We start from the raw sequence: 57,671 nt of genomic DNA on the forward strand, positions 1-57,671 counted from the left end.
TGCGAGGATCATGCAGAACGCTTCGTTGGTGACGCTGCCCGCGAGACGCTTGATGTCGGGCTTCAGGATGTGGGTCGATGGTGTGCCGTCGAGCGGAATGCCGATCCGGCCGTCCTGGTCGAGATAGACCGGCAGCTTATCCTGGACGCCCGCAAGCGACATCGAGACGCCACGCTCGCCGATCAGGAAAGGTCGCTCCGGCAGTTCGTCGATGACGCGCTCAAGTGCTGTCTCGTCATCGACGATGCGGAAATTATTTCCCTCCCGCCGCGGCTCACCGATCGAGAACGCGCCTGCCGTATCGCGGCCGACGCGCATCAGGAGACCGAGCACGTCTTGGGGCGAGACCTTCAGCTGTTGGCCGATTTCAGAGAGGTGGGTTTCGGGCAGTAGGTTCGCGAGCCAGGGCATGACCCGTTCGGGGCCATGGCTACCGGCACGCATTGGCATCGTGAGCGACAGGGGAAAGGCGGATGTCCGCTTCTCCCACTCCGGGTGATAGGAGAGAGACAGGCCATCTTGGTCCGACAGATGGGCCACAGGCCAGTTCTCGTAGTAGATCGTCGTCAAGGTCGTATCCGATCAGGAAAAGCGTGGCAGGTAGCTGAGATCATCATCGGCCGCCGGAGCGGGCGAGGGGGAGGCCGTATTCAGATCGCCGAGGTCGATACCCACCGTTCTGGCCGCGATCAGAGATTTCTCGAGCTGACAGCTGGGCTTGCCATTCTCCAGATCGACGATGAAACGTTCCCCGGTGCCGCAGCGCTCGGCGAGCTGGGTTTGCGTCCATCCCAGCTTCTTCCTGTGTTCTCGGACAAGCGCGCCGAATTCTGCCGCTGAACGGATCATGATAGGCTCTCCCTATATGCTGACTTACCGTACAGGAAGAATTGATAAGTTTCCATGAAAACTTACCGAAGGGGAAGAGCGGTAATGTTGCGACCAAAATCGTCCCGATCGGGAAGCTTTTCTGTTGCCGTTGATCAACGGCGAACTTTTGGTAAGTTGGTCATGGATGGAGGTGAGACATGTCGCTCACCTGGAGTTTTCTACGAACTCGTCAGCGAGGCGTTCAATCGGCGCTCGTACCGTTCAAAGACTGCGGAGTGACGTATTACGCATACGTCGTCTTGTGCGAGGGTTTTCCTCCCAACTGAGGGGTGGCCGCAAACGGTCACTGCACGTCCGCTTCAGCAATGAAGCAAAGGACGTGGACCCATGCCATCAAAAAAGGCAATCAAGAATCTGAGAAGGCAAGCCGCTCGAGAGCAGGGCTGGCGTTGCTTCTACTGTCAGCTACCGATGTGGGACACCGCACCGGAGGAGTTCATCGAGCGCTATGAAATTTCGTCGGGGCTGGCGAAGCGGTTTCGATGCACGGCCGAGCACGTTGAAGCCAGATGCGATAGTGGCAAGGACGTCGCACCCAATATCGTGGCTGCTTGCCTCTTCTGCAACGCAACGCGGCACAAGGCGAAGCATCCCCTAGAGGCGACCCGACATATGTCCGTCGTGCGCTCCAGATTGGCAAAGGGGAGGTGGCATCCGCCCCAGGTCGTGGCCGCTCTGGGTAAACGAAGAACGCCACCGATCTGAGCCGGATTGGCTCCTGGATTGATCCAGATCGCGCGATCAGAATTGGGAAAGGCAGCGCCTCCGAACAGGTCGACTTGTCAAAATGTATCGTTCAATGTATCGCTCGAAGTATCGAAATCGGGCTTATCCGTCAGTAACTTGGCGGAAACCCTATGGTTTTGCTCTAATTGGGGAAGAGTCCCACCCTCTCCGCCATAATTTGCGCCATTGATTTCACGTGACATACCGCCGGTCTTCAGGGCCTTCGCAAGCCGATGTCCAGTGAGCACCGTGCGACGAAGAATATTCGTCTCTCGCAGGGCGCCTAGATATCCTCTTTGAGAAGGTCGAAGGCCAGCACGCCTTCGCGATTTGTTGGCCGTTCATAGATGGACGGGTTTTCCAGAGTGCGTCTGGCGTCCAGATAGCCGGCCTTCCAGTGGTCGAGCATGGTCAGCCGCGAGAACTCGTAGTCCTTGGAAGACCCCTCGTGCCTCTGCGTCCGGTAGATCAGATGAACGACGCTGTAGACCTTCTGGTCCGCCACTTCAGCGAGCAGCTTTGCATCCTCGCTGTCCTGGAGGTCCGGGGGCAGGGCGGCAAGCAGATGGGAAAGCGCGCCGCGGATCCGTTGGAGACGCTTGAAATGGTCGGTTTCCGAGCGGGTGCGGCTCGAATACTGGATTTCCTTCTGACGGGTGGAGACTTCGAAGATATTGCCCGGCAGTTCACCGTGTGCGCTCCAGAGGTCGACCTGGAAGGCCAGCGTATCCTGGCGAATGCCGGCCGTATCGACCACCCATTGCAGCGGCGTGTTGGAAATCAGGCCGCCATCCCAGTAATACTCGCCGTCGATTTCGACCGCGCCGAAGCCGGGCGGCAATGCGCCGCTGGCCATGACATGTTCCGGCCCGATGCGATGGCGCGTGTTGTCGAAATAGGTAAAATTCCCGGTCCTGACATTCACCGCGCCAACCGAGAAACGCATGTCGCCGTGATTGATGCGATCGAAATCGACCAGCCGTTCGAGCGTCGATTTGAGCTGGCTCGTATCGTAGAAGCTGGTCGCCTCCCGGTCACCCTGCGCGTGGAGGAACGGCACTGGGAAACGGGGCGTAAAGAAGGCCGCCGCGCCGAAGGCGAGGTTGCAGTTGGCGCTGATGGCGTTGTGAATCCAGCGCGCCAGATCGCCCCTGGGGGTCAGCACCTCATTCGCCGTGACCCAATCCAGCAGCGGATTGGCCGTGATCGTGTCCCAGAAGGCCCGCAGCTTCTCCACCCGCTGTTCCGGCGCGTTGCCGGCAATCAGAGCCGCGTTCACCGCCCCGATCGATATGCCGGCCACCCAGTCGAACGGCAGACGGGTTTCCGCCATCGCTTCATAGATCCCGGCCTGATAGGAGCCGAGCGCGCCGCCGCCCTGCAGCACCAGCGCGATGCATTCGAAGGGCGGGCGGCCTTGAGAGGATGGGCTGCGGGCTTTCATGGAGCCTCCTGACATTACTGCATGAACCAGCCGTGGCTGACGACGATGGACTGGCCGGTCAGGGCATTGCTTTCGAAGCCGGCAAAGAACAGTGCCGCTTCGGCGACATCCTTGGCGGTGGTGAACTCACCATCCACCGTGTCCTTCAGCATGATGGTGCGGACGACCTCCTCCTCGGTGATCCCGAGGGTCTTTGCCTGTTCGGGGATCTGCTTGTCGACGAGCGGCGTGCGCACGAAGCCCGGGCAGATGACGTTGGCGCGCACCTTGTGCTTTGCACCTTCCTTGGCCACTACCTTGGCAAGGCCGGAGAGGCCGTGCTTGGCGGTGACATAGGGTGCCTTGAGGAGGGACGCTTCCTTGGAATGCACCGATCCCATGTAGATGATGCTGCCGCCCTGGCCCTGGCGATACATGTGGCGGAGCGCGGCACGGGTCGTCAGGAAGGCGCCATCGAGATGGATCGCCAGCATCTGCTTCCACTTGGCGAAATCATATTCATCGACCGGCGCCACGATCTGGATGCCGGCATTGCTGACCAGAATATCCAGCTGGCCGAACCGGGCGACGGCTTCATCCACGCCCGCGTCCACCTGGGTCTCGCTGGTCACGTCCATGCCGATGCCGATCGCGGTGCCTTTTCCGTAGCGCGCGTCGATCTCTTCGGCGGCGCCATGGGCGGCGTCTACATTGAGGTCGGCAATGGCGACCTTTGCGCCGGCCTCGGCAAAGGTGAAGGCGATTTCCTTGCCGATGCCGCTGGCGGCACCGGTCACCATGGCGACTTTACGGGCGAGTTTCATGGATGCTCCTGGTTTGCGAGATAATCATGGATGACCTCGCCGAGGCCGAGTGTGAGATCGGCGCGAAAATGCGAGGCGGACAGGATCTCCAGCACCGGCAGGTCATTGACCGGTGCCAGCGCGTGGCTGTCGAGTTTCAGGCTGCAGGGGCCGGTATAGGCCCATTTGAGGTCGATATCCTGCAGATGATATTCCACCAGCTCGCAGATGCGCGGCGTGCCGTCGACATGCGGGATGATCTTGAGCAGGAAGTTGGGCGCTGCAAGGGACGCCAGAACGGGGCCATCTTCGAGCCGCACATGCTTGTAGCCCATCGTTGCGGTCGCGATCCGCACCGAACCGTAATCGAGCGTCGCAACGATGCAGTCGGTTTCGGTCGTCAGGCGGGGGCTCGCAAGCTTCTTGGGAAAGCCCCAGAGTTCGCGCCCACCGGCAATCGGCGGATCGTCGTTCAGGAACATGCAGTGCGTGTAACCGCCCTTTCTGCCCTGAAAGGAAACGGGAATGACTTGGCCGCTTTCGGTATAATCGCCGAAGCCGGTCGAATCCGGCATGCGGATGAATTCATATTTGACCACCGGATTGTCGCGGTCGATCTCCAGCGGTTCCGGCACCAGCCGGCGCAGAATATCAGGGTCGGTGCGGTAGGTGATGATCAGGTATTCGCGGTTGAAGAACCGGTAGGGTCCCTTCGGAAATGCCGGGCTGGTGAGCGGCATGGCGAAGGCCTGCTTCAGGATCTCTGCTTCATTCATAATGGTCTTCGGCTCCAGGGGACCGCAATTCAAAGGCTCGAACGAGCAGCGGCCTTCAGGCTTTGCCCGCCCGACAGGGGTGAGACTGCCGACCCCGCCGTCGCCGGCGAGATCAAGGCTTTCGGATCGACATCTTTCGGCCTGAAGATGCGGGAGGGGATACCGATCTCTGACATGCGAAACGTCCGGGTTGACGGATGAATGTGTAACGGTCTCAGCTATGCCACCGGAAGTGAGACAGTGTTTGGCTCACTGTGAGCGGTGGTGCGAAGAGGTCTGGCGCGTCAACAGAACGGCTGCGCGATGCGTAAGGGTGCCGTGGCCGCATGACGTGGGACCAAGGCATGCGGCGCGGGTATGGCGGCGAAGATGGCGGCCATCATCATAAGGTGGAGGGTCGCATCGTCGCGCACCTCGTATCAGGCATCGTTCAGCGTCAGCAGCACCCTGGTGATCAACGCCGGGAAGGCTCCAGAAGAACAAGCGGAAAGCTCATGCCAAGCGTCTGCACCCATTGCGGCAGTGCAATTTGATGCACGCGATGCGCGCCCTCCCAGATATCTATGAAAGTGATGACCCGGATACTGATGATCGACACGCGTCATGCCCAGGAAGCCGAGCTGAGGGAGAATGCCCCGGCATTATCGGCGTACCACCATTGCGTCAGCGCATCCGGCACGTCCGAAAACAGCAAAGCCCGATGGTTGCCTGCGAATCTCAAAATCGCAGGCAACCGTGTCCGTCATGGGAACGCGCCACAGCCAACGAAGCAGGGTCTTTTGGCTGTTCCGCGTCGGTTCTGCATGAGTGTTGAAGACATGCGAGGGTGGACGACCATCTTCGTAAACGATGCGCCACGGGTGCCGGAAGTGAGATCACCTTAGGCTTACTGTAAGTTGCGGGAAGGACGGCTCAGGCGGAGAGCACGCTTGAGATGATTGCCTCGCCGGTCAGTGCCCTGAACCGGTCGGAATCGCGGATGGCATCGAACCGTCGGTCCATGCGCATCCAGACGGTGGACAATTCACGCTTGCGCAGGGCGAGATGCAGATAGCGCAGGGCCGCCTCGCCATCGCCAATGGCGCAGGCGAGGGTGGAATGGGAGAAGTAGCTCGCCTTCGCACTACCGACCTTCAGAAGCGTGGCGGCGCGGTCAGGCGATCCCAGCCAGGCCTCCAGCTCGGCACTGGCAAAGACCAGCAGTGGATGCGTCATCATCATGTTGCCGAGCGGCTGCAGACAGTGGCGGGCAAATTCGGAATTGCCGGCGAAGTGGGCGCCGAGCGCGAGATAGAACAGGGCCTCCATCGGCGCGTTGCGCAAGGTCACGGCGGATGCCATCTCCGAAAGCCGGGCGAAGTTCCGAGACTGGAAGCGGCTCAAGGTTTCCGCAATATCCTGTTGCTGGGAAAAGGGCTCGATCCGCCGAGCCTCGGCAAAAAGCCGCTCGGATTCGTCCTCCCGCCCGCGCGCTGCCAGATAGGTCCCGAAAACCCGGGCGGTTCTGGCGTGGTATCCGAAGTTCATCGCAGCATTGAAACTGGTTTCCGCTCCCGCCCAGTCCCGCTCCAGCCATGCCTGGACCACGCCCAGAGCGGTCAGCGCTTCTGCCGATTGCGGATCGATTTCGAGCGCCTTTTCGACGGCAGGGCGCGCGAAGGACCGTGCCGTGACCGCATCGACCATACCGATCCGGAACATGTCGCAATAGCAATCGGAAATGCCGGAATAGCCGCGCGCATAATCGACAGTATCCTCGGCGATCTTCGAGAAGATGGACAGCGATTCGCGCAGGCTTTCCGGCACCTGACGATCGAGCAACTGGCGTGCCCTGTAGAGCTGGCCGTGGGCCTGAGCGGCCGCCGGCCCGGGCTTGACAAGGCGAGCGCGCAGTTTGGATGTATCGAACCGGTGGCGGCTGACAAAGGTTGTGGCAATCCGTTCCGCCAGGTCCGCGTGTTGAACGACAGAACCTTCGAACCGGTCCGAGGTGACGACTACGCCTCGGGTGTCGGACACCTCGAGCGTGACGCGGATGATCCCGTCATGCTGACGTACGGTCCCCTGGATGACTGCGTCGAACCCAAGCTCCGCTGCCAGATCGCGTATGGACGGCTGCCTCTCCTTGTAGGCAAATGTCGTGGCGCGCGACAGAATGCTGATTCCGGGCTCGGAACCGAACGCAAAACTCAACTCGTCCGTCATGACATCGGCAAATTCCTGGGTGGTCGCTTCGCCAGACACCGCACGGAAGGGCAGGATGGCGATTACAGCACCCGGACCGTTTCGAAATATCTCACGTTCGGACCCCTGGTGCAGGGGCACAGCATCGCGCTCGCCGGATTTGATGACAAAGGCCGGCACATAGGTCCCCGTCGGGATCATGATGCTGACAGGATCCGATTGCCCGTAGATACGGCTGTGCTCCTCCAGCTTCTTGCGCAGCCGCCTTGCCTCCACGCGAACGGTTGAATCAATGCGGGGATCGTAGGGCGGATCGCGCTGGTAGACTGCATTGCCGATGACGGCTTCCTTCAGGTCGCCGGCACGGCCATTCAGCGTTTCTTCCACCACGTAACTGAGCAGTTCGAGCAGGCGTTCGGAACCCGCAAATGCCGGGCTTTTTCGCAACAGGTCCATCTGCTCCCGTATGGCCGAAGCTGGCAGGTCGGTTTTCATGAAATACCCGTCGGATCAGAGGTTTAGGTGCACGCCTCCGGATCGTTCGCTGCCGGCTGGGTCCTGCTTCCACCGGTCGTCCCCCAAGCCCGCTGCCCTCAAGCGACGTGAGTTCCGGTGAACTCACGACCAGCTAACTTCCGTTAATGCAATTAAATATTACTTCTGGGCCAACTTCAACATCAGGTGGTGTAGCGCACTTTTGAGGGACCTCGGTCAAGCGTCGTTTCCGAATAGGGCGTCAGCCGACACGGACCAGCCCCACACTGACCCTGCAGAACATCGATCTCTCGTTCCTGGCCACCGCCGTAAGCTTGTCCAGGTGACAAACACGTATTCGCGCTTTCTCTGAAAGGTTACTGATAATGGTGAGTAAACTCGGCGCGGCACTCGGCGTCGCAAGCATCGCAGGCCTTGCCGGGCTGTTGTGGTTCGCCACCCGTCCGCCTCCGCTTGTCGTGCAGGGCGAGGTGTCGGCGGATCGCGTTGATGTCAGCCCACGCGTTTCCGGTCGTGTCGCACAGCTGAATGCCGATGTCGGCGATACGGTGAAGCAGGGCACTGTGATTGCGCAGCTCGAAAGTCCGCAACTGGTCGCCGCCACGCTGGCGACGCAAGCGGCGCTGGCCGTGGCAAGGGCGGATCTGGATCGTGTGAACAGCACGCGTCCCGAGGTAATCGAAGCACACAAGGCCGAAGTGCGCGCCGCCGATGCCGACGTGGTGCTCTACCTCTCGGACAAGGATCGCCAGAGCAAGCTCGCGGAAACCAATGCGGTACCGCAGGCGCGGCTGGAACAGTCCAGTCGCAACCTCGAATCGGCCCTGCGTGCCCGCGAAGCTGCACAAGCCAATCTCGATCTGGCGGTCGCCGGTGCCAGCAAGGAAGAGCGGGCGCTCGCCGTTACGAAGGTTGGACAGGCCGAAGCAACGCTCAACCAGCAGCAGACCGATGTGAAGGAACTGACGCTTCTTGCCCCCATCGACGGCCAGGTGACAACACGGATTGCCGAACTGGGCGAAAATTTCAGCGCCGGTGCACCGCTCTATTCGATCGTCGATATCGCCCATCCCTGGTTTACCTTCAACCTGCGCGAGGATCTGCTGAAGGGCCTGAAGGTCGGCGACAGCCTGTCCGTCCTGGTGCCGGCGCTCAAGAATGCGACGGTGAATGCGCGGGTGACGGTGATCAACGCGCAGGGGCAATATGCGACCTGGCGCGCCACGCGGGCCACCGGCGATTTCGACCTCAGAACCTTCGAGGTGCGCGCCGAGCCGGTGGACCCGGCGGACGGGTTGCGGCCCGGCATGAGCGCCATCCTCTCCTGGTCCCGTCCGGAGCGATGAGATGCGCGGAAAAACCAGTCTGCGCCCCGGTTTCCTCATCGCCCTCATGCGGGAATTCGGACAGTTCCGTAAACATCCCCTGCTGCTCGCCCTGACGGTGGTGCTGCCGCTTTTCCTGATGGGCATCCTGTCTGCCGTGTTCAGCCAGGGGCTGGCGACACGGCTTCCGATCGCCGTTCTCAATCTGGATGGCGGCGATCTTTCCCGCACGATCATCCGCACCGTCGATGCGACGCCGGACACGGCGGCCACGATCACGGTGAGCGATCTTGCCGAGGGGCGCCGGCTCATCCTGTCCGGCCGGGTGCATGGTCTGCTGATGATCCCGGACAATCTCGAGCGGGACGTGTTTGCCGGTCGGCGTCCCGAAGTGGTGTTTTTCTACAATACCCAGACCATGACGCCAGGCCTGCTTACACTGCGCGGCGTCAATGCCGCCCTTGCCGGTGTGGAAGGTGGCATTCGCCTGTCTCTGCGCACGGAACGTGGCCAGCCCGTCGATGTCGCACAGGCCTCGCTCTCGCCCATTCCCGTCCAGATCAACCCGCTTTTCAACCCGACGCTCAATTACAGCCATTTCCTGCTGGCGGCGCTGATGCCGGCGGTGCTGCAGATCATAATTGCCACATCGACGGCCTATGCCGTGGGACGCGACGTGCAAACCCGCCACCGCCTGCGCGTGCTGCGCCGGCTGGGCGGCGGGCTGTGGCCGGCGATGTTCGGCAAGCTTTTGCCCTATACGCTGGTGTTCCTGTTCGTTCTCGGCATTGCGGATCTTGTTCTCTTCCTGTGGTTCAGGATGCCGCTCAGAGGTGACCGGTTGCTGCTGCTGTCGGCAGGCGCCCTGTTCATCCTGGCAAACCAGCTGTTTGGCGCGCTTCTGGCCGTCCTTATCCGCTCCACGGCGACGGCCATCAGCGTGGCCTCGCTGGTCACCGCGCCGGCCTTCGGCTTCATGGGCATCGGCTTTCCCCGGTTCGGCATGACACCCTTTGCCTTCTACTGGGGTGAGGTGCTGCCGGGAACCTGGTATCTGACGGCCCGCATCGACCAGACACTGCGCGGCGCGCCAGCGGATCTTTCGCTGCAACCGCTGGCGGTGCTTCTGTTCATGGTTATCCTTCTTGCCACCTTGACGGCTGTCTGCCTGGAGAACCAAGGTGCCCGGCGTCAACGGGCAGGCCGTGCGCTGGAGGCTGCATCGTGAGCCCCGTTCTGTTCATCTGCCAGATGGAATTGCGGCGGATCCTGACGCTGCGACCGGTCTTTTCGGTCATGATCATCGCCGTCGTAATCTACTCCGCCTTCTATCCGCAGCCCTATCGCAGCGAATCCCTTCGCGACGTGCCAATCGCACTTGTCGATCTGGACGACAGCGACATGAGTCGTACCTTCGCTCGCAGGCTTGACGCCTCCGCCGATGTGGCGATCGTCACCGCATTGCCCGATGTCGTGTCCGCGCAGCGTGAGGTTTTTGCGCGCCATCTCCATGGCATTCTGGTCATTCCGAAATTCTTCGAGCGCGATCTTCTGCATGGTCGGCCCTCACCGCTGGCGCTTTATGCCGATGCCAGCTACTTCCTGCTCTACAGCCGGATTTCAGGGGCGATGACGGCACTTGCGAAGACCATGGGCGCGGAGATCGAGGCGAAGCGTCTCGTCGCCGCCCATGTCGATCCGGATCTGGCGGTCGCGGCAACGGACCCGATGCCGCTGACGGCGATCCCGCTCTTCAATCCGCAGAGCGGCTATGCGACCTATATTCTGCCCGCCGCCTTCCTGCTGGTGCTGCAGCAGACCCTTCTGATCGGTGTCGGCTTGCTCGGAACCTATCCGAACGCATGGGAACAGGCGGCACGGGACCGGAGGATCGGTGCCGTCGATCGCATCATCGGTTGCCTGCTCGCCTATCTGGTGGTCGAGGCGTTCGCCTTCGCCTTCTACCTGATTGTCCTGCCCTATCTTTACGGCATTCCGCGACTCGGCGCCATTGGGCCGATGGCGGCCGTGGCCGTCCCCTTCATTCTGGGTGTCTGCGGTCTTGGCATGCTGATCGCCCGGCTGCTGCGCAATCCGGTGCTCGTGCAGCTGGTGACCGCAGCCCTCGGCCTGCCCTTCATCTTCATGGCGGGCTTTACCTGGCCGGCCGAGGCCATGCCGGAGATCTTGAAGAAGGCGGCCCTTGTCATCCCCAGCACGAGCGCGATCAATGCTCTCGTCAATCTCGGGCAATTGGGGGCAAGCCTGCAGGATGTCGGAACCTATGTGCTGACGCTGGTGAGTCTCGCCGTTTTCTATTGCGGGCTGGCGGTCATCCTCGAAGCCAGAAGCGGCAGGGAGCACGGCACACCTGTCCACGCTGACCCGGGCGCGTGACACCCCTTTCATTGGCTCATCCACCGCTCGGCGGCCGGACATGCCAGCCTCGGGATAGGTTCCTAACCGCACATATCCGATTGCCTTAAGCTTTATGGTTCCACGAAAGGTAAGGTGTGCTCCTGATCGATCTGACACACAATGCGGCGGCTCAGTTCGTGGGCATGATCCTCACGTTCATCGTCATGAACTGGATCGTCTTTCATAACAGGAAGGTGCTGCTGTTGCTCAGCCGAGCCCTGCTGTTCGTGCTTCTCAGCACCTTCTTGTATGCCCATGACAGCACGCCATTTTCTCCGAACGCTGCCGGATCGATGAGCGTCACCATGATCGCGCTCTTGGGTGCGAAGGCTGCGTGGTGGTTTGTCGGTTCGGCCTGCCTTGTCGGTCTGGTGCGCATTTTCCTGATCTTCGAGCGAAAGCCGCGGGAAGCGCGCCTTCTGCAGGATCTGGTCGTTGCCGTTCTCTATGGCGGTGCCTTCCTGGCGGTCATCTCCTATGTGCTGAGCGTGCCGGTGGGCACTCTCGTTGCCACATCCGGCGTCTTTGCCATCATTCTCGGCCTGGCACTCCAGAGCACATTGAACGATGTTTTTTCCGGAATCGCGCTCAATCTCGGGCGTCCCTATACCGTGGGCGACTGGATTGTGGTCGATGATGGTGCGGAGGGGCGTGTCGTGGAAACGAACTGGCGCGCCACCTACCTGATCAATGGCGCGAACGACCTCGTCACGATTCCAAACAGCAGTCTGGCGAAGGCGAGGCTCGTTAATCGCAGCGGTCCCGACATCAGCCATGGCGCCAGCGTGAAGCTGCGGTTCGCCATCATGACGACACCGGTTGCAGTGGTCGAGGTGATGGAAACGGCGTTGAAAGGCGCCAACGCTATTCTCCAGGTGCCGCCTCCCACTGTGAAGATCTGCAGCCTGGACACCGAAAGCATCGAACTTGAATTGAGCTTCCGGATCGCCAGCCTGGCCGATGGCGTAAGGGCCAACAATGAAATCTTCGATCTCGCTTTTCGTCATGCCAAGGCGCACGGCATCCGGCTGGCGGGTGCGGCAGGTTCCGTTCGAGCGCCCGAACCCTCATCGCAAGGCGCCAATCCCGGCACCGCACGGCGCTTGGTGAATGCCTTGCCTCTTCTTGGCTCATTGACCGAGGACGAAAAGGAAGCGCTGAGTGCCGTGATGACACGGCGCACGTTCCGCAAGGGTGACCTGATCGCTCGTCAGGGTGAAATCATGAACACCATCCTGATCCTGCGCTCCGGGGTGGTCTCGATCGACCGGGACGGCACCGAATTGATGCGGCTTTCTCCCGGGGACTGGTTCGGCGAGGGCGGCTTGCTCACCGAAACCGAAGAGGTCGGAAACATCACGGCCCTCACCCCCTTGGTGGCCTACGAGATCGATCGCGATACGATCGCTGCCCTCCTCAAGGACCGTCCGACGATCGCCGACGAGGTGAGCGCCATCCTGTCGCGCCGGCTGTCGGAGGAGAAGAGGCGCCTTGCTCCGCACGATGCTGCCAAACCGCCCCTCTCTCTGGCGACACGGATACGGCACATCTTCAACATCGAGGAATTTTGACGCTGGCAGTTACCCGGTATGATGCGTGGTTTTGCCATTCACCTTCTGCCTCGAAGTCTGCACAAAACCGGGGACAGGGGCGTCGGGCCATGGCATAAGGCGCGCGAAAACCATTCGGGCCCTTTGTCGACATGATCCGCATCGAAAACATTTCCAAGCAGAACAGCCATCGTCTTTTGTTCATCGAGGCCTCCGCCGCGCTGAACAAGGGGGAAAAGATCGGGCTTGTCGGGCCAAACGGTGCCGGCAAGACCACGCTCTTCCGGATGATTACCGGCGAGGAGCTTCCTGACGAAGGTCAGGTCGCCATCGAAAAAGGCGTGACCGTCGGCTATTTCAACCAGGATGTGGGGGAAATGTCCGGACGCACGGCCGTCGCCGAGGTGATGGAAGGGGCGGGCCCCGTCAGCACGGTGGCAGCCGAGCTGCGTCTTCTGGAAGCGGCGATGTCCGATCCCGACCGCATGGACGAGATGGACGCGATCATCGAGCGCTATGGCGAGGTGCAGGCGCGCTACGAGGAGCTGGACGGCTATGCGCTGGAGGGCCGCGCCCGCGAGGTTCTGGACGGGCTCTCCTTCAGCCAGGAGATGATGGACGGCGATGTCGGAAGGCTCTCCGGCGGCTGGAAGATGCGTGTGGCGCTTGCCCGCATTCTCCTCATGCGGCCCGACGTGATGCTGCTCGATGAGCCGAGCAACCACCTCGATATCGAAAGCCTGATCTGGCTTGAATCTTTCCTGAAGAATTATGACGGCGCGCTTTTGATGACCTCGCACGACCGCGAGTTCATGAACCGCATCGTCACCAAGATCATCGAGATCGATGGCGGATCGCTCACCAGCTATTCCGGCGGCTACGTGTTCTACGAGCAGCAGCGCGAACAGAACGAAAAGCAGCAGCAGGCGCAGTTCGAGCGCCAGCAGGCCATGCTTGCCAAGGAGATCAAGTTCATCGAGCGCTTCAAGGCGCGCGCCTCGCATGCAGCGCAGGTGCAGAGCCGGGTGAAGAAACTCGACAAGATCGACCGCGTGGAGCCACCACGGCGCCGTCAAACCGTCGCTTTCGATTTTCTGCCGGCGCCACGCTCGGGCGAAGACGTGGTGAACCTGAAAAACGTTCACAAGGCCTATGGCAGCCGCACCATCTATGCGGGGCTCGACTTTATGGTGCGCCGGCGCGAGCGCTGGTGCATCATGGGCATCAACGGCGCCGGCAAATCGACACTGCTGAAGCTGGTGACCGGCAGCACCGCGCCGGATGAAGGCAGCGTCACCATTGGTGCCAGCGTCAAGCTCGGCTATTTCGCCCAGCACTCCATGGACCTGCTGGATGGCGAAAGCACCGTGCTGCAGTGGCTGGAAGAACAATTCCCCAAGGCCGGTCAGGCACCGCTTCGGGCGCTGTCCGGCTGCTTCGGCTTTTCCGGCGATGACGTGGAAAAGCGCTGCCGGGTGCTGTCGGGCGGCGAAAAGGCACGGCTCGTCATGGCGGCCATGCTGTTTGATCCGCCCAATTTTCTGGTGCTGGACGAGCCGACGAACCATCTCGACCTCGACACCAAGGAAATGCTGATCAAGGCGCTGGCTGCCTATGAAGGCACGATGCTGTTTGTGAGCCATGACCGCCATTTTCTCGGCGCCCTCTCCAACCGCGTGCTGGAACTGACACCGGATGGCATCCACCAGTATGGCGGCGGCTATCTCGAATATGTCGAACGCACGGGGCAGGAAGCGCCAGGACTGCATGTCTGAATTCGGCGGTCAGCCGCAAGGGGTGAACAGGTCGTGCATGAAGGTGCCACAGATCTTGTAGGTTAAAATTCCCATTGACGTTGACCGATACAAGGAATATTTTCCTTGTATGACCTATTCCCGCTCCCTCCCGTTGTTGACCCTGATGATCGGCCTTGCTGCGACACCTTTCGCCAAGGCCGAAACGCTGGTGGAGGGGCCGGTTGTGGCGGATGTCATTCGTGTCGTGGATGGCGACACGCTTCTGGTGACCGCACGGCCCTGGCCGCAACAGAGCGTGGAAGTGTTCGTGCGGCTGCGCGGCATCGATACGGCAGAGCTGAAATCCAAATGCGATACCGGCCGCCAGGCTGCAGAAGAAGCCAAGCGCCTGCTGGAAGACATGGCCGCCCTCTCACCGCAGGTGAAGCTCTCGCGCATTGCCGCGGACAAATATTTCGGCCGGATCGTGGCCGACGTTTCGCTGGCCGACGGACGTGATCCCGCCCGCGAAATCCTGCAGGCAGGGCTTGCAACGCCCTATAGCGGCAAGGGTCGCAAGAACGACCTCTGTGTTCGCAGCTGATTGTTGAGCCGGCCACTCAACTGCGCCTAATAGAAACGGCCGGCGGATTGCTCCACCGGCCGTGATGCGTGAGAGACGGGGCTCAATCAGGCCGCCACGGGCGCCTTGTTCTGCCGGTTCTCGATCAGGTCATCGACAACGGCGGGCTCGGCCAGCGTCGAGATGTCGCCGAGCGCACCGAAATCGTCCTCGGCGATCTTGCGCAGGATGCGGCGCATGATTTTTCCCGAACGGGTTTTCGGCAGACCGGGGGCGAACTGGATCTTGTCGGGAGCCGCAATCGGCCCGATTTCCTGGCGCACGTGCTTGACCAGTTCCTGGCGCAACGCCTCGGTTCCCTCATTGCCCGCCATCAGCGTGACATAGCAATAGATGCCCTGTCCCTTGACGGAATGCGGGTAGCCGACCACGGCGGCCTCCGACACGAGATGGTGGGAGACGAGCGCCGACTCCACTTCCGCGGTCCCCAGACGATGGCCGGAAACATTCAGCACGTCATCGACGCGGCCGGTGATCCAGTAATAGCCATCGGCATCGCGGCGGCAGCCGTCGCCGGTGAAATATTTCCCCTTGTAGGTGGAAAAATAAGTCTGGATGAAGCGCTCGTGGTCACCGTAGACCGTGCGCATTTGCCCCGGCCAGCTGTCGGTGATGCAGAGATTGCCGTCCGCTTCGCCTTCCAGCACATTGCCTTCATTATCGACCAGCTGCGGCTTGATGCCGAAGAAGGGCAGGGTGGCCGATCCCGGCTTCAGCGCGGTGGCGCCCGGCAGCGGCGTGATCATGTGGCCGCCGGTTTCCGTCTGCCACCAGGTATCGATCACCGGGCAACGCTTTTCGCCGACGACATTGTAATACCATTCCCAGGCTTCCGGATTGATCGGCTCGCCCACCGTGCCGAGCAGGCGCAGGCTGGAGCGCTGCGAACGGGTGACATATTCGTCGCCGGCCCCCATCAGCGAGCGGATGGCCGTCGGCGCGGTGTAGAAAATGTTGACCTTGTGCTTGTCGATCACCTCCCAGAAACGGCCCTGGTCGGGGAAGTTCGGCACGCCCTCGAACATCAGCGAGGTCGCGCAATTGGCGAGCGGCCCGTAGACGATGTAGGAATGGCCGGTCACCCAGCCGACGTCTGCGGTACACCAGTAGACGTCGCCGTCGTGGTAATCGAAGACATATTCGTGTGTCATCGCCGCATAGACGAGATAGCCGCCGGTGGTGTGCAGCACGCCCTTCGGCTTGCCCGTGGAACCGGAGGTGTAGAGAATGAACAGCGGATCTTCCGCCTTCATCTTCACCGGTTCGCAATGGCCCTTCACGGTTGCGATTTCCTGGTGATACCAGAGGTCGCGGCCGGGCGCCCAGTTGGTCTTGCCGCCGGTCCGGCGCACCACGACCACCTTGTTGACGGTGACATACTGGCGCGCCGCGATATGGATCGCCTTGTCGGTGTTTTCCTTCAGCGGCACCGGCTTTCCGCCGCGCACGCCTTCATCGCAGGTGATGACGAAGGTGGACTGGCAGTCGACGATGCGGCCGGCAAGGGCCTCGGGCGAGAAGCCGCCGAAAACGACCGAATGCACCGCGCCGATGCGGGCGCAGGCCAGCATCGCATAGGCCGCTTCCGGGATCATCGGCATATAGATGGTGACGCGATCGCCCTTCTTCACGCCATGCTTCTTCATCACATTGGCGAGGCGACACACCTGATCATAAAGCTGATTGTAGGTGATCTTCTTGTCGATATAGGGATTGTCGCCTTCCCAGATCAGCGCCGTGCGTTCGCCATGGGTTTTCAGGTGGCGGTCGATGCAGTTGTAGGAGACGTTGGTCAGCCCATCCTCGAACCACTTGATCGCCACCTTGCCCTTGAAGGAGGTATTCTTGACCTTGGTGTAAGGCTTGAACCAGTCGATCCGCTTGCCGTGCTTGCCCCAGAACTTGTCCGGGTTTTCGACGCTTTCCTCGTACCATTTCATGTACTTGTCACGGTCGACCAGAGCCTGGCTCTTCACGTGCTTCTGGACCGGATACACTTTCTCCGACATGACATTCCTCCTCATGCTCCACCGCCTGCGAACGACGAAAGCGGTTCCCGAATGTGATTCTTATCAGGTGGAGCGGTGACGACAATTAGACAAACGGTCATGCTGCTTGAAGAATTGCAATTTATTCGCAATCCGGTTATAGAGCCCGGGAATTCCCGGAAATTGTGGTGACAGCCCACGGCCCGCGACACCGGCGCGGACGATAGAAGGATCATATCCATGGCTCAACAATTGCTCATGCCGAAGGCGACGGCAGTCTGGCTCGTCGACAACACGGCGCTCTCCTTCGATCAGATCGCCCAGTTCTGCAAGCTCCACCCTCTCGAGGTGAAGGCGATTGCCGATGGTGAAGCCGCGCAAGGCATCAAGGGTCTCGATCCGATCGCCACCGGCCAGCTGTCGCGCGATGAAATCGCCCGCGCGGAGAAGGACGTGAACTACCGCCTGAAGCTCTCCGAGCCGAAGGTACGCGTGCCGGAATCCAAGCGTCGTGGCCCGCGCTACACGCCGGTTTCCAAGCGCCAGGATCGCCCGAACGCCATTCTCTGGCTGGTGCGCAACCATGCCGAACTGAAGGATGCGCAGATTTCGCGCCTCGTCGGCACGACGAAATCCACCATCGAGCAGATCCGTGATCGCACTCACTGGAACGCGGCCAACCTGACGCCGATGGATCCGGTCACGCTGGGCCTTTGCAGCCAGATCGATCTCGATCTCGAAGTCGAACGCGCCGCCAAAAACCGCCCGCTGCCGACGGCCGCCGAAATGGGCGCCACGCTGCAGGCCGCCAGCGAAACCGAGAACCTCGGCTATCGCTACGAGCGCGAGGAAGAGAAGGAAATCGACGCCGACGCCGTCTTTGCCAAGCTGTCGTCGCTGAAATCCACCCGCACCGACGACGAGGATGACGACCGTTACTGAGGTCTGACCGTTCCTGTTTGAAAAGCCGGCCTCAGCGCCGGCTTTTTTATGCGCGCAATCTGCCTGCTACGCCGCTGACGGCGTAGGCGAAGGGCCAGCATAACCATGGTTGCGCAGGATCGCGCCGATCTCGTCGAGAATGGCCGGATCATCAATCGTTGCCGGCATCTTCCACGGCAAGCCATCGGCGATTTTCTGCATCGTGCCGCGCAGGATCTTGCCGGAACGGGTCTTTGGCAGGCGCTCGACGATCATCACGGTCCGGAAGGCTGCCACCGGGCCGATTTCCTGGCGCACCAGATCCACCACCTCACGAATGATCAGGGCGCTATCGCGCGTCACGCGGTTCTTCAAGACGAGGAAGCCGCAGGGGATCTGCCCCTTCAAGGCGTCCATGACCCCGATGACCGCACATTCGGCGACATCCGGATGCATGGCACAGACCTCTTCCATAGCTCCGGTGGAAAGACGATGGCCAGCGCAATTGATGATATCGTCGGTGCGTGCCATGACGAAGACATACCCATCCTCGTCGCGCATGCCGGCGTCGGCCGTCTTATAGTAGCCGGGAAACTCGTCGAGGCAGGTCGCGCGAAAGCGCTGGTCGGCATTCCAGAAGCTGACGAGGCAACCGGGGGGCAGGGGGAGCCGGATCACGATATTGCCGAGCGTGCCGGCCTCCACCGGATGTCCGGCATCGTCGACAACCTCGATCGCATGCCCCGGCATTGGAAGGGTCGGCGAGCCGTATTTGAACGGCAGGAGCCCGAGGCCCGCCGGATTGGCCGCAATCGCCCACCCGGTTTCCGTCTGCCACCAATGGTCGATCACCGGCACTTTCAACAGGCGCTCGGCCCATTTCAGCGTTTCCGGGTCGGCGCGTTCGCCGGCAAGAAACAGGGCGCGCAGACCCGACAGGTCATGACGGTAGACGAGATCACCGTCGGGGTCATCGCGGCGGATGGCACGAAAGGCAGTGGGCGCCGTAAACAGCACCTTCACGTCATAATCCTCGATCACCCGCCAGAAGGCCGCCGAATCCGGCGTTCCCACGGGCTTTCCCTCGAAGACGACGGTGGCATTGCCCGCCAGCAGCGGGCCGTAGACGATGTAGGAATGTCCGACCACCCAGCCGATATCGGAGGCCGCCCAGAAGGCTTCGCCGGGCGAGACGCCGTAGATATTGGCCATGGTCCAGTTGAGCGCCACCATGTGCCCGCCATTGTCGCGCACGACGCCCTTAGGCTGACCCGTGGTGCCCGACGTATAGAGAATATAGAGCGGGTCTGTGGCTGCCATGACGGCGCAGGGCACCACGGTTCCCTTTGCCTTTTCCACCTCCACCAGATGGGCAAAATCCGCATCGCCATGTTCGTAGCGCAGCGCGGCATGCAGCTGGTCGCGCTGCAGGATCAGACAGCAATCCGGCTTCACCCGCGCCATGTCCACCGCCTGGTCGAGCAGAGGCTTGTAGGGAACAACCCGGCCCGGTTCCAGACCGCAGCTGGCGCTGATCACCACCTTTGCCTGCGAATCATCCAGCCGCGTCGCCAGTTCATGGGCAGCAAATCCGCCGAACACCACCGAATGGATGGCACCCAAACGGGCGCAGGCCAGCATGGAAAAGATCGCCTCCGGCACCATCGGCATGTAGATGATGACGCGATCGCCCTTCTCCACACCGAGATTCTTGAGGACAGCGGCCACGGCCTGCACTTCCGTCAGCATGTCATCATAGGAATAGATGCGCTGGTCGCCGGTCATAGCGCTATCGAAGATCAGGGCCCGATCACCGCCGCGCCCGTCGGCGATATGGCGGTCAAGGCAATTATAGCAGGTATTGGTCTCGCCATCGGCAAACCAGCGACCGTAAACGCCCTGATCCGGATCAAAGACGCGCGTCGGCGGCTTGAACCAGTGCAGCGCCTTTGCCGCCTCGCCCCAGAAGGATTCCGGGTCCTGCTGCCATTCCTGATAGACCTCGTGATACCGGCTTTGCATCTGATCCTCCCATCGTCCGCCACTGCCCTCTGATGCAGTTTAGAAGCAGCTGATGAGAGCGAAAAGCCCGACGAAAGGGGAAGGCATCGCAAGCCTGGGACTCCGAGGCTTGCGCTTTGTCAACGATGGCCGAAGATTGCGGAGCCGACCCGCACGCTCGTCGCCCCAAAGGCAATTGCCGTTTCAAAATCGCCCGACATGCCAATGGACAGTTTCTCGACGCCGGCCTCGCGGCCGAGCTTTGCAAGAAGTGCGAAATAGGGGCCCGGATTGTCGTCAGCCGGCGGGATGCACATCAGCCCCTCCACCGACAAACCGAGCTCCTTGCGGCAGAAATCAACGAAAGCCACCGTCTCCTTCGGCGCGATGCCGGCTTTTTGCGGCTCCATGCCGATATTGACCTGGACATAAAGCCTGCATGGTTTTCCCTGCGTCTGCATCTCGGTGGCAACGGCGCGGGCGATCTTCTCGCGGTCGACCGTTTCGATCACGTCAAACAGGGCAACCGCATCGGCAGCCTTGTTGGATTGCAGCGGGCCGATGAGGTGAAGCTCGATGCCCGGTGTCTCCGATTTCAGCTGCGGCCACTTGCCCTGGCTTTCCTGGACGCGGTTTTCGCCGAACACACGCTGGCCCGCGGCAATGACGGGGCGGATGGCATCGGCCTCGAATGTCTTCGACACAGCTACGAGCGTCACAGAGCGTTCAGCCCGGCTTGCATCGTGCTCCGCCGCACTTATCTTTGTGCGGACCTCTGCCAGTCTTTCCTCGATCGTCATGGCCTCTCCTTGGGGTCGATGGCATTCTCTCTCGTCCGGCGATACCGCCAGAAGGGCCGAATGCCAAGTGTTTGATCGCCCGCGGCGCATCGGGCACCCTCAAAACTTGACGCTCACCGGCTTTCGTGGTGAAGGTCTCGCATCTTATTCATACCCGGAATTTCACTGAAATGGCGACCGAACGTTACAATCCGCGGGATGCCGAACCCCGTTGGCAGACAAAGTGGGCCGAAGAGAAGACCTTCGAGACCGACAACAACGACACCCGCGAAAAGTACTACGTGCTCGAGATGTTCCCCTATCCGTCGGGCCGCATCCACATGGGCCACGTGCGCAACTATGCGATGGGTGATGTGGTTGCGCGCTACAAGCGGGCCCGCGGCTTCAACGTGCTGCATCCGATGGGCTGGGATGCCTTTGGCATGCCGGCAGAAAACGCCGCCATGCAGAACAAGGTTCATCCGAAGGACTGGACCTACCAGAACATCGCCACCATGCGGGCGCAGCTGAAGTCGATGGGCCTGTCGCTCGACTGGTCGCGCGAGTTTGCGACCTGCGACGTCGATTATTATCACCGCCAGCAGTACCTGTTCCTCGACATGATGGAAAAGGGGCTGGTCTACCGCAAGCAGTCAAAGGTCAACTGGGACCCGGTCGACCAGACGGTTCTGGCGAACGAGCAGGTCATCGACGGCCGCGGCTGGCGCTCCGGCGCATTGGTCGAGCAGCGCGAGTTGACGCAGTGGTTCTTCAAGATCACGGAATTTGCCGAGGATCTGCTGGTAGCTCTCGACGGTCTCGACCAATGGCCGGAAAAAGTGCGCCTGATGCAGAAGAACTGGATCGGTCGCTCGGAAGGGCTGACGATCCGCTGGGAACTGTCGCAAGAAAGCACCTCCAAGGCCGGCTGCCGCGAGATCGAGGTCTATACGACCCGTCCGGATACGCTGTTCGGCGCGTCATTCCTCGCCATTTCCGCCGATCATCCGGTGGCAAAGGCGATTGCGGCAAGTAACGCCGAGGCCGCCGCGTTTGCCGAGGAATGCCGCCGGCAGGGCACATCGCTTGCCGCACTCGAAACGGCGGAAAAGAAGGGGTTCAACACCGGCCTCACCGTCAAGCATCCGCTCGATCCGAGCTGGGAGCTGCCTGTCTACATCGCCAATTTCATACTGATGGACTATGGCACGGGCGCGATCTTCGGCTGCCCCTCCGGTGACCAGCGCGACCTCGATTTCGCCCGCAAGTATGATCTGCCGGTCGTGCCGGTGGTGATGCCGAAGGACGGCGATGCGGCAAGCTTCACCGTGGGCGACGAGGCCTATGTCGGCGATGGCGTGATGATCAATTCGCGCTTTCTCGATGGCCTTTCGACAGACGACGCCTTCCAGAAGGTGGCGGACCTCCTGTCTCAACAGCAGGTCGGCAATGCGCCGCAGGCCGCGCGCAAGGTGAACTTCCGCCTGCGCGACTGGGGTGTTTCGCGCCAGCGCTACTGGGGCTGCCCGATCCCGGTCATCCATTGCGAAGTCTGCGGCGTGGTGCCGGTGCCGAAGAAGGATCTTCCCGTCCAGCTGCCGGATGACGTCACCTTCGACGTTCCCGGCAATCCGCTCGACCGTCACGCGACCTGGCGACATGTGGCCTGCCCGCAATGCGGCCATGATGCGCGGCGTGAAACCGACACGATGGACACGTTCGTCGATTCGAGCTGGTATTTCGCCCGTTTCACCGCCCCATGGGAAGACCGCCCCACGGACCCGGCAGTTGCCGACCGCTGGCTGCCAGTCGACCAGTATATCGGTGGCATCGAGCACGCGATCCTGCATCTGCTTTATTCGCGCTTCTTCACACGCGCCATGCGCGAAACCGGCCATGTGAACCTCAGCGAACCCTTCAAGGGCCTCTTTACGCAGGGCATGGTGGTGCATGAAACCTATCGCCTCGGCGAAGGGCAGAACGGTCAGTGGGTGGCGCCGGCGGAAATCCGCATCGAGGATATCGATGGGGCCCGCAAGGCCTATATGCTGACGTCCGGCGAGGAAGTGTCGATCGGCTCGATCGAAAAAATGTCGAAGTCGAAAAAGAACGTTGTCGATCCGGATGATATCATCGCCTCCTACGGTGCAGATACCGCCCGCTTCTTCGTTCTGTCGGATTCGCCGCCGGAGCGCGATGTGATCTGGTCGGAATCCGGTGTCGAAGGCGCGCACCGCTTCGTTCAGCGCGTCTGGCGCCTCGTGTCGGAAGCCGCTCCTACCTTGAGTGCCGCCGAAGCAAAGCCGGCTCACGAAGGCTCGGCGCTCGCCATTTCGCAGATCGCCCACAAGACGCTGAAAGCGGTCGAGGGTGATTACGAAAAGCTTGCCTTCAACAAGGCTGTCGCCAGGATCTATGAGCTGGTGAATTCGCTGGCGCAACCGCTGACGCAGGTTGCGGGCGGCAGCGCCGATGCGGCAACCGTTTCCGCCGTTCGCGATGCCACGCAGATCCTGGTGCAGCTGATCGCACCCATGACACCGCATCTGGCGGAAGAGTGCTGGTCCGTCCTTGGAAACGAGGGTCTGATTGCGCAGGCCGGCTGGCCTGTCTTTGATGCAGCACTCGTGGCCGACAATGACGTGCTGCTGCCGGTGCAGATCAATGGCAAGAAGCGGGCGGAATTGACAATCGCCCGTGACGCGGATCACAATACTATCGAGCAGGCAGTCCTGCAGATTGAAGCGGTGCGTACGGCCCTTGCCGGCGGTGCGCCGAAAAAGATCATCATCGTCCCACAGAGGATCATCAACATTGTTGTTTGAACTCTCACCGGCCCTTCGCCGCGCAAGCCAGCTTGTGCTCATTCTTGCAGCCGCGGTGTCCCTGTCGGCCTGCCAGGTGCGACCGCTCTATTCATCCACAAGCGGTACACCGCAGAAGCTGGCGGCGATCAAGTTCTCTGCAGCCGGCGACCGGGTGGGTCAGGTGGTGCGAAACCAGCTGATCTTCCTGACGAGCGGTGGTGCAGGGGAGGCGGTAACGGCCGACTATCAGCTTGCAATGAGCGTGACGTCGGTTCGCGCCGACATTCTGGATGACCAGATCTCCCAGAGCGTGACCCCCGGCCGCGTCACCGTATCGGCAACCTATACGCTCACCAAGATTAGTGACGGCAAGGTCCTGCGGACCGCGACGCGCTCTGTGACGTCGCTCGTCGATATCGGCAACCAGCAGTTTGCCAAACTTCGCGCCTACCGCGATGCGGAAGACCGCGCTGGACGTGAACTTGCCGAATTCATCCGCGCGGATCTTGCTGCTACCCTTGGCCGCTGAGCGCCATGGCGGAAATCAAGGCCCATGAGTTCGAGCGGCTGTTGCCGAAAGCCGCGCAACTCTACCGGATTTTCCTGATCTACGGACCCGATCGCGGACTTGTTTCGGAACGTGCCGGCGAGCTGGCGGCAAAGGCCGGCGTCTCGCAGGACGACCCGTTCTCCTTTACACGGCTGGATCTCTCCGACCTTCAGGGCGATCCCGGTCGTCTCGTGGACGAAGTCAATTCGGTAGGCCTTTTCGGCGGCAATAAGCTGGTCTGGCTGCGTGGAAACGGCAGCGAGAAGCCGCTGGCAGATGCGCTGCAGGTCCTACTTGCAGGACCTGAACCGGAAAACCTTCTGATCATCGAAGGTGGTGATCTCAAGAAAACCAATGTGCTGCGCAAGCTTTGCGAACCGGCCAAGCTTGCGGTTGCCATCCCCTGCTATGCGGATGACGTCAAGTCTTTGAATCTGTTGATAGATCACGAGCTTTCAGCAGAAAACCTGCGCATCACCGCCGATGCACGTGAACGGCTTCTGGAAGGGCTGGGCGGCGACCGCGTGGCATCTCGCAACGAGATCCGCAAGCTCGCCCTCTATTGCCGCGGCAATGCCGTCATCGAGGAACATCACGTGACGGAGATCATCGGTGATGCTAGTGCCATCTCCACCGATGATGCTCTTGATTGCGTGCTGAAGGGAGACTTGCCCGGACTTCATCGAGCCATCCAGAAGATCGTCAGTTCAAAGACGCCGATCTTTCTCGTGCTGCAGTCTTGTCTGCGCCAATTTCAACTGCTCGACCTTATGCGTGCCGAAATGGATGAGAAGCGCAGCCAGCCGGCGCAGATCATGCAGACAATGGGCCGCCATATCCATTTCAAGCGCAAGCCCCTATTTGAGAAGGCGCTCCGCAGCTGGACGGGTGAGGCCCTGGCCCGCGAGACCAATCGCCTCCAAACCGCCGTTCTCCACTCTCGCCAGAAGGCAGTTCTGGAAGATACCATCGCGTTTCAGACCTTGCTCGCGACGGCGCTTCAATCTGCACGAGGTGCAGCGCGCGGCTAAACCGCGGTTTTCGGTCCAAAATCGGGGCTTATCGGTCTGGAACGCCTATCGGCGCTCCAAAAGCCGGCAGACTTCTTCCAGCTGTTCCAGCGTACGATAGGAAATGCGGATCTGGCCGCTACCGCTCTTGTGGCTGATCTTCACGTCCAGTCCAAGCGCATCCGTTAACGTCCGCTCCAGCGCCAGAGTGTCGGAATCCTTCTCCGGAGCCCGCGACAGCGTCTGCGGCTCACTTTGTGCCTTGATGTCATTCTGGGCCAGTCGTTCGGCATCCCGCACCGACATACCCTTGGCGACGATGGTGCGGGCAAGCGCTGCCGGATCGGATGTCGACACAAGCGCACGTGCGTGGCCGGCCGAGAGATCGCCCGACGAGAGCATATCCCGCACCGGTTCCGGCAGTTTCAGCAGGCGCAGGCTGTTGGCCACATGGCTTCGGCTCTTGCCGATGATCTCGCCAAGATCGTTCTGCGTGTAGCCATGTTCGGCGATCAGCTGCTCATAACCCAGCGCTTCTTCCAGCGGATTGAGGTCCGAACGCTGGACGTTTTCGACGATCGCGATTTCCAGCGCCGTGCGATCATCCACATCGCGGACGATCACCGGGATTTCGATCAAACCCGACAGCTGGGCTGCACGCCAGCGGCGCTCACCGGCAATAATTTCAAAATCATTTCCAACCGGGCGGACGACGACTGGCTGGACAATCCCGTGCTGACGGATGGAGCTCGCCAGGTCCTGCAACTCGGCTTCATCGAATGTGCGGCGCGGGTTGCGCGGATTGCGCAACACATGTTCAATGGGCACCAGTCGATCGGGATTGACAGCGCGCGCCGCAGGCTCGCCCACCGGCAAAGCCTGGTCCATTTCGCCGATCAATGCGGCAAGGCCGCGACCGAGGCGCCGCTTGGAAAGATCTTCACTCATTTCATTTTACCCTTGGCAGATCAGGCAGCCTTACGCCGCCGTTCGCGCTGAATGACCTCGGAGGCCAGCTGCAAATAGGCCTGGCTTCCCGCGCATTTCAGATCATAGAGGATGGCGGGCTTGCCATAGGAGGGCGCCTCGGAGACGCGAACATTGCGTGGAATGAGCGTGTGGTAGACTTTCTCGCCGAGATAGGTACGCACATCATTCACCACCTGCTGCGCGAGGTTGTTGCGTGCGTCAAACATTGTGAGCACGATCCCCTGAATATCGAGACCCGGATTGATCGTCTGACGCACCTGATTGACCGTCTCCAGAAGCTGGCTCAAACCCTCCAGTGCGAAGAATTCGCACTGCAGCGGAACCAAGACCGAATGAGCGGCCGCCATAGCGTTGATGGTCAGCAGATTAAAGGAGGGAGGGCAATCGAGCAGGATATAGGAAAAATCGAGCGCCTCGACCGTTTGCAGCGCGCGGCGCAGCCGGAAAGCGCGATCGGCATCGCGGCCGATTTCCATCTCAAGACCGAGAAGATCCATCGTGGAGGGAACGATGAAAAGGTTCGGAACGGCAGTGGCGATAGCGGCATCCCGGATGGTCTGGCTACCCATCATCACGTCGAAGGACGACATCTTGCGATCCTTCCGGTCAATGCCGAGCCCTGTGCTGGCATTACCCTGCGGATCGAGGTCAACAATCAGAACCCGTTCGCCAATAGCGGCCAGAGCCGTCGCGAGATTGATGGCGGTCGTCGTTTTGCCGACACCACCCTTCTGGTTGGCGATTGTGATGATCCGATTGCTCTCGTACATGGAACACCTGCTGGTGAGGTCAAAGCCTGCGCTGCAGCTGAGAGACTTCCAAGATCACGGAATCATCCTCGACAACGCTTGCATGTTGTACCAGATCGAAGTTCCAGCGGCCATGCGCTTTGTCGACTTCAGCCGCGTAATCCCGGCCTTTGTGCAGATAGGCCTTGACGGCAGGATTGGACAGCATCCAACCGGATGCGTAATCGAGCAGAAGCGGCAGTTCGGCAAGCGCACGGGCCGAAATCCGGTCGCATCGGGGTACGGTTTGCACGGCAGCTTCAATTCGCACCGGGTGAACGGAGGCACGACCGCCCGTTTCCGCAATGGCAGTTCTCAGGAAAGAAGCCTTTTTCTGGTTGCTCTCGATGAGATGGACCCAGCCTTCTCCGAGCTCCGCCAGGAAAATCGCCGTAATGATGCCTGGGAACCCACCGCCGGAACCGAGATCCACCCACACAGCCGGCTCAGGGGAGAGCTGGAAGATCTGGGCGCTGTCGGCAATGTGGCGTTTCCAGAAATCAACCTTCGTCGAGGGAGCGACGAGATTGATAGTCCGTGCCCACTTCTGGAAGAGCGCTTCGAAGCGCTCCAGGCGGTCGACTGTTTCACGTGAAACACGTTTGCCGTTCAGTTGCATCAAGAGACTCGCACCTCGCGAAGCGGCTCTGCCTTCTTCACCAGCACCAGGATCAGTGCCAGCGCTGCCGGCGTCATACCGTCAACCTTGGATGCCTGGGCGATGTTGCGCGGCGCGGCACGCTTCAGTTTTAACTTCAATTCATTTGACAGGCCCGAGATCTGGTCGAAGTCGAACGTATCCGGAATCTGCCGATCTTCGTCTCGCCGGACCGATTGGATATCCGCCTGCTGGCGCGCCATATAGACAGCATAGCCGGCTTCGATTTCCAGAGCCTCGGCAACCGGCTTAGGCAGTTGCTTAAGTTCCGGCCAGACTTGCCGGACCGATGATATGTCAATATCGGGATAGGACAGAAGATCATAGGCGCTCCGCCGCTGACCGTCCTGATTGAGATGCAGGCCGTGCGTCTCCGCTTCCTTGGGAGTCACGGTCAAGCTCTGCAGCATGTTCCGGCCGTTCGCTATGTGCGATTCAAATTCTTCGAATTTTTCCGCGCGCGCTTTTCCTGCAAGGCCGAGCTTGATCGCAATGGGTGTCAGGCGAAGATCCGCATTGTCGGCACGAAGCGAAATGCGATACTCGGCACGGGAGGTGAACATGCGATAAGGTTCAGTGACCCCGCGGCTCGTCAGGTCATCAATCAACACGCCGATATAGGAGTCCGTTCGGCTAAACGTGACAGCTTGTTCGCCGCCCGCCAACCGGGCAGCATTCAAGCCGGCGACCAGACCTTGCGCGCCTGCTTCCTCGTAGCCCGTCGTGCCGTTGATCTGGCCCGCTAGAAACAGACCACCCATCCGTTTCAGCTGCAGATCCACTCCCAATTCGCGCGGATCGACGTGATCATATTCGATGGCATAGCCCGGCTGGCGGATTTCGACCTGCTCAAGCCCGGGGATTGTGCGGATGAACGCTTCCTGAATATCGGCGGGCAGGGAGGTCGAAATGCCATTCGGATAGACTGTGTCGTCATCCAAGCCTTCCGGCTCCAGGAAAATCTGATGCCCGTCCCGTTCCCCGAACCGAACGATCTTGTCCTCGATCGAGGGACAGTAGCGGGGACCAACGCCGGTAATCTGCCCGGAATACATGGCCGACTTTTTGATGTTGTCGGCGATGATCTTGTGCGTTGCATCGATTGTTCGCGTCACACCACAGGCAATCTGCCGGTTGGTGATCGTCTGCGTCATGAAGGAAAAGGGAACCGGCTCCTCATCCGCTTCCTGGCTGCCGATGGCACTCCAGTCGATGGTCGCGCCATTGAGACGCGCCGGCGTTCCGGTCTTCAGACGGCCGAGCGACAGACCGAGCGCGCCAAGCGTGGCAGACAGCCCGGTGGACGGCGCTTCTCCCACGCGACCGGCAGGAATGGTTTGGTCGCCGATGTGGATCATGCCACGCAAAAACGTGCCGGTCGTCAAGACGACGGCGTGGCAGGGCAGGCGGGTCCCGTCCTTCATCACGACGCCTGTGACACGCCCATCCGCATGCTCCAGATCGAAAGCATCACCTTCGATGACAGTGAGATTGGTGTGCCCGAAAATTTCTCGCTGCATGGCTTCACGATAAAGCCTGCGATCCGCCTGGGTCCGGGGCCCACGGACAGCCGGACCCTTCTTGCGATTGAGCAAGCGAAACTGGATACCGGCGGCATCCGCAACGCGGCCCATCAATCCATCCAGCGCATCTATCTCGCGAACGAGATGTCCTTTCCCCAGGCCACCGATCGCCGGATTGCAGGACATGACACCGATCGTGTCGCGGCGATGGGTCACCAGTGCGGTTTTCGCACCGAGGCGAGCTGCCGCCGACGCCGCTTCGCATCCGGCATGTCCGCCGCCAATTACAATTACGTCAAAGCCGTTCATGTCCACGCCCGCTGTCCCGCAGTGTTTCACGTGAGTCATTTGCCAATGCAGAATTCGGAAAAAATCACATCCAAGAGATCTTCCACATCGACCCGACCGGTGATGCGACCTAGCTCTTCTGCTGCCAGTCTCAGGCTTTCCGCCCGAAGGTCGAGTTCCGCCCCTGATAACGCTTCTGCCATGAAATGGGAAGCGCGTTGAAGGTGGGCAAGATGGCGGAGCCTTCCGGCCCCGCTGGCGGAGACGGCAGCCCAGTTATCGCGCACACGCGCCAGAATAGCCTGACGCAGGTCGTCGAGACCTTCCCCTGTTTTCGTCGAAATCAGGAGATCGAAAGATCTGTCGGCACTGGCGCCATTGTCTTTTTTTGTCCCAATATGAAGAATGGGGATGTCGCTTGCAAGATCGAGGGATTGTTGCGCCTGAGAATCGATTTCCGTGAGGTGGAGAACAAGATCAGCTTCGGCTATCGCTTGTCGTGCTCTTCGTACGCCCTCACGTTCGATCACGTCAGTGGTCTCCCGCAAACCCGCGGTGTCATAGAAGCGCACCAGAAAGCCATCCAGATCGAGATCGACATGCAGAATATCGCGCGTGGTTCCGGCAATATCGGTGACGATCGCCACGTCGCGCTTCGAGATCGCGTTGAGGAAGCTCGATTTCCCGGCATTGGGCGGTCCGGCGATCACGACTTTGAACCCGTCGCGCACAGCACCCGCCTTTTCGGTCGCCAAGATCTGGCTTGTGACCTGGCGTTGGATTGCCTCGACCTGCCGCCAGACCTGATCAGACACTGAGCCCGGAACATCGTCCTCATCAGCGAAATCAAGTTCTGCCTCGATGAGGGCACGGCAGCGGGTTAGCCCTTCCGCCCATTCCCCATACTGACGCGATAGGCCGCCTGCGCTCTGCTCGATGGCCAGTCGACGCTGCATTTCAGTTTCTGCCGAGATGAGGTCTCCCAACCCCTCCACTTCGACAAGATCCATCTTGCCATTGTTGAAGGCGCGCTGCGTGAACTCTCCCGCCTCCGCCGGGCGAAGTCCAAGCGCCAGAAGCTCGCTCTGCAGAGCCGCCACCACGGCAGGGCCGCCATGCAGCTGGAATTCCAGGCAATCTTCCCCGGTAAAGGACGCAGGTCCAGGAAAGCTCAGCACCAATCCCTTGTCGATCAGCTCACCGTTCCGGCGGCGAATCGATCGCAGAACCATGGCACGGCCTGCAGGGAAGGATGTCAAATCGCGCCCCGCGGTGAAGGCATCAGGACCACTTAAACGAACAACGGCGACACCGGATGGTGTCGCCCCGCTCGAAAGTGCAAAGATTGTGTCTGACTGGTTCAGGGACATAAGCCCTCTTCTACCGCCGATTGCTTTCACAAGCCGGATATCGAATCCGGCTATCGATCAGGTGTTCATGGAATCGAAGAAGTCGCCGTTGCTCTTGGTCTGCTTCAGCTTGTCGATGAGGAATTCGATTGCATCCGTTGTGCCCATCGGGGCTAGGATGCGACGCAGAACGAAAATCTTCTGCAGGTCCTGGCGCGGCACAAGCAGGTCTTCCTTGCGGGTGCCGGACTTCAGGATGTCCATCGACGGGAAGATACGCTTGTCGGCGACCTTACGGTCGAGCACGATTTCAGAATTGCCGGTGCCCTTGAACTCTTCGAAGATGACTTCGTCCATGCGGCTGCCGGTGTCGATGAGGGCGGTCGCGATGATCGTCAGCGAGCCGCCTTCCTCGATATTGCGCGCTGCACCGAAGAAGCGCTTGGGGCGCTGCAGGGCGTTGGCATCCACACCACCGGTCAGCACCTTGCCGGAAGACGGAACCACGGTGTTGTAGGCGCGGCCAAGACGGGTGATGGAATCGAGCAGGATGACGACGTCACGACCGTGCTCGACCAGACGCTTGGCCTTCTCGATGACCATTTCAGCGACTTGAACGTGACGCACGGCCGGTTCGTCGAAGGTGGACGAAACAACCTCACCTCGCACCGAGCGCTGCATGTCCGTCACTTCTTCCGGCCGCTCGTCAATCAGCAGAACGATCAGATAACATTCCGGATGATTGGCCGTGATGGAGTGGGCGATGTTTTGCAGAAGAACGGTTTTACCGGTGCGCGGCGGTGCGACGATCAAACCGCGCTGACCCTTGCCGAGCGGCGCCACCAGATCGATGACGCGGGCCGAGAGATCCTTGGAGGTCGGAACCTCCAGTTCCATCTTAAAGCGCTCGTTCGGATAAAGCGGCGTCAGGTTATCGAAGTGAACCTTGTGACGGATCTTTTCCGGATCATCGAAATTAATCGTGTTGACCTTCAGAAGGGCGAAATAGCGTTCGCCTTCCTTCGGCCCCCGGATCGGGCCTTCAACCGTATCGCCGGTCTTCAGAGAGAAGCGGCGGATCTGGGAAGGCGAGATGTAGATGTCGTCGGGGCCCGGCAGATAGTTGGCATTGGCCGAACGCAGGAAGCCGAACCCGTCCTGCAGCAGCTCGACGACGCCTTCGCCGATGATTTCTACATCCTGGCTGGCCAAGACCTTGAGAATCGCGAACATCAACTCCTGCTTGCGCATCGTGCTCGCGTTTTCGACCTCCAGCGATTCAGCGAAGGTCAACAAGTCGGTCGGGGACTTGCTCTTGAGTTCTTGAAGCTTCATTTCAGCCATGAAGAGGGACCGCTTTGACTAATTTTGAGGGAATTGGCGTGTCTGTGAAATTCGCTACCGCAGGAAAACCGCGGACGACAGGAGAATGCACACGAGCCACGAAAGATGAGTGGCGGGAAAATAGCGGCTTCAACAGTGAGCCGCAAGGGGGGCTTGCGGAATTCTTCGCGCTCAGAACGGTTTGACGATCACGAGAATGACAATCAGCATCATCAGCACGGTCGGGATTTCATTCATCAGACGCCAGTAACGCGCTGTCTTGCGCGGCCCGTCGACAGCAAACTGTCGAACGGCGCGGCTCTGATGGATATGGGTGAGCGTCAAGGCGATGACAAGCGCAATCTTGGCGTGAAGCCATCCGCCCTGAAATTGAAACACGTCCCAGGCGAGGTAGAGACCGAGCGTCCAGCTGATCATCATCGCCGGGTTCATGATAACCTTCAGCAGACGCTTCTCCATCACCTTGAAGGTTTCCGACTGCTGCGAACCCGGTTCAGCATCGGTGTGATAGATGAAAAGCCGCGGCATATAAAACAGACCGGCCATCCAGGCGATGACCGCAATCACGTGAAATGCCTTCACCCAGAGGTAAAGGTTCTCCGGCTGCAGGGTGACGAGCCCTCCCACAATTCCGGCAAAGACGATGAGCGCGATGGCGGCCCGCAACGCTGCCCGGTGTCCAGGCCGCGCGTCCACCTGTTTCTCAGGCGCCATGCGCACCCCCCCGCACACGGTTGACGAGCTGCGTCACGTGATCGGGGTTCGCCTCCGGCGTAATGCCGTGCCCGAGATTGAACACCAGTGGTCCCTGACCGAGAACCTGAAGGATTGCGTCTATCCCGTCATCAAGTGCGAGGCCGCCTGCAACAACCCTCATGGGATCGAGATTGCCCTGGACAGGCCCATCCTTCTGCAGGTCGGCGGCAAAGCTCAGCGGCACCGACCAGTCGAGCCCGATCATGTCTGCCCCCGTCTTCTGGCGGTAGTGGCGCAGGTTCATGCCGGCGCCCTTGGCAAAAGCAATGATCTTTGCCTGCGGCCGGCGTTCCTTGACGCTGCGAATGATCCGCGACACCGGCTTGATGGCATATTCCTCGAACTCCGTTTCCCCGAGCACGCCCGCCCAGGAATCGAAGATCTGAACGGCATCGGCACCCGCATCGATCTGGGCGACGAGATAATCGGCAGACAGATCGGCAAGCACCGCCAGCAGATGCGCAAAGGCCTTTGGATGGCGATAGCCGAAGAGGCGGGCCGGAGCCTGATCGGACGTGCCGTGGCCGGCAATCATATAGGTGGCAACCGTCCAGGGCGCACCGCAAAAGCCAAGCAGCGTGGTTTCATCCGGCAGGCGCGCGCGGATCTGCTCGACAGCCTGCATCACGGGCTTGAGGTGCGGAAGAACCTTTTCCGGAGAAAGCGAAAAAATTCCTTCCTCGTCGATCGGCTCCATCCTGGGGCCCGAGCCTTCAATGAAGTGAACGTTCCGGTCCAGTCCATCAGGGATCACGAGAATATCGGAGAACAGGATGGCCGCATCAAATCCGTAGCGCCGGATCGGCTGGAGCGTGACTTCGGTTGCCAGATCCGGAGAATAACAGAGCTGCAGGAAGCTCCCGGCCTGTTTCCGGGTTTCGCGATATTCCGGCAGGTATCGACCTGCCTGTCTCATCAGCCAGATCGGTGGGGGCGTGACGGTCGATCCTTGCAGGACCTCCAGAACCTTTCGGCGTGGTGAAGGCAAACCGTGTTCTCCCTAAAACAAAGAAAATGAGAATCCTGGATTCTTCTGATTCTTAGAGTCGGTGACTATCAAGGATCATTTATTTTGCACAGTCGGCACGCGATCGGTGCGACAATGACACCCAGGCTGGAAAGAGATATAGGCATAGATCGCCGGATGTGGACAGTGGCGATTCACGCTCTGGAATCAATTCGTTGCGACGCCGCCGAATTGAAGCATGCCTGTGGACAGTCTGTGAGAAAGGAGATGCGTCTTGGCAGTTATCCCCAGTTCCCACATAGCTTGGACAGTCCGCCGCACAGAACCCTTCGTTGTGGATAAAGTGACACTTGTTCCGCCCGCTCCAGGCGGCTGCTCCAGGCATCGTGGTTTATCCCAGGTTATGAACAGAGGGTGAAGTTTACCGTGGAGAACCGCAAAAGCTTCTTTCATCTGCACCTCATTTCTGACTCAACGGGAGAGACCCTCATTTCGGCAGGGCGTGCAGCGTCCGCCCAATTCCAGGGGTCGCTCGCCATCGAGCATGTCTATCCGCTGATCCGAAACCGCCGCCAATTGTCGCCGGTGCTGGAAGCGATTGACGGAAAACCCGGCATTGTTCTCTATACGATCGTCGACCAGGATCTGGCTGACCATGTTGCTCAACGCTGCCGTGACCTCGGCGTTCCATCGGTAAATGTGCTGGAACCGGTGCTTGCGACGTTCCAGACCTATCTGGGTGCCATGTCGCGCCGTCGGGTCGGTGCGCAGCATGCGCTCAACGCCGACTATTTCAAACGGATCGATGCGCTGAACTTTGCCATGGACCATGATGATGGACAGATGGCGGAGAATTACGACGAGGCGGATGTGGTGATCATCGGCATCAGCCGGACATCCAAGACGCCGACATCGATCTATCTCGCCAATCGCGGCATCAAATGCGCCAATATCCCGATCGTGCCAGGCGTGCCGCTTCCGGAAAGCCTGCTGAAGTCCAGCCGCCCGCTGATCGTCGGACTGGTGGCGACGACGGACCGTATTTCTCAGGTCCGAGAGAATCGCGAGCTTGGTGCCGTCACCGGTTTTGACCGCGGCCATTATACGGACCGGGCAAACATCCATGAGGAGCTGAAGTATGCGCGCAGCCTCTGTGCCCGCCATCAATGGCCGGTCATCGACGTGACACGGCGTTCCATCGAAGAAACGGCCGCTGCCATCGTTGCCCTGCGTCCGAAGCTGCGGTAATCCGCACTCTGATGTTCAAAGCCCGGAATGAACCCGTGACCCCACCGCTTGTTCTTGCGTCCTCCAGCCCGTTTCGCCGCATGCTGATGAAAAACGCCGGTCTGGTCTTTGGCGCTCAGGCGGCAGATATCGATGAACGTGCAATTGAAGCAGGTCTTCACGAGGCGGGAGCGGGCCCCGAGCAGGTGGCCCAGGTCCTCGCCCGGGAAAAGGCGCTTGCCGTGAGTCGCCATTGGCCCGGTGCCTTTGTTATCGGGTCGGACCAGACGATGTCGCTCGGCGACCGGCTCTATCACAAGCCGGTACATCTTGCCGAAGCTCGTGAATCGCTTCTGTCGCTCTCGGGAAAGACCCATCAGTTGAACAGCGGGTTCGCGATCGTTCGAGATGGCGTGTCGCTGTTTGAAGATGTGGTCATGGCAAGACTGACAGCCCGGCCGTTCGGCGACAGCTTTATAGACGGCTACCTTTCCCGCATCGGCGACAAGGCTTTGACCAGCGTCGGCGCCTATCAGCTGGAAGGGGAGGGCATTCAGCTATTTTCGCATATCGATGGCGATTACTTTACCATTCTGGGGCTTCCCATGCTGCCCCTCCTGCAAGCATTGCGTGACCTTGGAGTGATTAATGGCTGATTCACGTGAAACGTTAGCCGCCTTCGTCGTCGGCAGCCCCATCCGCCATTCACGCTCGCCGCTCATCCATGGCCACTGGTTGCGCCAATTCGAGCTGGAGGGAAGCTACAGGGCGCTCGAGGTTCTGCCGACGGATTTTGAGCCTTTCATCGCATCCCTCAAAGCCGATCGCCGCTACCGCGGCGGCAATGTCACCATTCCCCATAAGGAGCGTGCCTTCGAACTGGCGGACCAGCCGGATGCGCTTGCCGAGGAACTGGGCGCAGCCAACACGCTCTGGCTCGAAGATGGCCTGCTGAAGGCAACCAATACCGATGGCTATGGTTTTACGGCCAATCTCGACCAGTACCATCCCGGTTGGGACAAGGCGCATTGCGCTGTCATTCTGGGGGCAGGGGGCGCAAGCCGGGCGGTCATCCAGGCAGTGCGTGATCGTGGTATCGGCGAGATTCACGTGGTCAACCGCACCCAGTCGCGGGCCAAGGCGCTGGCTGACCGGTTTGGCGAGCGCGTCCATGCCCATCCCATGGAAGCGCTTGCCGAGGTCATGGCGGACGCCCGGCTTTTTATCAATACCACGTCGCTTGGCATGGATGGCGAGGCAGCGCCAGAAATCGATTTTTCGCCGATGCGCTTCGATGCGGTCGTGACCGACATCGTTTACGTGCCGCTCGAAACGCCAATACTCGCCATGGCAAAGGCACAAGGTTTTGCAACAGTGGATGGTCTCGGCATGCTTCTCCACCAGGCGGTTCCCGGTTTTGAAAAATGGTTCGGCCGGCGCCCGGTGGTGGATGACGCCTTGCGCGCCCTTGTGGTCAGAGACATGGAGGCCCATGGATGATCAGGATCGGCCTCACCGGATCGATCGGCATGGGAAAGTCGACCACGGCAGCTCTGTTTGCCGCCGAAGGCATTCCGGTCAACGATGCCGATCAGGTGGTGCATGATCTGTATCGGGGCGAGGCCGTCACACCCATCGAGGCAGCCTTTCCAGGTGTAACGAGAGACGGTGCCATCGACCGCGCTGCCCTGTCGCGGGTGCTTGCCGCAGAGCCGCATCGGTTCAAGGAACTGGAAGCCATCGTGCATCCGCTGGTTCGGGCACGGGAGGCCGCCTTCCTGGAGAAGCATCGCGCCAGCGGCCGTGACCTGGTGGTTCTCGATATTCCGCTTCTGTTTGAAAGCGGCGCGGCCGACCGAGTGGATGTGATCGTGGTCGTCTCGTGCGATCCACAGATCCAGAGGCAAAGGGTGCTTGCACGACCGGGGATGAGTGAGGAAAAGTTCAACCTCATCCTGTCGCGGCAATTGCCCGATGCGGACAAGCGGGCAAGAGCAGACTTCATCATCGATACCGGCCACGGCATCGAAATGGCGACAGGCCGGGTGCGCGAGATCATCGCCGCGGTGCGGGCTGGCATTGAAACGGGATAATGGAGCGGAAAAGATGCGTGAAATCATCTTCGATACGGAAACGACCGGCCTTGATAACAAGATCGACCGCATCATCGAAATTGGCGGCATCGAACTTCTGAACCATTTTCCGACGGGCCGGACCTTTCACATCTATATCAATCCGGGCGACCGCAAGGTGCATCCGGACGCGCTTGCCGTCCATGGCATCACCGACGACTTCCTGAAGGACAAGCCGAATTTTGCCGCGGTCGTCGATCAGATCCGCGAGTTTTTCGACGGCGCCAAGTGGGTGGCGCACAATGCGAATTTCGACATGGGCTTCATCAACGCCGAATTCGACCGGCTGGGCCTGCCGCCCGTTCCGTCCGACCAGGTGATCGACACGCTGTCCATGGCGCGGCGCAAGAACCCGATGGGGCCGAATTCGCTTGATGCGCTGTGCCGGCGCTACGGGATCGACAATTCGCACCGCACGAAACACGGCGCGCTTCTCGACTCCGAGCTTCTGGCGGAAGTCTATATCGAGATGATCGGTGGTCGCCAGGCTGCACTGGGGTTGGCGAGCAACACGCAGACGCGCACCGTCATTGAAGAGGATGTGGTGGAACTCACTACGCTCCAGCGGCCCCGGCCGCTCGCATCCCGGCTTGGCGAGGATGAAATCAAGGCGCATGAGGCGCTTGTGAAATCGTTTGGCGAAAAGGCCATCTGGGCCCGTTACCAGGAACGCCCCCAATAAGTGCCACAAAAAAAGCCCGGGCGAACCGGGCTTTTTCGATAGGCAATTGGGCAAGGCCGATCAGCTGTTCAGCGGCTGAACCTTCGAGCGGACCTGTTCTTCCGCAACGCGCTGCGCAAACATCTGGCCAAAATCAATCGGGTCGATCATCAGCGGCGGGAAACCGCCATTGCGGGTCACGTCGGAAATGATCTGACGGGCAAAGGGGAAGAGCAGGCGCGGGCACTCGATGAAGAGAACCGGCAGCATGTGCTCCTGCGGGAAGCCGGTGATGCGGAAAACGCCGCCGTAAACGAGTTCGGCAGCAAAGACCACCTTGTCGCCATCCTTGGCTTCGGCATTCAACGTCAGCACGACATCGAAATCGGTTTCCGACAGCGGATTGGCATTGACGTTGACATTGATGTTGATCGCCGGAGCCTTGTCACGGGCCTGCAGCGAATGCGGTGCGCCCGGGTTCTCGAAGGAAAGATCCTTGGTGTACTGCGCAAGAATAGTCAGGGAAGGGGACTGCGTTTCGTTTTCGTTTGCCATTGGCTGTTCCTCGGCTTCGATCTTTTGCGCCGTCTATCACTTAGACTTCGCCCTTACAACCCTTTGGCAGGGGCCGGCATGCCTGTCATGCCCCTTCCGGGGCCACGTTTAGCCTCTGTCGTCGGGCTTGCGATCCAGCCCGTTGGACCAGTGGGAGGAGGGGTTCGACTTGCGATGGTAATCCTCGGATCCAAGATCCAGCGTGCGGTCGCTTGATGGGCGATTGCGCGGACGATCGCCGAACGGATCAGCAGGTCCCGCCGAGGCTGAATAGCCCGTCCTGACCACCACCTTCTGGCCGATCAGGCCCCAAAGAAGCGTGCGCACTGGCGGGATGAACAGCAAGAGGCCGAAAATGTCGGTGAGGAAGCCGGGGAGGATCAAAAGAATGGCCGCAAAGACAATCAGCGCGCCATGGATGATCGCTTCTGCCGGCACGCGGCCCTCGCGTCCTTCCGTCTGGATCTGGCGCAGCACACCCAACCCCTGCACGCGCAACAACGTAGCGCCGACCAGGCCGGACAGGATGACCAGGCCAAGCGTCGGCCAGACGCCAAGCCAGCGTCCGACCATGACGAAGCCGGCGATTTCTGCGAGCGGAAGGCCGAGGAGAAGAAGCGGAAACAGGAAGAGGCGCATGAGATCCTTGGAGCACGGTGACAGGGCGCGAACGGGAAGACAGGGTCCCGCTCTTTGAATGAGCGTCATATCAGACTATATGAGGTGGAACCTCTTCAATTCCAACGATACTGCGGGTGAAAATGGGCGCGAACGATTTCATAACTCTGTTTTTTCTCGTGGCAGCGGTGCTGATCTTCCTGCAATTGCGCAGTGTGCTCGGCCGCCGCACCGGTCACGAGAAGCCGCCTGCAGATCCGTTCAGCCCCCGCGATACGGCCCGTGCGCCGGCTGCCGATGATGGCAAGGTGGTAACACTGCCCCGTCGGGAGGCCGTGGATGATGAGCAGCGCTGGAGCGAAATCGATGCTGTGGCAAAACCGGGCACGCCCTTGAACGATGGCCTGCGGGATCTGGTGAAGGCCGATCCGAGCTTTCGTCCGAAGGAATTTCTGGCCGGCGCCCGCATGGCCTATGAAATGATCGTGATGGCGTTTGCCGATGGCGATCGCAAAACTTTGAACGGCCTCCTCTCAAAGGAGGTTTTCGAAGGGTTTGATGCGGCCATCCGCGAGCGCGAGGCGCGCGGCGAGGTGGTGAAATCGACCTTCGTCGGCATCGACAAGGCCGACATCACCCACGCCTCGGTCAAAGATCACGACGAGCAGATCACGCTGCGGATCGTCAGCCAGCTGATTTCGGCAACCTATGACAAGGCCGGATCGCTGATCGACGGAGATGCGGAAACCGTGGCGGAAGTGACCGATATCTGGACCTTCGCCCGCGACCTTCGCTCGCGTGACCCGAACTGGAAGCTGGTAGCGACCGAATCCGAGCAATGACCTCTTCCCAACCCTTTTCGCTGACGCGCCTGGCATTCTCCGATTTGAGGGGGTGGGAGATCGACGATCCCCGCCCCCTCTTTTCAGTCATGCGCCAGTGTCTTGCGCATCTGGAACGCGGCAAGCCATATCGAACGGGATCGCTCGGGTTGAGCGCCAGTGATCTGCGTCCGCTTCTTCTAGCGGCCGGTCAGGCTGAGATCACGGATGCAGCCTCTGCCCGTGCTTTTTTCGAGACCCATTGTATTCCCTTCCGCATCGAGCAGCCCGAGGCAAAACCGGGTTTCGTCACTGCCTTCTACGAACCGGAGGTCGAAGTTTCGGAGAGCGAGGAATCCGGCTATCCATTTCCGTTTTATCGGCGGCCGGCCGATCTCGTCGATCTCGATGACAGCAACCGTCCGGCGGATATGCCGTCCTCCTACGCCTTTGGCCGCGAGAGGTCCGGTGTGATCGATCCCTATCCGGACCGAAGTGACATCGATCAGGGATATCTGAAGGGCAGGGGGCTGGAGATTGCCTGGGCCCGATCCAAGGTCGATGTGTTCTTCACGCATGTGCAGGGGGCAGCCCGGCTGCGTTATCCGGACGGCAGCCTCCGGCGGATCACCTATGACGGCAAGGCCGGGCATCCGTTTTCACCCATCGGCAAGCTGCTGATCGATCGCGGCGAGATCCGTCCGGCCGATATTTCCATGCAGTCGATCCGCAAATGGTTGGCGCAAAATCCGGCTAAGGTGGATGAGGTTCTTTGGCATAACCGATCCTATATCTTCTTTCGGGAGGCGGAGGTGGACGTTCCGGCACTTGGGCCGATTGCCGCTGCAAAAGTGCCGCTCGTGCCGGGACGATCGCTTGCGGTCGACCGCCTGATCCACACGTTCGGCTTTCCCTTTTTCATCACCTCGGACACGCTGACCCATCTGGACAGCGGACGACCCTTTGCGCGGTTGATGCTGGCGCTCGACACGGGCTCGGCCATTGTCGGACCGGCCCGCGGTGACATCTTTACCGGGTCGGGCGACGCGGCCGGCGAGATGGCAGGCACTGTTCGCAACAGCGCCGATTTCCACATCCTCATTCCGAAGCAAGCGGCGGATCGGTTCGGCGGATGAGGGGCGGACGCAAGCTGAGCGCCGAGGAGCGCATTCTCTGGGGCACCGTCGCCAAGACGACGAAGCCGCTGTCAGGGCGGATGGAAGAGCTTTTGTCCTTCGAGGCCGAAATCACACCGCCGGAACCGGAACCGAAGAAGGGCAGGCTGCAATCCCAAGTGGCGGGTACGCCCGGTGAGCCGGGGGACGCCGCGCCGAAGAAGCAGCAGCCGAAGGGGTCGCATCATCCGCTCGAAAAACCGGTGAAGCGCAAGATCGCGCGGGGGCGGCTTCAGCTCGAGGCACGGATCGACCTTCACGACATGTTCCAGAGCGAGGCTCATGGCATGCTTCTCGACTTTCTGATGCGCGCCCATGAACGGGGTTTGCGTCATGTGCTGGTGATTACCGGCAAGGGGAGTTCCTATGGCAGCGAAGGCGCCTTGAAGCGGGCTGTGCCAATGTGGTTTTCAAAGCCCGAGTTCCGCTTCCTCATCTCATCCTATGAACCGGCAGCCCGTCAGCATGGCGGCGAGGGGGCGCTCTATGTCCGGCTGAGCCGCCGCGGGGGCGAGTAGTGACGCCGTTTGGTGAAGCGCTGCGGGCGCTGCGCCTGCGCAAGGGGGTGAGCCAGCAGCAGATGGCGGCGGCACTGCGTGTGTCTCCGGCCTATCTGTCGGCGCTGGAGCATGGACGGCGTGGCCGCCCGAGCTTCGATTTCCTGCAGCGCGTTGCCGGCTATTTCAACATCATCTGGGATGAGGCGGAAGAACTGTTCATGCTGGCGGAGACGTCCGACCCGCGTGTTGTGGTCGATACGGCGGGCCTTCCGCCGAAATATACGGCACTTGCCAATCTTCTGGCGCGCCGCATTAGCACTTTGGAACCGGACGTGATAGACGACTTGACGGAGCTGCTGGAAAAAGCCTCAAATCGGGGCTAACGGCGCATGTCATCCCCTGTTTTTGCAGGCCAAAGCTTTGGAAACGGGGCCGGAACTTCCTATAGTCCGTGTCAAGGACAACGGTGATTCGACGCCTCACCGTCCGCAGCCAAGAAACTAGAAAGTTGATTGATGAGCGATACACCCGTCAGCGATAGCGCGAGTGCAGAATACGGAGCCGATTCGATCAAGGTCCTCAAGGGGCTTGATGCGGTTCGTAAACGTCCCGGCATGTATATCGGGGATACGGACGATGGCTCCGGTCTTCATCATATGGTCTACGAAGTCGTCGACAACGCAATCGACGAAGCGCTGGCCGGACATGCCGATATCGTCACCGTCACGCTGAACGCCGATGGCTCGGTTACTGTCACGGATAACGGACGCGGTATCCCGACCGATATCCATACCGGCGAAGGTGTCTCTGCCGCCGAAGTCATCATGACGCAGTTGCATGCGGGCGGGAAATTCGACCAGAACTCGTACAAGGTCTCCGGTGGTCTGCACGGGGTGGGCGTTTCCGTGGTCAACGCGCTCTCCGTCAAGCTCAGCCTGAAAATCCGCCGCAGCGGCCGGGTTCATGAAATGAGCTTCACCCACGGCGTGCCCGATGGACCGCTTGAGATCATCGGCGAATACGAGGGGCGTTCCGGCACGGAAGTGACCTTCCTGCCGAGCCCGGAGACGTTCACCAAGATCGAATTCGACTATGGCACGCTGGAGCATCGCCTGCGCGAGCTGGCCTTCCTGAATTCCGGCGTGCGCATTCTTTTGACCGACAAGCGCAAGTCCGACATCCGCCAGGAAGAAATGCTCTACGATGGCGGCCTCGAAGCCTTCGTGCGCTATCTCGATCGCTCCAAGAAGCCGTTGGTCAACACGCCTGTGGCGATTAAGGGCGAGAAGGACGGCATCACCGTCGAAGTCGCCATGTGGTGGAACGACAGCTACCATGAAAACGTGCTGTGCTTTACCAACAACATTCCCCAACGCGATGGCGGTACGCATATGGCCGGTTTCCGCGGCGCGCTGACGCGCCAGGTCACCTCCTATGCCGACACGTCCGGCATCACCAAGAAGGAGAAGGTGACGCTGCAGGGCGAAGACTGCCGCGAAGGCCTGACGGCCGTGCTCTCCGTCAAGGTGCCCGATCCGAAATTCTCCTCGCAGACCAAGGACAAGCTGGTTTCCTCCGAAGTGCGCCCGGTCGTTGAAAACCTCGTCAATGAGGCGCTCAGCACTTGGTTCGAGGAACATCCGGCGGAAGCCAAGATCCTCGTCGGCAAGGTAGTCGAGGCCGCTGTTGCCCGCGAAGCGGCCCGCAAGGCCCGCGAACTGACCCGCCGCAAGGGGGCTCTCGATATTGCCTCGCTGCCCGGCAAGCTCGCCGACTGCTCGGAGCGCGATCCGTCCAAATCCGAACTCTTCCTCGTGGAAGGGGATTCCGCTGGCGGCTCTGCCAAGCAGGGACGGTCGCGCGAGAACCAGGCGATCCTGCCGCTGCGCGGCAAGATCCTCAACGTGGAGCGCGCCCGCTTCGACAAGATGCTCTCGAGCCAGGAAATCGGCACGCTCATCACGGCGCTCGGCACATCCATCGGCAAGGACGAGTTCAACGCCGACAAGCTGCGCTACCACAAGATCATCATCATGACGGATGCTGACGTCGACGGCGCCCATATCCGAACCCTGCTGCTCACCTTCTTCTTCCGCCAGATGCCGGAACTGATCGAGCGCGGCCACCTCTATATCGCCCAGCCGCCGCTCTATAAGGTCACGCGCGGTAAATCCGTGCAGTATCTGAAGGACGAGAAAGCGCTGGAAGATTACCTCATCGGCCAGGGGCTTGAGGATGCGACGCTGACGCTGGGTTCCGGCGAAGTGCGCGCCGCAGCCGATCTGCGCGATGTGATTGCCGATGCGCTGCGCCTGCGCTCGCTGCTCGATGGCCTGCATTCGCGCTATAGCCGCGCCATTGTCGAGCAGGCTGCCATTGCCGGTGCGCTCAATCCGGAACTGACCGGCAATCCCGCCCGCGCCCAGGAAACCGCGAATGAAGTGGCCCGTCGCCTCGACATCATCGCCGAAGAAACCGAACGAGGCTGGTCCGGCCATGTGACAGCCGAGGGCGGTATTCGCTTCGAGCGCATGGTGCGCGGCGTCAAGGAAGCAGCTTTCCTCGACGTGGCGCTGATCGGTTCTGCCGATGCCCGCCATATCGACCAGATGACGGCGCGCCTGCACGATATCTACGGCACGCCGCCGGTTCTGTCGCGCAAGGAAGGCAAGTTCGAAATCGCCGGTCCGCGCGCTTTGCTCGATGCCATCTTTGCCGCCGGCCGCAAGGGGCTTTCCATGCAGCGCTACAAGGGGCTCGGCGAGATGAATGCCGAGCAGCTCTGGGAAACCACGCTTGATCCGAACGTGCGCTCTCTCTTGCAGGTCAAGGTTCTCGATGCGACCGATGCCGACGGAATGTTCGCCCGCCTGATGGGCGACGAGGTGGAACCACGCCGTGACTTCATCCAGGAGAATGCTCTGAGCGTCGCCAATCTCGATATCTGATCAAAAATTGTTTCACGTGAATCTTTCCTGTGGATTGATTCACGTGAAACATCCTTTGTGAACTTTTGATAAACCGGCGGTAAAGCCGGCTTCCTTGCAAACTGAAAAAGACTGCCCGAACAATGGCGCGGACCCGCACGGGCGGTTGCGGGAACCCTTCATCTCTTCCCGCATTGACGGGAAGGCTCGTTACCGCCGCGCAAAGCTCTGCTGCTTTTGGCGATATTGCACCGCACATGTATCCTGTTAGTTTACCTCCCCCATGCTAGATCTTGTTTGCGCCTGTTTCGGCGCAGGCACGTACATCGGACAAGAAAGGTGGCGCCTCGCATGTTCTACCAGCTTTATGAGTTGAACCACGCCGCGATGGCGCCCTTCCGCGCCTCGACCGAAGCCCTGCGGTTCCTCTACGACAACCCGCTCAATCCTTTTGCCAAGACCACGATGGGGCGCACTTATGCTGCGGGTCTCGAAGTCTTCGAGCGCATGACGCGCCGCTACGGGAAGCCGGAATTCGGCCTGCCCTTCACTACGGTCGATGGTGAGACCGTTGCCGTCACGGAAAAGGTCGTATGGGCAAAGCCGTTCTGCGATCTCCTGCATTTCGAACGCGCACTCCCGAAAGAGCGGCAGGCTGATCCAAAGATCCTCGTGGTTGCGCCGATGTCGGGCCATTATGCCACTCTGCTGCGCGGCACGGTGGAAGCGCTGATGCAGGGGGCCGACGTCTACATCACGGATTGGCAGGATGCACGCAATGTGCCCGTGACCGAAGGCCTCTTCGATCTGGACGACTATATCGACTACATCATCGAGATGTTGCATCATCTGGGACCGGACACCCATGTCGTGGGCGTGTGCCAGCCGTCAGTGCCGGTGCTTGCTGCGGCTGCGGTGATGGAAGCTGCCGGCGATCCGCTCGCCCCGGCCTCGATGACGCTGATGGGGGGGCCGATCGACACCCGCATCAACCCGACAGCTGTCAACCAGCTCGCCCAGGACCGTCCGCTGAAATGGTTCAAGGACAATGTCATCATGACAGTGCCCTGGCCGCAGGCCGGTTTCATGCGGCCGGTCTATCCGGGCTTCCTGCAGCTCTCGGGCTTTATGTCGATGAACCTTGATCGCCATGTGGTGGCGCACAAGGAATTCTTCCAGCACCTCGTGAAGAACGACGGGGAGTCGGCCGAAAAGCACCGTGACTTCTACGACGAATATCTGGCGGTCATGGATCTGACGGCGGAATTCTATCTGCAGACGGTCGATACCGTCTTCATCAAGCACTCGCTGCCAAAGGGCGAGATGATGCACCGGTCCGTCAAGGTTGATACCGCGGCCATCCGCAACGTCGCTCTTCTCACCATCGAAGGGGAGAATGACGATATTTCCGGCGTCGGCCAGACGAAGGCGGCGCAGACCATCTGCCCGAACATTCCAGACAGCCTGCGCGAGCATTACATGCAGCCGGATGTCGGCCATTACGGCGTGTTCAACGGCTCGCGCTTCCGCCGCGAAATCGCACCCCGCATCCTCGCCTTTGCGCGCACCCATTCCAAGACGGCCCGCAAGGCAGCGACCCCGCGTGTCATCAAGGGCGGCAAGAGCGCCTGATCTATCGGTTACATGTCGATTTCCTGAAATAATTTGAGGGCCTTTGCCGATTTGGCGAGGGCCCTTCTTGAAGGTGGTTGCAGCACTTACCAAATCGAAGTCAGACGGGCAGGCATGAGGCCGGTTCGTATGATAACGAGGACATGCATCCATGAACCAGCAAGCATTGATACGTCCCGAATGGACGCCGGCGACCATCGCCCTGATGGTGCTCGGCTTTGTGGTCTTCTGGCCGCTTGGCCTTGCCATGCTCGCCTATATCCTGTTCGGCGAACGCCTTCGCGATTTCAAGCGCGAGGCAAATGCGAGGGCCGATGGCTTCTTCTCCGGCCTGCGCCGGTCGGGTCGCCGGTCGCCCTTTGCGACCAACCCCTATTCGACCGGCAATGTCGCCTTCGACGAATGGCGCAAGGCAGAACTCGACCGCATGGAAGAGGAGCGCCGCCGCATGGACGAAATGCGTGAGGAATTCGATTCCTACCTGCGTGAACTGCGCCGCGCCAAGGATCAGGAAGAATTCGACCGTTTTATGCGCGAGCGTCGCGGTCGCGGGCAGGATACGCAGTATCCGACCGTCTGACCGGCGCTTGGCGGATGAAACAAAAGGACCGGCATCGAAAGGTGCCGGTTTTCTATTGCGCCGATGGACCCGCGCTCGCTAGAAAGACCGCATGTTCGCCCTGTTGAAGAAGCCCAGAAAGACACGGCCGCCGCCCAAGAAGACCGAGCGCCTCCTGCAGGTGGGCGAGCGCGAGATGCCGATCACCATTCGTGAACATCATCAGGCAAGCCGCATCACCCTGCGGATCGAGCCGGGTGGACGGGCGCTGCGCCTGACCGTGCCGACCGGGCTTGCCAAACGTGAGATAGACGCCTTTCTCCTGCGCTATGATGGCTGGCTGAAGGTGAAACTTGCCAAGTTTTCGCATGACTCCGGCCTGCGTCCCGGCGGGACGCTTTTTCTCCGCGGTGTTCCGCATCGTATTGTCCATACGGGGTCGTTGCGAGGTCTCACCGAACGGACGGAGGAAGACGGGGAGGCCGTCATCCGCGTCAGCGGACTGGAGGACCACTTGGGCCGCCGGCTATCAACTTTCTTGAAGAAGGAGGCGCGGGCGGATCTCGAAATCCTGGTGGCGCGCCATGCAGCGCTGGTTGGCAAGCCGGTGAAATCGCTGTCGATGAAGGATACCCGCAGCCGCTGGGGCTCCTGTTCCTGGGATGGAAACTTGAGCTTTTCCTGGCGTATCGTCATGGCACCGCCCCTGGTCATTGATTATCTGGCGGCCCATGAAGTGGCGCATCTGAAGGAAATGAACCACGGGCCAAAATTCTGGGCCTTGTGCGGCACCCTCTGCCCTAACATGGAGGAAGCCCGGCGCTGGCTGAAGCAGAACGGTTCGCAGCTCCATGCCATCGATTTCAGCTGAGACGACCATGAACCGCAAGACAGCAATTTGGCTCGACTTGGCGGGCAAAACATGCGACTCCGCCTGACCATGACACCAGATATCAAAATCTGCGGATTGAAGACGCCGGACGCTGTCGAGCTTGCGGTGGCGCGTGGCGCGACCCATGTCGGCTTTATCTTCTTCGAGAAGAGCCCAAGGCATATCGATCCGGTGAGCGCCGGGCTTCTGGCCGACCGGGTGAGGGGACGCGCAAAAATTGTCGCCGTCACCGTCAATGCCGATAATGAGGAACTGGATGAGATCGTCGCCGTGCTGAAGCCGGATATCCTCCAGCTGCACGGCGCTGAATCGGCAGAGCGCGTACTGACGGTGAAGGCCCTGTTCGGACTGCCTGTCATGAAGGCCTTTTCGGTGCGCACGGCCGATGACCTGCGCCGGATCGACGCCTATGAGGGCCTCGCCGATCGCTTCCTCTTCGATGCCAAGGCGCCGGAAGGCTCCGAACTTCCCGGCGGCAACGGCGTTTCCTTCGACTGGACGATCATGGACGCGCTTGACGACCAAGTCGATTACATGCTTTCCGGTGGCCTGAATAAGGATAACGTGGTTCAGGCGCTGACGGCGACACGGGCAAGCGGCATTGATTTGTCCTCGGGCGTGGAAAGCGCGCCGGGTATCAAGGACCTCGACAAGATGAACGCCTTCTTCGACAGGATCGATGCGTGGCGCGTCAGTGGATCAAAGGGAGTAGAGACGTGAACCAGGCTCTGAAACCGAATTCCTTCCGGGCTGGCCCCGATGAAGACGGCCGTTTCGGCATCTATGGCGGCCGCTTCGTGGCCGAAACCCTGATGCCGCTGATCCTCGACCTGCAGGAGGAGTGGAACAAGGCCAAGACCGATCCGGCCTTCCAGGCGGAGCTTGCGCATCTCGGCACCCATTATATCGGCCGCCCGAGCCCGATGTATTTTGCCGAGCGCCTGACGGCGGAACTCGGCGGCGCAAAGATCTATTTCAAGCGCGATGAACTGAACCACACGGGCAGCCACAAGATCAACAACTGTATCGGCCAGATCCTGCTGGCCAAGCGCATGGGCAAGACCCGCATCATCGCGGAAACCGGTGCCGGCCAGCATGGGGTGGCTTCGGCCACCGTTGCCGCCCGCTTCGGCCTGCCTTGCGTGGTCTACATGGGCGCGACCGATGTGGAGCGCCAGGCGCCGAACGTCTTCCGCATGAAGCTGCTGGGCGCCGAGGTGAAGCCTGTCACCTCCGGCCACGGCACGCTGAAGGATGCGATGAACGAGGCCCTGCGCGACTGGGTGACCAATGTCGACGATACCTATTACATCATCGGCACGGCCGCCGGCCCGCATCCCTATCCGGAAATGGTGCGCGAGTTCCAGTCGGTTATCGGCAAGGAAGCCCGCGAACAGATGATGGCTGCCGAAGGGCGCCTGCCGGATATGCTGGTGGCCGCCGTGGGTGGGGGCTCGAACGCCATCGGCCTCTTCCATCCCTTCCTCGATGACGAAAGCGTGTCCATTGTGGGCGTCGAAGCCGGCGGCAAGGGCCTGGACGGCGAAGAGCATTGCGCCTCGCTGACCGCTGGCCGTCCCGGCGTGCTGCATGGCAATCGCACCTATCTGCTGCAGGACGATGACGGGCAGATCAAGGAAGGCCATTCCATCTCCGCCGGTCTCGATTATCCCGGCATCGGGCCGGAACATTCCTGGCTGCGCGATACCGGCCGCGTCGAGTATGTGCCGATCAAGGATGACGAGGCGCTCGCCGCCTTCCAGATGCTGACGCGCACCGAGGGCATCATCCCGGCGCTTGAGCCCAGCCATGCGCTGGCCGAAGTCATCAAGCGCGCGCCGAAGATGGACAAGGACCAGATCATCCTGATGAACCTCTGTGGTCGCGGCGACAAGGACATCTTTACCGTCGGCAAGCTTTTGGGGATGGGTCTCTGATCATGACTGAACGCATGGATGCACGTTTTGCCGACCTGAAGGCTGAAGGCCGCCCGGCACTCATTACCTATTTCATGGGCGGCGATCCGGATTTCGAAACGTCGCTCGGCATCATGAAGGCGCTGCCGGAAGCCGGCGCCGATGTGATCGAACTCGGCATGCCGTTTTCCGATCCGATGGCCGATGGCCCGGCCATTCAGATGGCCGGTCATCGCGCACTGTCCGGCGGACAGACACTGTCCAAGACGCTTGATCTTGCGCGCGCTTTTCGTGAAGGCGACCAGAAGACCCCGATCGTGCTGATGGGCTATTACAACCCGATCTACTCGTTCGGCGTCGAGCGTTTTCTGGATGCAGCGCTCGAAGCTGGCATTGATGGTCTGATCGTGGTCGACCTGCCGCCGGAAATGGACGATGAACTGTGCATCCCGGCGCTTGCCAAGGGGATCAACTTCATCCGCCTGGCAACGCCGACGACCGATGAAAAGCGCCTGCCGAAGGTTCTGAAGAACACCTCCGGCTTCGTTTACTACGTCTCGATGAACGGCATTACCGGCTCGGCGCTTCCGGATCTGTCCAAGATCGCCGCTGCCGTCAACCGCATCAAGGCCCATACGGACCTGCCCGTCTGCGTCGGCTTTGGCGTCAAGACCGCCGATCATGCCCAGGCGATCGGCGCCGCGGCCGATGGCGTCGTGGTGGGGTCTGCTATCGTGGCGCAGGTGGCCGGCAGTCTCGATGCCGAAGGCCGTGCAACGAGCCACACCATTTCTGCAGTCTCGACGCTGGTGCGCGGTCTTGCCACCGGCGTCCGTTCGGCCCGCCTTGCGGCTGCGGAATAACGTTACCACATTGACGATGGTCAATCAGGAGTTTTGCCCGTGAACTGGATCACCAACTATGTGCGCCCGCGCATCAATTCCATGCTGGGTCGCCGGGAAGTGCCGGAGAACCTCTGGATCAAGTGCCCGGAAACCGGCGAAATGGTTTTTCACAAGGATCTTGAGGAGAACAAGTGGGTCATTCCCGCCTCCGGCTTCCACATGAAGATGCCGGCAAAGGCACGGCTTGCCGACCTGTTCGACGGCGGCGTTTATGAAAACCTGCCGCAGCCGAAGGTGGCGCAGGACCCGCTGAAGTTCCGCGATTCGAAGAAATACGCCGACCGCCTGAAGGACAGCCGCGTCAAGACCGAGCAGGAGGATACGATCCTTGCCGGCCTCGGCAAGGTCGAGGGCCTGACGCTGGTTGCCGTCGTGCATGAGTTCAACTTCATCGGCGGCTCGCTCGGCATGGCGGCCGGCGAGGCGATCGTCAAGGCTGCCGAACGGGCGCTTGCCGAACGCTGCCCGCTGGTCATCTTCCCGGCTTCGGGGGGTGCGCGCATGCAGGAAGGCATCCTTTCCCTAATGCAGTTGCCGCGCACGACGGTTGCGATCGACATGCTGAAGGAAGAAGGCCTTCCTTACATCGTGGTCCTCACCAATCCGACGACCGGTGGCGTGACCGCGTCCTATGCGATGCTGGGTGATGTTCACATTGCCGAGCCGGGCGCCGAAATCGGCTTTGCCGGCAAGCGCGTCATCGAGCAGACCCTGCGCGAAAAGCTGCCGGAAGGGTTCCAGACGGCGGAATATCTGCTGGAGCACGGCATGGTCGACATGGTGGTGAAGCGCCATGATATCGCCCACACGCTGGCCACGATCCTCAAGATCATGCTGAAGCAGCCGGCGGGCATTGCGGGCCATGACGCAGGGCAAAAGCTCGCACTCAGCGCCTGATTTTCCATGAACGCCTCGGGGACTGACATGAACGACGTGGCCCATAGCGAGGCGGAACAGGTTATCAACGACCTGATGAAACTGCACCCCAAGGGTTTCGACATGACCCTTGGGCGCATGCGCCGCCTGCTCGATGTTCTGGGCAATCCGCAACTGAAACTTCCGCCTATGATCCATGTCGCCGGCACCAACGGCAAGGGCTCGGTCTCCGCCTTCTGTCGCGCGCTTCTCGAAGCGGGCGGCTATGCGGTGCATGTCCACACCTCGCCACATCTGGTGCGTTGGCATGAACGTTACCGGATCGGTGCCAAGGGTGCCGCCGGGACGCTGGTTGCGGATGCAGATCTGGCCGATGCGCTGCGCCGCGTTGCCGAAGCCAATGCCGGCCAGGCGATCACGGTGTTCGAGATCCTGACGGCGGCCGGGTTCCTGCTGTTTTCCGAGCGGCCTGCCGATGCGGTGATCATCGAGGTCGGCATGGGTGGCCGCCTCGATTGCACCAATGTTGTCGATGATCCGGCCGTTTCGGTGATCATGCCGATATCTTTCGACCATCAGGCCTATCTGGGGGACCGGGTGGAACTGATCGCAGCCGAAAAGGCCGGTATCATCAAGAAGGGCCGCCCGGTGGTCATCGGGCACCAGGAATTCGAGGCCGCGCGCGAAACGCTGGCGGCGACCGCCGATCGTCTCGGCAGTCCGGCTGCCATTTACGGTCAGGACTTTTCGGCCCACGAAGAATTTGGCCGCATGGTCTACCAGGACGAGTTCGGTCTTGCCGACCTGCCTCTTCCCCGCCTGCCGGGTCGCCATCAGCTGGCCAATGCGGCAGCAGCCATCCGCGCCGTCAAGGCGGCGGGATTTGCGGTGACCGAGGCGATGATGGAAACGGCCATGACGTCGGTCGAATGGCCAGGACGTTTGCAGAAACTGACAGAAGGCGAGCTTCTGGCCTATGCGCCGGCGGGTTCCGAAATCTGGGTGGATGGAGGGCATAATCCCGGCGCCGGCGAAGTGATTGCCGAGGCCATGGCCTCTTTTGAGGAAAAGCAGGCGCGGCCGCTTTACCTCATTGTCGGCATGCTCAACACCAAGGACCCGATCGGCTATTTCCGTGCCTTTGCCGATATCGCCGAATATGCCTTCACGGTGCCGATCCGCGGCAGCGATGCCGGCCTGGACCCGGTGGCGCTGGCCGATTCGGCTTATGATGCGGGCCTTGTGGCGGAACCGTCGCTTGCGGTTGCCGATGCGCTGAAAGAAATCTCGGCGCGCCAGCTCGAAGGACAGCTGCCGCCACGCATCCTGATCGGCGGGTCGCTCTATCTTGCCGGAAATGTTCTCGCCGACAACGGAACACCTCCGAAGTAAGTCCGCCGATTAAATGACGCCCATAAAAAAAGCCCGGTCAGTGCCGGGCTTTTCTGTCGATTGGGAGGCGGTGCTTATACAGCGCCGGAAATCCATGAGGTCAGCGCAGTCTTGGGCGCGGCGCCGACCTTGATGTCTGCCACTTCGCCGCCCTTGAACATGGCAAGGGTCGGGATCGAACGAACGCCGAACTTGGCAGCCAGTTCCGGGTTTTCATCGATGTTCAGCTTGGCGATCTTGACCTTGCCGGCCATCTCGGTGGAAATTTCTTCGAGGCTCGGACCGATCATCTTGCAGGGGCCGCACCACTCAGCCCAGAAATCCACGACGACAGGCTCTGCGGAATCCAGAACTTCCGACTGGAAGTTCGCGTTGTCGACTTTCACGGTAGCCATGAGGCTCTCCTTCAACGATTTTCGTGTTGGCAAGAATGTGATGCGCCCGCGCGCCAAATTCAATGCTGCCTATCTCATTTTGTGGTGAGCTCGGCAAGGGAGCGGACCAGAAGCGCCGGTGGAAGTTGAATGACAGCGCCCGTTTCCGTGTAGACCAGCACGCAGGCAATCTCCCGATCCGGATAGAGCGGCTTCAGGATCTCCCGGTAGATGGCAAGCTGCGCCCGGTGGGCGAGCGGCACCTGCTCGGGTGATCTTGGGGCAAAGCGGTTCGTCTTATAGTCGAGAATGGTCACTGTGCCGTCGGACCCGACGCTTAGGCGGTCGACGCGGCCGGATACGGCGTGATTGCGGCCATTCAACTGCAGCGTACCCATGATCGAGACTTCCGGCTGGGCATGGGCCGTAAAGACGGATTGCAGGTCGGGGTGGCGCAGCACCCCCATGATGGCGGCTAGGAGCGCCTGCCTTTCGTGCTCCGGCCAGAAGCTTGCCGTGCGCGAAAGATAGCGGCGTGCCGCGTCTTCCTGCGCATTGAGAGGGAAGGTCGGCAACATCTGCAGCATGCGATGGGTCAGGCGACCTTTCTGCAGCGCGCGGCCTGCCGCTGCCTTTTCGCCAAACAGCGGCGAGACAAACGCGGCCTCGCCATCCTCCTCATCGATCATCACACCGGCGCCGGACGGGCTGAGCGGCCGGGGGAGGGGCTTGGACGGCGGCAGCTGGCGCGACAAGGCCTCGGGCAGGCTCTCCTCCCGTCTGTCGGCCATCGTCTCTTCGTGTCTGGCCAGCGGGCGAAGCGGGCCCACCGGTGCCCGCCACTGATGGCCTTCCCAGTCGCCGTCGGGGCCGGAAAAGCGTGCGGGCTTGCACCGATCGCCGTTGCTTGAGAGCGCGCGCGCCACCATGGCCTGCCAGCTTTCGTCGTTCTCCAGCTTGCCGCGATAGCCGCAGATGATCAGGCGGTCGGCAGCCCGTGTCATGCCGACATAGAGCAGGCGGCGATACTCTTCCTCGGCGGCGAGTTTGACCCGCTCGTCATCGGCGGATGTCAGCGCGTTCGAGAGGGTCTTGCCCGGCACCCACGCGGGCACATCGCGACCATCGATCTTCAGGAAGCGGAATTTCGGCACATGCGAGTGGATGAAGGCCTTCGAGCCACTATCGACCAGAAACACCACCGGCGCCTCCAGCCCCTTGGAGGCATGCACGGTCATGATGCGCACCTCGTCACGGCCGCTGTCCTGCTCGCGCTTGATGGTGGGCGATTCCAGCTCCAGGGTCGAAATGAAGCTCTGCAGGCCGGGCAGCGTCTTGTCCTCGTGGTCAAGCGCAAGGCTCAGGAACTCATCGAGAATATCCGCCGCCTCACTGCCAAGCCGGGCAAGGAAACGCTTGCGGCCGCTATCTGCCCCGAGAATCCGGGCAAAGAAGTCATGCACGCTGAAGCGCCCGGCCATCTCGACCATGCCGTTGAGGCGCGTCACGGTGGGCGCAAACCGGCTGTCGTCTTCCGCCGCCAGCGCCTGCATGTGTTGCCAGACGCTGGTGTTCTCGGGCCTCAGCGCCGCGAGGTGGAAAATATCGTCTTCCACGAGATCGAAGAGCGGGCTTTTCAGCACCGCGGCCAGCGACAGGTCATCGTGCGGCTGCAGCACGAAGCGGGCAAGCGCCATCAGATCCTGGACGGCGATATGATTGGTAAGCTTCAGGCGGTCGGCCCCGGCGACGGGGATTTCGCCACGCCGTTTCAGGGCGCGTGTCAGCGCATTGACGAAGGCGTCGCGCTTGCGCACCAGCACCAGGATATCGCCCGGGCGGATCGTGCGCTCATGGTCCTTCTCGATGATGGTCTGACGGCCAACCATCTCGCCGATCACGTGGGCCATGCGCGCCGCCAGAATAGCGGAAGGTGCCCGATCGGGCGTTGCGTCAAAGGGGGCTGTCCAGTCGTCCTCCATGTCCGAGACATCCGGCACGACGGTTTCCCAGAGATCCACGGCACCCGCATGGCCGATGCGATTTGACCGGTGAATGACCGGATCTCCGATGGCGCTCAAGCCCCTTGCATTGTCTTCGAGCGCAAATACCTGGTCGACGGCGCTCAGGACATCGGCGGTGGAGCGGAAGGAGAGGGGCAGCCGCACCGGATGGAAGGCCTGGCCGCTCAGGTCCACCCGTTTTTGGGTCTCGAAACGCTCCTGCGCAAACCGTTCGGGCCGCGCCCCCTGGAAAGAATAGATCGACTGCTTCTCGTCGCCGACGGCAAAGATGGTTCGCCGGGTTTCGCGCGCGCTCTGCCCGGAAAAGAAGTCTTCGGCCAGCGATTTGATCACCGCCCATTGCACCGGGCTCGTATCCTGCGCCTCGTCCACCAGAATGTGGTCGATGCCCTGATCAAGCTTGTAATGCACCCAGGCGCCGACCCCATCGCGTGTCAGAAGATCGGCGGTGCGGGCAATCAGGTCCTCGAAATCCAGAAGACTGCGGCGCCGCTTCAGTTCCTCGTAATCTTCGTTCAGCCGGTCGGCGAGCGTGAGCGCCGCACGCGTCGCCTCGAACATGCGCAGGGTGCGCAGTCGTTCGCGGGTATCGACCACATGCTGGCGTGCCGATGCCACGGCATCACCCAGCTGCGGTGCTGCCGTCAGCATGGCCTTTGCGATCAGCGAGCTGTCTGCCTTGGGTTTGCCGGCCTGCGTCAGGAACACCTGGTCGAGAAGTTTTGCCCGCGCAAGAGGATCCGCTTCGGCCACGGCCCGTTTCAGCATCAGGCCCGCATCACCCGCCTTTGCGCCGCCCTTTGTCTCGGCAAGCTCGAGATAAAGCCCTAGCAGCGGACCGGAAAGACCGGGAAGCGGCCAATAGGCCTCGACCAGCGTGGCTTCACTGTCATTCTTGCCGAGGTCAAACGCGTGGCGCAACAATGCGTCCGGGCCGCCATGCGCATCCGCTTCTGCGAGAAAGCGGCGGATCGCAGTGCGGTTCGCGATGATATCGGAGATGAGACCTTCGAGCCCCGTTTCATCCCCGAGATCGAGGACATGGGCAAAGGCTGCGGCGAGACCTGAATCGTCTTCCGCCGACGTTGCCGTCAACAGGGAACGGCGCGCTTCGGCGAGAAGCGCCGAGGCCGAGGCATCGTCCAGCACGGAAAAATGCCCGGCGACATTGGCTTCCAGCGGAAACTGGTGCAGCAGCGCCTCGCAGAAGGCATGGATGGTCTGGATCTTCAGGCCGCCCGGCGTCTCAAGCGCCTTGGCAAACAGGCGGCGAGCATTGGCGAGCTTGAAGGAATCCGGCTCATGACCCTCGATGCCGGCGATCCGTTCGGCCAGTTTCTCATCCGGCAGCACAGCCCATTCCGCCAGTCGCTGAAACACCCGGTTCGACATCTCCGATGCGGCTGCCTTGGTATAGGTGAGGCAGAGAATGGCCGAGGGGCGGCAGCCGGCAAGCAGAAGCCGGATCACCCGCTGGGTCAACACATGGGTTTTCCCCGAGCCGGCATTGGCCGAGACCCAGGCGGAACTGGCCGGATCGGAGGCAAGCGCCTGCTGGCGCGCCGTCCAGGTCAGCCACAGAGCCGGATCATCGCCCAACAGCGTGACGTCCGTCTGCTCATCTCGGCGTTCACTCATCGGCATCGCTTTCTTCGGCGTCGGCGGTGGACCATTCCGCCACGCGTGCCAGATGGTCGTATTCGCCGCCGAAATTGCTTTGCATGACGGGGATCAGCCGCGACGCAAAGCCGACATCGCCCTCGCGCAGACGGATGACAAAAGTGGTCAGTTGCGCAATCGAATCCTCAGCCAGGTCCAGCGCCGATTTCGGCTTGCTACGGGCGGTTTCGCGCCCGCCCTCGTTGTTGACGGTGTCGCACGTGAAACGTTCGCCGGGGCGAAGGCGCACATAAAGGAGATTGTCCGGTCTAACCGCACCGATACCCTTGAAGCCACCGGCCTGAAGTGCTGCGGCTTCAAGCGGCAATTGCGGATCAAGCAGCGCCCGGGCCTGCGCGACCGAGGGGCTAAGCCCGGTCTTGTAGTCGATGATATCGGCGGTGCCCGACCCCTTGATGTCGATGCGGTCGGCAATGCCGGTGAGCCTGATCCCCGCCTCCGGGATTTCATAGCCGGCGGGCAGTTCCGTATAGGTGCGGCGGATGTCGGGTGCGCGCTCAGCCTCCCAGCGCAGGAAGGCGCGGGCGACTTCGCGAAAACGCGGGCGCCACACCTGATCGATGTGGATCGGCAGCGCTTCGATGAGAAACTCCTCGTCGATCAGCCGGTTCATCATCTGAAGTGCTTCCGGCGAGCCCGGAACAGGGGCAACCCGCGTGTAGCGCTCGATGATGCGGTGATAGAGCGTGCCGCGCTCGGCAACCCCCGGATCCTCGTTGAACGGCGAAAGGGGATCAAGCTTCAGGATGCGGCGTGCATAGATCGAATAGGGGTCGCGGCGCAGCCGTCCGACTTCGCTGAAGGAATATTTCGTCGGCTGCAGTTCCGGCGGCGCCTTGGGTGCGGGCCGCCGCGCCAGCGGCTGGCGTTCGTCGGGACCGGCGCGGTCGAGAAGCTGCGCCCAGTTTCGATAGACATCGCCACGGGCGCGCAGATCTTTCGCCAGCGTCTCGCCGCAAAGCGCCAGAAGCCGCTGCAGCCAGCGCGAGGCAACGGTCGGAGCGCCGCCCTGGCGCAGCGCGCGCGTGTAGATCATGTGGCGTGTGCCGTTCGCCATCGCAAAGTCATGCGCCAGCTGGCCGATCCGCCGTTCCGGCGGCTCAAGCCCGATATCGG

General features: G+C 60.9%; 50 protein-coding genes (2 of these 50 running past the window's edge). 28 read left to right on the top strand and 22 right to left on the bottom strand.

The annotated features are described in order from the left end of the window. The 6 genes from J2858_RS21045 to J2858_RS21070 all read right to left on the bottom strand — a co-directional run. Positions 1-570 carry the 5' portion of a type II toxin-antitoxin system HipA family toxin gene (locus J2858_RS21045; protein WP_210106826.1) on the bottom strand. Its footprint begins 675 nt before the window's first position, so 570 of the gene's 1,245 nt are visible here — the first part of the coding sequence; it begins with the start codon at positions 568-570; the stop codon falls past the left edge of the window. A 12-nt stretch (positions 571-582) separates the two neighbouring features. Continuing rightward, entirely contained in the window at positions 583-849 is a 267-nt protein-coding gene (locus J2858_RS21050; protein ID WP_210106827.1) for a helix-turn-helix transcriptional regulator, read from the bottom strand. A gap of 1,051 nt (positions 850-1,900) precedes the next feature. Further along, positions 1,901-3,061, bottom strand: coding sequence for a patatin-like phospholipase family protein (locus J2858_RS21055; RefSeq protein WP_210106828.1), 1,161 nt, complete (start codon positions 3,059-3,061; stop codon positions 1,901-1,903). A gap of 14 nt (positions 3,062-3,075) precedes the next feature. Further along, positions 3,076-3,864, bottom strand: coding sequence for a 3-hydroxybutyrate dehydrogenase (locus J2858_RS21060; RefSeq protein WP_210106829.1), 789 nt, complete (start codon positions 3,862-3,864; stop codon positions 3,076-3,078). Then, positions 3,861-4,619 carry an acetoacetate decarboxylase gene (locus J2858_RS21065; RefSeq protein WP_210106830.1) on the bottom strand — a complete coding sequence of 253 codons (759 nt, stop codon included), beginning with the start codon at positions 4,617-4,619 and terminating at the stop codon, positions 3,861-3,863. The genes J2858_RS21060 and J2858_RS21065 overlap by 4 nt, the downstream gene beginning before the upstream one ends. A gap of 912 nt (positions 4,620-5,531) precedes the next feature. Continuing rightward, positions 5,532-7,298, bottom strand: coding sequence for a hypothetical protein (locus J2858_RS21070; protein ID WP_210106831.1), 1,767 nt, complete (start codon positions 7,296-7,298; stop codon positions 5,532-5,534). A gap of 365 nt (positions 7,299-7,663) precedes the next feature. Here J2858_RS21070 and J2858_RS21075 point away from each other — a divergent pair, with 365 nt between their 5' ends. From J2858_RS21075 to J2858_RS21100, 6 genes are all read left to right on the top strand, one after another. Beyond that, the gene (locus tag J2858_RS21075; protein WP_210106832.1) at positions 7,664-8,644 is read left to right on the top strand and encodes an HlyD family secretion protein; all 981 of its coding nucleotides are present in this window, start codon (positions 7,664-7,666) and stop codon (positions 8,642-8,644) included. A gap of 1 nt (position 8,645) precedes the next feature. Next, a complete protein-coding gene (locus J2858_RS21080; RefSeq protein WP_210106833.1) occupies positions 8,646-9,851 on the top strand; it encodes an ABC transporter permease in 1,206 nt (401 codons plus the stop codon). Next, positions 9,848-11,020 (top strand): ABC transporter permease, encoded by a 1,173-nt coding sequence (locus J2858_RS21085; RefSeq protein WP_210106834.1) that lies wholly within the window; start codon positions 9,848-9,850, stop codon positions 11,018-11,020. Before J2858_RS21080 ends, J2858_RS21085 begins: the two co-directional genes overlap by 4 nt. A gap of 116 nt (positions 11,021-11,136) precedes the next feature. Next, positions 11,137-12,612, top strand: a complete 1,476-nt coding sequence (locus J2858_RS21090) for a cyclic nucleotide-binding domain-containing protein (protein ID WP_210106835.1) — start codon at positions 11,137-11,139, stop codon at positions 12,610-12,612. A 131-nt stretch (positions 12,613-12,743) separates the two neighbouring features. Beyond that, positions 12,744-14,366: an ABC-F family ATP-binding cassette domain-containing protein gene (locus J2858_RS21095; RefSeq protein WP_210106836.1), complete on the top strand. Its 1,623-nt coding sequence runs from the start codon at positions 12,744-12,746 to the stop codon at positions 14,364-14,366. Positions 14,367-14,475: 109 nt separating this feature from the next. Beyond that, complete coding sequence (locus J2858_RS21100; RefSeq protein ID WP_245366911.1) at positions 14,476-14,931, top strand: thermonuclease family protein; 456 nt, start codon at positions 14,476-14,478, stop codon at positions 14,929-14,931. Positions 14,932-15,017: 86 nt separating this feature from the next. Here J2858_RS21100 and acs read toward each other — a convergent pair whose 3' ends face one another. Continuing rightward, on the bottom strand, positions 15,018-16,979 hold the full coding sequence (gene acs, locus J2858_RS21105; protein WP_210106837.1) for an acetate--CoA ligase: 1,962 nt from the start codon (positions 16,977-16,979) through the stop codon (positions 15,018-15,020). 219 nt (positions 16,980-17,198) lie between these two features. Here acs and J2858_RS21110 point away from each other — a divergent pair, with 219 nt between their 5' ends. Continuing rightward, the gene (locus J2858_RS21110) at positions 17,199-17,900 is read left to right on the top strand and encodes a DUF1013 domain-containing protein (RefSeq protein ID WP_210106838.1); all 702 of its coding nucleotides are present in this window, start codon (positions 17,199-17,201) and stop codon (positions 17,898-17,900) included. 66 nt (positions 17,901-17,966) lie between these two features. Here J2858_RS21110 and J2858_RS21115 read toward each other — a convergent pair whose 3' ends face one another. Both J2858_RS21115 and J2858_RS21120 read right to left on the bottom strand, forming a co-directional pair. Continuing rightward, entirely contained in the window at positions 17,967-19,901 is a 1,935-nt protein-coding gene (locus J2858_RS21115; protein ID WP_210106839.1) for a propionyl-CoA synthetase, read from the bottom strand. 119 nt (positions 19,902-20,020) lie between these two features. Then, positions 20,021-20,680, bottom strand: coding sequence for a YggS family pyridoxal phosphate-dependent enzyme (locus J2858_RS21120; protein ID WP_210106840.1), 660 nt, complete (start codon positions 20,678-20,680; stop codon positions 20,021-20,023). 170 nt (positions 20,681-20,850) lie between these two features. Between J2858_RS21120 and leuS the strand changes: the two genes are divergently transcribed. From leuS to holA, 3 genes are read left to right on the top strand one after another with little or no spacing between them, the layout of a single operon-like run. Beyond that, positions 20,851-23,484, top strand: coding sequence for a leucine--tRNA ligase (gene leuS / locus J2858_RS21125; protein ID WP_210106841.1), 2,634 nt, complete (start codon positions 20,851-20,853; stop codon positions 23,482-23,484). Continuing rightward, positions 23,474-23,995, top strand: a complete 522-nt coding sequence (locus J2858_RS21130; protein WP_210106842.1) for an LPS assembly lipoprotein LptE — start codon at positions 23,474-23,476, stop codon at positions 23,993-23,995. The genes leuS and J2858_RS21130 overlap by 11 nt, the downstream gene beginning before the upstream one ends. Before the next feature lie 5 nt (positions 23,996-24,000). Then, a complete protein-coding gene (holA, locus tag J2858_RS21135) occupies positions 24,001-25,047 on the top strand; it encodes a DNA polymerase III subunit delta (RefSeq protein WP_210106843.1) in 1,047 nt (348 codons plus the stop codon). Between the two features lie 45 nt (positions 25,048-25,092). On the opposite strand, the gene J2858_RS21140 is transcribed toward holA, so the two are convergent. From J2858_RS21140 to hemE, 8 genes are all read right to left on the bottom strand, one after another. Continuing rightward, positions 25,093-25,974, bottom strand: a complete 882-nt coding sequence (locus J2858_RS21140; RefSeq protein WP_210106844.1) for a ParB/RepB/Spo0J family partition protein — start codon at positions 25,972-25,974, stop codon at positions 25,093-25,095. Between the two features lie 20 nt (positions 25,975-25,994). After that, positions 25,995-26,786: a ParA family protein gene (locus J2858_RS21145; protein WP_210106845.1), complete on the bottom strand. Its 792-nt coding sequence runs from the start codon at positions 26,784-26,786 to the stop codon at positions 25,995-25,997. A gap of 19 nt (positions 26,787-26,805) precedes the next feature. Further along, positions 26,806-27,423, bottom strand: a complete 618-nt coding sequence (gene rsmG / locus J2858_RS21150) for a 16S rRNA (guanine(527)-N(7))-methyltransferase RsmG (protein WP_210106905.1) — start codon at positions 27,421-27,423, stop codon at positions 26,806-26,808. Continuing rightward, complete coding sequence (gene mnmG, locus J2858_RS21155) at positions 27,423-29,294, bottom strand: tRNA uridine-5-carboxymethylaminomethyl(34) synthesis enzyme MnmG (protein WP_210106846.1); 1,872 nt, start codon at positions 29,292-29,294, stop codon at positions 27,423-27,425. The genes rsmG and mnmG overlap by 1 nt, the downstream gene beginning before the upstream one ends. A gap of 35 nt (positions 29,295-29,329) precedes the next feature. Then, the gene (gene mnmE, locus J2858_RS21160) at positions 29,330-30,637 is read right to left on the bottom strand and encodes a tRNA uridine-5-carboxymethylaminomethyl(34) synthesis GTPase MnmE (RefSeq protein WP_210106906.1); all 1,308 of its coding nucleotides are present in this window, start codon (positions 30,635-30,637) and stop codon (positions 29,330-29,332) included. A 63-nt stretch (positions 30,638-30,700) separates the two neighbouring features. Next, a complete protein-coding gene (rho, locus tag J2858_RS21165; RefSeq protein ID WP_210106847.1) occupies positions 30,701-31,966 on the bottom strand; it encodes a transcription termination factor Rho in 1,266 nt (421 codons plus the stop codon). 171 nt (positions 31,967-32,137) lie between these two features. Beyond that, a complete protein-coding gene (hemJ, locus tag J2858_RS21170) occupies positions 32,138-32,680 on the bottom strand; it encodes a protoporphyrinogen oxidase HemJ (protein ID WP_210106848.1) in 543 nt (180 codons plus the stop codon). After that, a complete protein-coding gene (hemE, locus tag J2858_RS21175) occupies positions 32,670-33,710 on the bottom strand; it encodes a uroporphyrinogen decarboxylase (RefSeq protein ID WP_210106849.1) in 1,041 nt (346 codons plus the stop codon). The genes hemJ and hemE overlap by 11 nt, the downstream gene beginning before the upstream one ends. 405 nt (positions 33,711-34,115) lie before the next feature. Here hemE and J2858_RS21180 point away from each other — a divergent pair, with 405 nt between their 5' ends. Genes J2858_RS21180 through dnaQ form a run of 5 tightly spaced genes read left to right on the top strand, consistent with a single transcriptional unit; the run spans position 34,116 to position 37,730 of the window. Continuing rightward, positions 34,116-34,937 carry a pyruvate, water dikinase regulatory protein gene (locus tag J2858_RS21180; protein ID WP_210106907.1) on the top strand — a complete coding sequence of 274 codons (822 nt, stop codon included), beginning with the start codon at positions 34,116-34,118 and terminating at the stop codon, positions 34,935-34,937. Positions 34,938-34,972: 35 nt separating this feature from the next. Next, the gene (locus J2858_RS21185; protein WP_210106908.1) at positions 34,973-35,572 is read left to right on the top strand and encodes a Maf-like protein; all 600 of its coding nucleotides are present in this window, start codon (positions 34,973-34,975) and stop codon (positions 35,570-35,572) included. Next, positions 35,565-36,416 (top strand): shikimate dehydrogenase, encoded by an 852-nt coding sequence (locus J2858_RS21190; protein WP_210106850.1) that lies wholly within the window; start codon positions 35,565-35,567, stop codon positions 36,414-36,416. Before J2858_RS21185 ends, J2858_RS21190 begins: the two co-directional genes overlap by 8 nt. Beyond that, on the top strand, positions 36,413-37,009 hold the full coding sequence (gene coaE / locus J2858_RS21195; protein WP_210106851.1) for a dephospho-CoA kinase: 597 nt from the start codon (positions 36,413-36,415) through the stop codon (positions 37,007-37,009). Before J2858_RS21190 ends, coaE begins: the two co-directional genes overlap by 4 nt. 13 nt (positions 37,010-37,022) lie before the next feature. Next, positions 37,023-37,730 (top strand): DNA polymerase III subunit epsilon, encoded by a 708-nt coding sequence (dnaQ, locus tag J2858_RS21200; RefSeq protein WP_210106852.1) that lies wholly within the window; start codon positions 37,023-37,025, stop codon positions 37,728-37,730. Between the two features lie 60 nt (positions 37,731-37,790). Here dnaQ and secB read toward each other — a convergent pair whose 3' ends face one another. Together secB and J2858_RS21210 are read right to left on the bottom strand one after the other, a co-directional pair. Next, complete coding sequence (gene secB / locus J2858_RS21205) at positions 37,791-38,264, bottom strand: protein-export chaperone SecB (protein WP_210106853.1); 474 nt, start codon at positions 38,262-38,264, stop codon at positions 37,791-37,793. Positions 38,265-38,372: 108 nt separating this feature from the next. Further along, positions 38,373-38,903, bottom strand: coding sequence for an FxsA family protein (locus J2858_RS21210; protein ID WP_210106854.1), 531 nt, complete (start codon positions 38,901-38,903; stop codon positions 38,373-38,375). Between the two features lie 122 nt (positions 38,904-39,025). Here J2858_RS21210 and J2858_RS21215 point away from each other — a divergent pair, with 122 nt between their 5' ends. From J2858_RS21215 to J2858_RS21275, 13 genes are all read left to right on the top strand, one after another. Next, positions 39,026-39,724, top strand: coding sequence for a Tim44/TimA family putative adaptor protein (locus J2858_RS21215; RefSeq protein ID WP_210106909.1), 699 nt, complete (start codon positions 39,026-39,028; stop codon positions 39,722-39,724). Then, a complete protein-coding gene (mltA, locus tag J2858_RS21220) occupies positions 39,721-40,839 on the top strand; it encodes a murein transglycosylase A (RefSeq protein ID WP_210106855.1) in 1,119 nt (372 codons plus the stop codon). Before J2858_RS21215 ends, mltA begins: the two co-directional genes overlap by 4 nt. Then, on the top strand, positions 40,836-41,396 hold the full coding sequence (locus tag J2858_RS21225; protein ID WP_210106856.1) for a Smr/MutS family protein: 561 nt from the start codon (positions 40,836-40,838) through the stop codon (positions 41,394-41,396). Before mltA ends, J2858_RS21225 begins: the two co-directional genes overlap by 4 nt. Then, the gene (locus J2858_RS21230) at positions 41,396-41,761 is read left to right on the top strand and encodes a helix-turn-helix domain-containing protein (protein WP_210106857.1); all 366 of its coding nucleotides are present in this window, start codon (positions 41,396-41,398) and stop codon (positions 41,759-41,761) included. Before J2858_RS21225 ends, J2858_RS21230 begins: the two co-directional genes overlap by 1 nt. Before the next feature lie 132 nt (positions 41,762-41,893). Then, positions 41,894-44,326 carry a DNA topoisomerase (ATP-hydrolyzing) subunit B gene (gene gyrB, locus J2858_RS21235; RefSeq protein WP_210106858.1) on the top strand — a complete coding sequence of 811 codons (2,433 nt, stop codon included), beginning with the start codon at positions 41,894-41,896 and terminating at the stop codon, positions 44,324-44,326. Positions 44,327-44,656: 330 nt separating this feature from the next. Continuing rightward, positions 44,657-45,937, top strand: coding sequence for a polyhydroxyalkanoate depolymerase (locus tag J2858_RS21240; RefSeq protein ID WP_210106859.1), 1,281 nt, complete (start codon positions 44,657-44,659; stop codon positions 45,935-45,937). Between the two features lie 151 nt (positions 45,938-46,088). After that, on the top strand, positions 46,089-46,517 hold the full coding sequence (locus J2858_RS21245; RefSeq protein ID WP_210106860.1) for a DUF2852 domain-containing protein: 429 nt from the start codon (positions 46,089-46,091) through the stop codon (positions 46,515-46,517). 91 nt (positions 46,518-46,608) lie between these two features. Next, the gene (locus J2858_RS21250) at positions 46,609-47,367 is read left to right on the top strand and encodes a M48 family metallopeptidase (protein ID WP_210106861.1); all 759 of its coding nucleotides are present in this window, start codon (positions 46,609-46,611) and stop codon (positions 47,365-47,367) included. Between the two features lie 69 nt (positions 47,368-47,436). Then, on the top strand, positions 47,437-48,108 hold the full coding sequence (locus tag J2858_RS21255) for a phosphoribosylanthranilate isomerase (protein ID WP_210106862.1): 672 nt from the start codon (positions 47,437-47,439) through the stop codon (positions 48,106-48,108). Next, on the top strand, positions 48,105-49,325 hold the full coding sequence (trpB, locus tag J2858_RS21260; RefSeq protein WP_210106863.1) for a tryptophan synthase subunit beta: 1,221 nt from the start codon (positions 48,105-48,107) through the stop codon (positions 49,323-49,325). The genes J2858_RS21255 and trpB overlap by 4 nt, the downstream gene beginning before the upstream one ends. Positions 49,326-49,327: 2 nt before the next feature. Further along, entirely contained in the window at positions 49,328-50,167 is an 840-nt protein-coding gene (gene trpA, locus J2858_RS21265) for a tryptophan synthase subunit alpha (protein ID WP_210106864.1), read from the top strand. A gap of 39 nt (positions 50,168-50,206) precedes the next feature. Continuing rightward, complete coding sequence (gene accD / locus J2858_RS21270; protein WP_210106865.1) at positions 50,207-51,106, top strand: acetyl-CoA carboxylase, carboxyltransferase subunit beta; 900 nt, start codon at positions 50,207-50,209, stop codon at positions 51,104-51,106. A 27-nt stretch (positions 51,107-51,133) separates the two neighbouring features. After that, positions 51,134-52,477, top strand: coding sequence for a bifunctional folylpolyglutamate synthase/dihydrofolate synthase (locus tag J2858_RS21275; RefSeq protein ID WP_245366915.1), 1,344 nt, complete (start codon positions 51,134-51,136; stop codon positions 52,475-52,477). A gap of 74 nt (positions 52,478-52,551) precedes the next feature. Here the strand turns inward: J2858_RS21275 and trxA are convergent, their stop codons facing one another. The 3 genes from trxA to addB all read right to left on the bottom strand — a co-directional run. Further along, complete coding sequence (gene trxA / locus J2858_RS21280; protein ID WP_210106866.1) at positions 52,552-52,872, bottom strand: thioredoxin; 321 nt, start codon at positions 52,870-52,872, stop codon at positions 52,552-52,554. A gap of 74 nt (positions 52,873-52,946) precedes the next feature. Then, positions 52,947-56,513, bottom strand: coding sequence for a double-strand break repair helicase AddA (addA, locus tag J2858_RS21285; RefSeq protein WP_210106867.1), 3,567 nt, complete (start codon positions 56,511-56,513; stop codon positions 52,947-52,949). Next, positions 56,506-57,671, bottom strand: partial view of a double-strand break repair protein AddB gene (addB, locus tag J2858_RS21290; RefSeq protein WP_210106868.1) — the end only. 2,044 nt of this gene lie beyond the right edge of the window; only the last 1,166 of its 3,210 coding nucleotides appear in the window; the start codon falls outside the window, past its right edge — the gene reads right to left on this strand; its stop codon occupies positions 56,506-56,508. The genes addA and addB overlap by 8 nt, the downstream gene beginning before the upstream one ends.

The sequence above is a fragment of the Neorhizobium galegae genome, assembly GCF_017877135.1.
Lineage (GTDB): Bacteria > Pseudomonadota > Alphaproteobacteria > Rhizobiales > Rhizobiaceae > Neorhizobium > Neorhizobium galegae_A.

Excerpts from the sequence above, each read along its gene's own strand:
- addA (WP_210106867.1), bottom strand. The coding sequence starts at position 56,513 with ATGAGTGAACGCCGAGATGAGCAGACGGACGTCACGCTGTTGGGCGAT.
- J2858_RS21255 (WP_210106862.1), top strand. The coding sequence starts at position 47,437 with ATGACACCAGATATCAAAATCTGCGGATTGAAGACGCCGGACGCTGTC.
- J2858_RS21210 (WP_210106854.1), bottom strand. The coding sequence starts at position 38,903 with ATGCGCCTCTTCCTGTTTCCGCTTCTTCTCCTCGGCCTTCCGCTCGCA.
- J2858_RS21275 (WP_245366915.1), top strand. The coding sequence starts at position 51,134 with ATGAACGACGTGGCCCATAGCGAGGCGGAACAGGTTATCAACGACCTG.
- gyrB (WP_210106858.1), top strand. The coding sequence starts at position 41,894 with ATGAGCGATACACCCGTCAGCGATAGCGCGAGTGCAGAATACGGAGCC.
- trxA (WP_210106866.1), bottom strand. The coding sequence starts at position 52,872 with ATGGCTACCGTGAAAGTCGACAACGCGAACTTCCAGTCGGAAGTTCTG.
- J2858_RS21060 (WP_210106829.1), bottom strand. The coding sequence starts at position 3,864 with ATGAAACTCGCCCGTAAAGTCGCCATGGTGACCGGTGCCGCCAGCGGC.
- J2858_RS21065 (WP_210106830.1), bottom strand. The coding sequence starts at position 4,619 with ATGAATGAAGCAGAGATCCTGAAGCAGGCCTTCGCCATGCCGCTCACC.
- J2858_RS21225 (WP_210106856.1), top strand. The coding sequence starts at position 40,836 with ATGAGGGGCGGACGCAAGCTGAGCGCCGAGGAGCGCATTCTCTGGGGC.
- coaE (WP_210106851.1), top strand. The coding sequence starts at position 36,413 with ATGATCAGGATCGGCCTCACCGGATCGATCGGCATGGGAAAGTCGACC.
- mnmG (WP_210106846.1), bottom strand. The coding sequence starts at position 29,294 with ATGAACGGCTTTGACGTAATTGTAATTGGCGGCGGACATGCCGGATGC.
- J2858_RS21075 (WP_210106832.1), top strand. The coding sequence starts at position 7,664 with ATGGTGAGTAAACTCGGCGCGGCACTCGGCGTCGCAAGCATCGCAGGC.
- J2858_RS21145 (WP_210106845.1), bottom strand. The coding sequence starts at position 26,786 with ATGTACGAGAGCAATCGGATCATCACAATCGCCAACCAGAAGGGTGGT.
- dnaQ (WP_210106852.1), top strand. The coding sequence starts at position 37,023 with ATGCGTGAAATCATCTTCGATACGGAAACGACCGGCCTTGATAACAAG.
- mltA (WP_210106855.1), top strand. The coding sequence starts at position 39,721 with ATGACCTCTTCCCAACCCTTTTCGCTGACGCGCCTGGCATTCTCCGAT.
- J2858_RS21070 (WP_210106831.1), bottom strand. The coding sequence starts at position 7,298 with ATGAAAACCGACCTGCCAGCTTCGGCCATACGGGAGCAGATGGACCTG.
- J2858_RS21140 (WP_210106844.1), bottom strand. The coding sequence starts at position 25,974 with ATGAGTGAAGATCTTTCCAAGCGGCGCCTCGGTCGCGGCCTTGCCGCA.
- hemJ (WP_210106848.1), bottom strand. The coding sequence starts at position 32,680 with ATGGCGCCTGAGAAACAGGTGGACGCGCGGCCTGGACACCGGGCAGCG.
- J2858_RS21080 (WP_210106833.1), top strand. The coding sequence starts at position 8,646 with ATGCGCGGAAAAACCAGTCTGCGCCCCGGTTTCCTCATCGCCCTCATG.
- J2858_RS21250 (WP_210106861.1), top strand. The coding sequence starts at position 46,609 with ATGTTCGCCCTGTTGAAGAAGCCCAGAAAGACACGGCCGCCGCCCAAG.
- J2858_RS21095 (WP_210106836.1), top strand. The coding sequence starts at position 12,744 with ATGATCCGCATCGAAAACATTTCCAAGCAGAACAGCCATCGTCTTTTG.
- trpA (WP_210106864.1), top strand. The coding sequence starts at position 49,328 with ATGACTGAACGCATGGATGCACGTTTTGCCGACCTGAAGGCTGAAGGC.
- J2858_RS21120 (WP_210106840.1), bottom strand. The coding sequence starts at position 20,680 with ATGACGATCGAGGAAAGACTGGCAGAGGTCCGCACAAAGATAAGTGCG.
- J2858_RS21100 (WP_245366911.1), top strand. The coding sequence starts at position 14,476 with ATGACCTATTCCCGCTCCCTCCCGTTGTTGACCCTGATGATCGGCCTT.
- J2858_RS21190 (WP_210106850.1), top strand. The coding sequence starts at position 35,565 with ATGGCTGATTCACGTGAAACGTTAGCCGCCTTCGTCGTCGGCAGCCCC.
- secB (WP_210106853.1), bottom strand. The coding sequence starts at position 38,264 with ATGGCAAACGAAAACGAAACGCAGTCCCCTTCCCTGACTATTCTTGCG.
- rho (WP_210106847.1), bottom strand. The coding sequence starts at position 31,966 with ATGGCTGAAATGAAGCTTCAAGAACTCAAGAGCAAGTCCCCGACCGAC.
- J2858_RS21115 (WP_210106839.1), bottom strand. The coding sequence starts at position 19,901 with ATGCAAAGCCGGTATCACGAGGTCTATCAGGAATGGCAGCAGGACCCG.
- J2858_RS21215 (WP_210106909.1), top strand. The coding sequence starts at position 39,026 with ATGGGCGCGAACGATTTCATAACTCTGTTTTTTCTCGTGGCAGCGGTG.
- rsmG (WP_210106905.1), bottom strand. The coding sequence starts at position 27,423 with ATGCAACTGAACGGCAAACGTGTTTCACGTGAAACAGTCGACCGCCTG.
- holA (WP_210106843.1), top strand. The coding sequence starts at position 24,001 with ATGGCGGAAATCAAGGCCCATGAGTTCGAGCGGCTGTTGCCGAAAGCC.
- J2858_RS21240 (WP_210106859.1), top strand. The coding sequence starts at position 44,657 with ATGTTCTACCAGCTTTATGAGTTGAACCACGCCGCGATGGCGCCCTTC.
- J2858_RS21050 (WP_210106827.1), bottom strand. The coding sequence starts at position 849 with ATGATCCGTTCAGCGGCAGAATTCGGCGCGCTTGTCCGAGAACACAGG.
- acs (WP_210106837.1), bottom strand. The coding sequence starts at position 16,979 with ATGTCGGAGAAAGTGTATCCGGTCCAGAAGCACGTGAAGAGCCAGGCT.
- J2858_RS21110 (WP_210106838.1), top strand. The coding sequence starts at position 17,199 with ATGGCTCAACAATTGCTCATGCCGAAGGCGACGGCAGTCTGGCTCGTC.
- leuS (WP_210106841.1), top strand. The coding sequence starts at position 20,851 with ATGGCGACCGAACGTTACAATCCGCGGGATGCCGAACCCCGTTGGCAG.
- J2858_RS21245 (WP_210106860.1), top strand. The coding sequence starts at position 46,089 with ATGAACCAGCAAGCATTGATACGTCCCGAATGGACGCCGGCGACCATC.
- J2858_RS21055 (WP_210106828.1), bottom strand. The coding sequence starts at position 3,061 with ATGAAAGCCCGCAGCCCATCCTCTCAAGGCCGCCCGCCCTTCGAATGC.